Source organism: Azospirillum tabaci (assembly GCF_014596085.1).
GTDB lineage: Bacteria > Pseudomonadota > Alphaproteobacteria > Azospirillales > Azospirillaceae > Azospirillum > Azospirillum tabaci.
On the sequence record NZ_JACCJY010000020.1, the window covers coordinates 57672 to 112566 of the forward strand.

General features: G+C 68.7%; 55 protein-coding genes (2 of these 55 only partly in view). 30 read left to right on the top strand and 25 right to left on the bottom strand.

Features of this window, described 5'->3' with window-relative positions; genetic code table 11:
• The 6 genes from H0B54_RS18255 to H0B54_RS18280 form a co-directional block, all read left to right on the top strand.
• Window positions 1-764, top strand: partial view of a ParA family protein gene (locus tag H0B54_RS18255; protein ID WP_188261511.1) — the 3' portion only. It extends 301 nt beyond the left edge of the window; only the last 764 of its 1065 coding nucleotides appear in the window; its start codon lies beyond the left edge, outside the window; its stop codon occupies window positions 762-764.
• Window positions 765-766: 2 nt separating this feature from the next.
• Entirely contained in the window at window positions 767-1435 is a 669-nt protein-coding gene (locus H0B54_RS18260; protein ID WP_188261512.1) for a HEPN domain-containing protein, read from the top strand.
• A gap of 120 nt (window positions 1436-1555) precedes the next feature.
• Window positions 1556-2206: a TetR/AcrR family transcriptional regulator gene (locus H0B54_RS18265; protein ID WP_188261513.1), complete on the top strand. Its 651-nt coding sequence runs from the start codon at window positions 1556-1558 to the stop codon at window positions 2204-2206.
• Window positions 2193-2657 carry an SRPBCC family protein gene (locus tag H0B54_RS18270; RefSeq protein ID WP_188261514.1) on the top strand — a complete coding sequence of 155 codons (465 nt, stop codon included), beginning with the start codon at window positions 2193-2195 and terminating at the stop codon, window positions 2655-2657. The genes H0B54_RS18265 and H0B54_RS18270 overlap by 14 nt, the downstream gene beginning before the upstream one ends.
• A 35-nt stretch (window positions 2658-2692) precedes the next feature.
• On the top strand, window positions 2693-3124 hold the full coding sequence (locus H0B54_RS18275) for a VOC family protein (protein WP_188261515.1): 432 nt from the start codon (window positions 2693-2695) through the stop codon (window positions 3122-3124).
• A gap of 40 nt (window positions 3125-3164) precedes the next feature.
• Window positions 3165-3530 carry a DUF1428 domain-containing protein gene (locus tag H0B54_RS18280; protein WP_188261516.1) on the top strand — a complete coding sequence of 122 codons (366 nt, stop codon included), beginning with the start codon at window positions 3165-3167 and terminating at the stop codon, window positions 3528-3530.
• A gap of 9 nt (window positions 3531-3539) precedes the next feature.
• On the opposite strand, the gene H0B54_RS18285 is transcribed toward H0B54_RS18280, so the two are convergent.
• From H0B54_RS18285 to gabD, 3 genes are all read right to left on the bottom strand, one after another.
• On the bottom strand, window positions 3540-4424 hold the full coding sequence (locus H0B54_RS18285; protein ID WP_188261517.1) for a CgeB family protein: 885 nt from the start codon (window positions 4422-4424) through the stop codon (window positions 3540-3542).
• Between the two features lie 118 nt (window positions 4425-4542).
• A complete protein-coding gene (gabT, locus tag H0B54_RS18290) occupies window positions 4543-5829 on the bottom strand; it encodes a 4-aminobutyrate--2-oxoglutarate transaminase (RefSeq protein WP_188261518.1) in 1287 nt (428 codons plus the stop codon).
• A 28-nt stretch (window positions 5830-5857) separates the two neighbouring features.
• Window positions 5858-7318: an NADP-dependent succinate-semialdehyde dehydrogenase gene (gene gabD / locus H0B54_RS18295; RefSeq protein WP_175426529.1), complete on the bottom strand. Its 1461-nt coding sequence runs from the start codon at window positions 7316-7318 to the stop codon at window positions 5858-5860.
• A gap of 140 nt (window positions 7319-7458) precedes the next feature.
• On the opposite strand from gabD, the gene H0B54_RS18300 reads away from it, so the two are divergent.
• Entirely contained in the window at window positions 7459-8043 is a 585-nt protein-coding gene (locus H0B54_RS18300) for a cupin domain-containing protein (protein WP_094306922.1), read from the top strand.
• Window positions 8044-8106: 63 nt separating this feature from the next.
• On the opposite strand, the gene H0B54_RS18305 is transcribed toward H0B54_RS18300, so the two are convergent.
• From H0B54_RS18305 to H0B54_RS18325, 5 genes are all read right to left on the bottom strand, one after another.
• The gene (locus H0B54_RS18305) at window positions 8107-8937 is read right to left on the bottom strand and encodes an ABC transporter permease (RefSeq protein WP_188261519.1); all 831 of its coding nucleotides are present in this window, start codon (window positions 8935-8937) and stop codon (window positions 8107-8109) included.
• Entirely contained in the window at window positions 8934-10196 is a 1263-nt protein-coding gene (locus tag H0B54_RS18310) for an ABC transporter permease (RefSeq protein WP_188261520.1), read from the bottom strand. The genes H0B54_RS18305 and H0B54_RS18310 overlap by 4 nt, the downstream gene beginning before the upstream one ends.
• Window positions 10197-10330: 134 nt before the next feature.
• Window positions 10331-11377, bottom strand: coding sequence for an ABC transporter substrate-binding protein (locus H0B54_RS18315; protein WP_188261521.1), 1047 nt, complete (start codon window positions 11375-11377; stop codon window positions 10331-10333).
• Window positions 11378-11472: 95 nt separating this feature from the next.
• Window positions 11473-12570 (bottom strand): ABC transporter ATP-binding protein, encoded by a 1098-nt coding sequence (locus H0B54_RS18320; RefSeq protein ID WP_246472603.1) that lies wholly within the window; start codon window positions 12568-12570, stop codon window positions 11473-11475.
• A gap of 301 nt (window positions 12571-12871) precedes the next feature.
• Window positions 12872-13789, bottom strand: a complete 918-nt coding sequence (locus H0B54_RS18325; protein WP_188261522.1) for a LysR substrate-binding domain-containing protein — start codon at window positions 13787-13789, stop codon at window positions 12872-12874.
• Between the two features lie 108 nt (window positions 13790-13897).
• Here H0B54_RS18325 and H0B54_RS18330 point away from each other — a divergent pair, with 108 nt between their 5' ends.
• The 3 genes from H0B54_RS18330 to H0B54_RS18340 all read left to right on the top strand — a co-directional run bounded on the left by H0B54_RS18330 (window position 13898) and on the right by H0B54_RS18340 (window position 17502).
• Entirely contained in the window at window positions 13898-15100 is a 1203-nt protein-coding gene (locus tag H0B54_RS18330) for an acyl-CoA dehydrogenase (RefSeq protein WP_188261523.1), read from the top strand.
• Between the two features lie 185 nt (window positions 15101-15285).
• Window positions 15286-16488 carry a CaiB/BaiF CoA transferase family protein gene (locus H0B54_RS18335; RefSeq protein ID WP_188261524.1) on the top strand — a complete coding sequence of 401 codons (1203 nt, stop codon included), beginning with the start codon at window positions 15286-15288 and terminating at the stop codon, window positions 16486-16488.
• A gap of 87 nt (window positions 16489-16575) precedes the next feature.
• The gene (locus H0B54_RS18340) at window positions 16576-17502 is read left to right on the top strand and encodes a DMT family transporter (protein ID WP_109072371.1); all 927 of its coding nucleotides are present in this window, start codon (window positions 16576-16578) and stop codon (window positions 17500-17502) included.
• A 10-nt stretch (window positions 17503-17512) separates the two neighbouring features.
• On the opposite strand, the gene H0B54_RS18345 is transcribed toward H0B54_RS18340, so the two are convergent.
• From H0B54_RS18345 to H0B54_RS18355, 3 genes are read right to left on the bottom strand one after another with little or no spacing between them, the layout of a single operon-like run.
• Window positions 17513-17893: a hypothetical protein gene (locus H0B54_RS18345; RefSeq protein ID WP_188261525.1), complete on the bottom strand. Its 381-nt coding sequence runs from the start codon at window positions 17891-17893 to the stop codon at window positions 17513-17515.
• A gap of 19 nt (window positions 17894-17912) precedes the next feature.
• Window positions 17913-19223 (bottom strand): hypothetical protein, encoded by a 1311-nt coding sequence (locus H0B54_RS18350; protein ID WP_188261526.1) that lies wholly within the window; start codon window positions 19221-19223, stop codon window positions 17913-17915.
• Window positions 19224-19225: 2 nt separating this feature from the next.
• Entirely contained in the window at window positions 19226-20329 is a 1104-nt protein-coding gene (locus H0B54_RS18355; RefSeq protein WP_188261527.1) for a hypothetical protein, read from the bottom strand.
• Between the two features lie 186 nt (window positions 20330-20515).
• On the opposite strand from H0B54_RS18355, the gene H0B54_RS18360 reads away from it, so the two are divergent.
• Both H0B54_RS18360 and H0B54_RS18365 read left to right on the top strand, forming a co-directional pair.
• On the top strand, window positions 20516-22531 hold the full coding sequence (locus H0B54_RS18360; RefSeq protein ID WP_188261528.1) for an AsmA family protein: 2016 nt from the start codon (window positions 20516-20518) through the stop codon (window positions 22529-22531).
• A gap of 35 nt (window positions 22532-22566) precedes the next feature.
• Window positions 22567-24348: an SLC13 family permease gene (locus tag H0B54_RS18365; protein WP_094306913.1), complete on the top strand. Its 1782-nt coding sequence runs from the start codon at window positions 22567-22569 to the stop codon at window positions 24346-24348.
• Between the two features lie 43 nt (window positions 24349-24391).
• On the opposite strand, the gene H0B54_RS18370 is transcribed toward H0B54_RS18365, so the two are convergent.
• Together H0B54_RS18370 and H0B54_RS18375 are read right to left on the bottom strand one after the other, a co-directional pair.
• Window positions 24392-25216, bottom strand: coding sequence for an aldo/keto reductase (locus H0B54_RS18370; protein WP_188261529.1), 825 nt, complete (start codon window positions 25214-25216; stop codon window positions 24392-24394).
• Window positions 25217-25256: 40 nt separating this feature from the next.
• Complete coding sequence (locus H0B54_RS18375; protein WP_188261530.1) at window positions 25257-26450, bottom strand: MFS transporter; 1194 nt, start codon at window positions 26448-26450, stop codon at window positions 25257-25259.
• A 129-nt stretch (window positions 26451-26579) separates the two neighbouring features.
• Between H0B54_RS18375 and H0B54_RS18380 the strand changes: the two genes are divergently transcribed.
• The 6 genes from H0B54_RS18380 (at window position 26580) to H0B54_RS18405 (ending at window position 31907) form a co-directional block, all read left to right on the top strand.
• Window positions 26580-27479, top strand: coding sequence for a LysR family transcriptional regulator (locus tag H0B54_RS18380; RefSeq protein ID WP_094306937.1), 900 nt, complete (start codon window positions 26580-26582; stop codon window positions 27477-27479).
• Between the two features lie 57 nt (window positions 27480-27536).
• Entirely contained in the window at window positions 27537-28001 is a 465-nt protein-coding gene (locus H0B54_RS18385) for a MarR family winged helix-turn-helix transcriptional regulator (protein WP_188261531.1), read from the top strand.
• Window positions 28002-28091: 90 nt separating this feature from the next.
• Window positions 28092-28997 (top strand): efflux RND transporter periplasmic adaptor subunit, encoded by a 906-nt coding sequence (locus H0B54_RS18390; RefSeq protein WP_188261532.1) that lies wholly within the window; start codon window positions 28092-28094, stop codon window positions 28995-28997.
• The gene (locus tag H0B54_RS18395; RefSeq protein ID WP_188261533.1) at window positions 28994-31081 is read left to right on the top strand and encodes an FUSC family protein; all 2088 of its coding nucleotides are present in this window, start codon (window positions 28994-28996) and stop codon (window positions 31079-31081) included. The genes H0B54_RS18390 and H0B54_RS18395 overlap by 4 nt, the downstream gene beginning before the upstream one ends.
• Window positions 31078-31284, top strand: coding sequence for a DUF1656 domain-containing protein (locus H0B54_RS18400; protein ID WP_094306907.1), 207 nt, complete (start codon window positions 31078-31080; stop codon window positions 31282-31284). The genes H0B54_RS18395 and H0B54_RS18400 overlap by 4 nt, the downstream gene beginning before the upstream one ends.
• A gap of 389 nt (window positions 31285-31673) precedes the next feature.
• Complete coding sequence (locus H0B54_RS18405; RefSeq protein ID WP_188261534.1) at window positions 31674-31907, top strand: hypothetical protein; 234 nt, start codon at window positions 31674-31676, stop codon at window positions 31905-31907.
• Here H0B54_RS18405 and H0B54_RS18410 read toward each other — a convergent pair.
• Window positions 31898-32662, bottom strand: a complete 765-nt coding sequence (locus tag H0B54_RS18410; protein ID WP_188261535.1) for a glycosyltransferase family 2 protein — start codon at window positions 32660-32662, stop codon at window positions 31898-31900. The two genes, H0B54_RS18405 and H0B54_RS18410, sit on opposite strands and share 10 nt — an antisense overlap.
• Before the next feature lie 94 nt (window positions 32663-32756).
• On the opposite strand from H0B54_RS18410, the gene H0B54_RS18415 reads away from it, so the two are divergent.
• The gene (locus H0B54_RS18415) at window positions 32757-34448 is read left to right on the top strand and encodes a tetratricopeptide repeat protein (RefSeq protein WP_188261536.1); all 1692 of its coding nucleotides are present in this window, start codon (window positions 32757-32759) and stop codon (window positions 34446-34448) included.
• A gap of 1 nt (window position 34449) precedes the next feature.
• Here H0B54_RS18415 and H0B54_RS18420 read toward each other — a convergent pair whose 3' ends face one another.
• From H0B54_RS18420 to H0B54_RS18430, 3 genes are all read right to left on the bottom strand, one after another.
• Complete coding sequence (locus H0B54_RS18420) at window positions 34450-34695, bottom strand: hypothetical protein (protein WP_094306863.1); 246 nt, start codon at window positions 34693-34695, stop codon at window positions 34450-34452.
• Window positions 34696-34809: 114 nt separating this feature from the next.
• Window positions 34810-36972, bottom strand: a complete 2163-nt coding sequence (locus H0B54_RS18425; protein WP_188261537.1) for an O-linked N-acetylglucosamine transferase family protein — start codon at window positions 36970-36972, stop codon at window positions 34810-34812.
• Window positions 36973-37031: 59 nt separating this feature from the next.
• On the bottom strand, window positions 37032-37574 hold the full coding sequence (locus tag H0B54_RS18430; RefSeq protein ID WP_094306861.1) for an RT0821/Lpp0805 family surface protein: 543 nt from the start codon (window positions 37572-37574) through the stop codon (window positions 37032-37034).
• A 136-nt stretch (window positions 37575-37710) separates the two neighbouring features.
• Here H0B54_RS18430 and H0B54_RS18435 point away from each other — a divergent pair, with 136 nt between their 5' ends.
• From H0B54_RS18435 to H0B54_RS18455, 5 genes are all read left to right on the top strand, one after another.
• A complete protein-coding gene (locus tag H0B54_RS18435) occupies window positions 37711-39327 on the top strand; it encodes an acyl-CoA synthetase (protein WP_188261538.1) in 1617 nt (538 codons plus the stop codon).
• Between the two features lie 185 nt (window positions 39328-39512).
• Complete coding sequence (locus H0B54_RS18440; protein WP_114858023.1) at window positions 39513-40256, top strand: sulfite exporter TauE/SafE family protein; 744 nt, start codon at window positions 39513-39515, stop codon at window positions 40254-40256.
• Between the two features lie 91 nt (window positions 40257-40347).
• The gene (locus tag H0B54_RS18445; protein WP_094306858.1) at window positions 40348-41052 is read left to right on the top strand and encodes an ABC transporter ATP-binding protein; all 705 of its coding nucleotides are present in this window, start codon (window positions 40348-40350) and stop codon (window positions 41050-41052) included.
• A 92-nt stretch (window positions 41053-41144) separates the two neighbouring features.
• The gene (locus tag H0B54_RS18450; protein ID WP_094306857.1) at window positions 41145-41558 is read left to right on the top strand and encodes a MerR family transcriptional regulator; all 414 of its coding nucleotides are present in this window, start codon (window positions 41145-41147) and stop codon (window positions 41556-41558) included.
• Window positions 41509-41937, top strand: coding sequence for a carboxymuconolactone decarboxylase family protein (locus tag H0B54_RS18455; RefSeq protein ID WP_343068971.1), 429 nt, complete (start codon window positions 41509-41511; stop codon window positions 41935-41937). The genes H0B54_RS18450 and H0B54_RS18455 overlap by 50 nt, the downstream gene beginning before the upstream one ends.
• Before the next feature lie 3 nt (window positions 41938-41940).
• Here the strand turns inward: H0B54_RS18455 and H0B54_RS18460 are convergent, their stop codons facing one another.
• Together H0B54_RS18460 and H0B54_RS18465 are read right to left on the bottom strand one after the other, a co-directional pair.
• Window positions 41941-42219: a GNAT family N-acetyltransferase gene (locus H0B54_RS18460; RefSeq protein ID WP_246472604.1), complete on the bottom strand. Its 279-nt coding sequence runs from the start codon at window positions 42217-42219 to the stop codon at window positions 41941-41943.
• A 43-nt stretch (window positions 42220-42262) separates the two neighbouring features.
• Complete coding sequence (locus H0B54_RS18465; RefSeq protein WP_246472605.1) at window positions 42263-42883, bottom strand: trimeric intracellular cation channel family protein; 621 nt, start codon at window positions 42881-42883, stop codon at window positions 42263-42265.
• A gap of 169 nt (window positions 42884-43052) precedes the next feature.
• Between H0B54_RS18465 and H0B54_RS18470 the strand changes: the two genes are divergently transcribed.
• A complete protein-coding gene (locus H0B54_RS18470; protein WP_188261540.1) occupies window positions 43053-43751 on the top strand; it encodes a pirin family protein in 699 nt (232 codons plus the stop codon).
• Between the two features lie 39 nt (window positions 43752-43790).
• Here the strand turns inward: H0B54_RS18470 and H0B54_RS18475 are convergent, their stop codons facing one another.
• The 3 genes from H0B54_RS18475 to H0B54_RS18485 are packed head-to-tail and all read right to left on the bottom strand — an operon-like array spanning window position 43791 to window position 45689.
• Window positions 43791-44351, bottom strand: coding sequence for a hypothetical protein (locus H0B54_RS18475; RefSeq protein ID WP_094306853.1), 561 nt, complete (start codon window positions 44349-44351; stop codon window positions 43791-43793).
• Window positions 44352-44409: 58 nt separating this feature from the next.
• The gene (locus H0B54_RS18480; protein WP_188261541.1) at window positions 44410-44835 is read right to left on the bottom strand and encodes a hypothetical protein; all 426 of its coding nucleotides are present in this window, start codon (window positions 44833-44835) and stop codon (window positions 44410-44412) included.
• 14 nt (window positions 44836-44849) lie between these two features.
• Window positions 44850-45689: a TIGR02587 family membrane protein gene (locus H0B54_RS18485; protein ID WP_188261542.1), complete on the bottom strand. Its 840-nt coding sequence runs from the start codon at window positions 45687-45689 to the stop codon at window positions 44850-44852.
• A gap of 174 nt (window positions 45690-45863) precedes the next feature.
• Between H0B54_RS18485 and H0B54_RS18490 the strand changes: the two genes are divergently transcribed.
• The 3 genes from H0B54_RS18490 (at window position 45864) to cueR (ending at window position 48979) form a co-directional block, all read left to right on the top strand.
• Window positions 45864-46070 (top strand): heavy-metal-associated domain-containing protein, encoded by a 207-nt coding sequence (locus H0B54_RS18490; protein ID WP_188261543.1) that lies wholly within the window; start codon window positions 45864-45866, stop codon window positions 46068-46070.
• 78 nt (window positions 46071-46148) lie between these two features.
• Window positions 46149-48548 carry a heavy metal translocating P-type ATPase gene (locus H0B54_RS18495; protein WP_188261544.1) on the top strand — a complete coding sequence of 800 codons (2400 nt, stop codon included), beginning with the start codon at window positions 46149-46151 and terminating at the stop codon, window positions 48546-48548.
• Window positions 48545-48979 carry a Cu(I)-responsive transcriptional regulator gene (gene cueR / locus H0B54_RS18500; protein WP_425490050.1) on the top strand — a complete coding sequence of 145 codons (435 nt, stop codon included), beginning with the start codon at window positions 48545-48547 and terminating at the stop codon, window positions 48977-48979. The genes H0B54_RS18495 and cueR overlap by 4 nt, the downstream gene beginning before the upstream one ends.
• A gap of 68 nt (window positions 48980-49047) precedes the next feature.
• On the opposite strand, the gene H0B54_RS18505 is transcribed toward cueR, so the two are convergent.
• Both H0B54_RS18505 and H0B54_RS18510 read right to left on the bottom strand, forming a co-directional pair.
• Window positions 49048-50013 carry an NAD-dependent epimerase/dehydratase family protein gene (locus H0B54_RS18505; protein WP_188261545.1) on the bottom strand — a complete coding sequence of 322 codons (966 nt, stop codon included), beginning with the start codon at window positions 50011-50013 and terminating at the stop codon, window positions 49048-49050.
• Between the two features lie 4 nt (window positions 50014-50017).
• The gene (locus H0B54_RS18510) at window positions 50018-50638 is read right to left on the bottom strand and encodes an ABC transporter substrate-binding protein (protein ID WP_188261546.1); all 621 of its coding nucleotides are present in this window, start codon (window positions 50636-50638) and stop codon (window positions 50018-50020) included.
• Between the two features lie 207 nt (window positions 50639-50845).
• Between H0B54_RS18510 and H0B54_RS18515 the strand changes: the two genes are divergently transcribed.
• Window positions 50846-51940 carry a sulfotransferase family protein gene (locus tag H0B54_RS18515; protein ID WP_188261547.1) on the top strand — a complete coding sequence of 365 codons (1095 nt, stop codon included), beginning with the start codon at window positions 50846-50848 and terminating at the stop codon, window positions 51938-51940.
• Window positions 51941-52139: 199 nt separating this feature from the next.
• Window positions 52140-53156: an SMP-30/gluconolactonase/LRE family protein gene (locus H0B54_RS18520; RefSeq protein WP_188261548.1), complete on the top strand. Its 1017-nt coding sequence runs from the start codon at window positions 52140-52142 to the stop codon at window positions 53154-53156.
• Here H0B54_RS18520 and H0B54_RS18525 read toward each other — a convergent pair.
• On the bottom strand, window positions 53068-54895 hold the 3' portion of the coding sequence (locus tag H0B54_RS18525) for an MMPL family transporter (RefSeq protein WP_188261549.1). 860 nt of this gene lie beyond the right edge of the window; the window shows 1828 of its 2688 coding nt (coding positions 861-2688); the start codon falls outside the window, past its right edge — the gene reads right to left on this strand; it ends in the stop codon at window positions 53068-53070. The two genes, H0B54_RS18520 and H0B54_RS18525, sit on opposite strands and share 89 nt — an antisense overlap.

The following is a 54895-nucleotide window of genomic DNA, read 5'->3' on the forward strand; positions in this document are numbered from 1 at the left end:
TTCTTCCTGGCCATGTCGGGCTTTCCGAGTATGAAAGTCAACTCGCTGTCGCGCATGAATTAAGCAACACATTATCTGCATTGCAGAATATTCCTGGAGCGCTCCATCATGCCATTGTGAAGGCTGGAGAGTATAATTTTATAGATTACGCACTGATAGATATGAGCCCTAGCTTGGGAGCCATCAATCAGAACCTCTTTATGACTAGTGATGCATTCATTATTCCAATGGCACCAGATCTATTTTCTGCAATGGCTTTGAAATCTCTTGCTCGTACTTTACCAAAATGGGCTGAATGGGGCAAAAAGGCTTCTGGTAATACGATTCTTAGATCTGCAGATTATCCATTCCCGGATGTGATTCCCAAGTATCTTGGTTCCACAGTGCAAAACTTTCGAAAACGCTCAAGGGGAGGGGAAGAGGCTCAGCCAACAAAGGCATTTAAAAAATGGTTTGATAAGCTTGCCGAAGCACGTGCGAGTGATCTTTTCACAGCATTGAAGGGAGCTGACATGCTCCTCGAAGATGAAATTTACAAAGTTTCAAACGCGCCAACGGATAAGTTTTTGATGGAGGTTAGCTCTCTGGATGGCTTGATTGCAACAGCTCAAGAACTAGCTAAGCCAGTTTTCTCAATTGACATTAATGTTGATACACAGCATCGCGGTGTAATCGCCGACAATTACCAAGTAAAGATAAATGATGTGCGAGATATTTTCTATTCGGGAGCTGATAAGATAATCAAACTAACTGCGGCGTTTTAAGCATGGAACGCTTTTCTTATGCCATTACGACTTTTGAGCACGCAATTGAGCGTGCTCGACAAATGGTCAAGCTCTATGATGCACTTGTTGCGTTAAGGCCAAGAGAACCTGCCAACGATGATGCGTTAAGGTCAGCTTACTTTCAAACAGTAAGCTCGTTTGACTTCTTTGCGCATGAATTGGCTGCTGTGGAGGCTAAGTATCGATTTTCAAATGCTATACGAACTAAAAATATTTCTTTGCCAATGGATATTATGATGATTCTCGACAAAGAAGAAAGAATATCCGCGGCAGAACAGTGCATAAGACAGATCAATTCCTATAAAGCGTTTGTTGATCCAGGAAAACTTGCTGAGGCATTGTCATGCTATTGTGAGAAACCATGGATCAAAATATGTGAATTAATGAATAAAGAAAAATCTGAGGCAGATAGACGAACGGCAGAACAGATAAAGGGTCAGCTGAAAAATATATGGAGAAGAAGAAATCAGATTGCGCATGCTGCTGATGTAAACCCTGCGTTAGCAGGCATTGAACTATGGCCTATTGATAAGGAAGATACTGAAATTACTATTAATTTTATAAAGGAAATTGGAGGAACTCTCCCATATGTAATTTCTGATAGTGCTTTTTCTGAAAGGGAATCTATTATGGATTGCGTACCTAACTAGAGTCCGGACTAATAACCAGTAAGCCGCGCTCGCCCAACGCGTGGGGATGTCGCGCCGAAGGTTGTGGCAACGTTTCTCCACGCTTGACGCACATACCAACCGACCGGTATGTTTCAACCCATGCCGAGACCTGTCAAACATCACCCCGAACGTGGCGACGCCCGCACCCGGCTTCTTGAAGCGGCGCGGGACGTCATCCGGGCCAAGGGCTTCGCGGCGACCTCCGTCGATGATCTCTGCAAGGCGGCGGGGGTCACCAAGGGCGCGTTCTTCCATCATTTCGAGACCAAGGAAGCGCTCGGCGTCGCCGCCGCCGCCTATTGGGCGGAAACCACCTCGGCCTTCTTCGCGAACGCGCCGTACCACCGGCTCGACGACCCGCTCGACCGCCTGTTCGGCTATGTCGAGTTCCGCAAGACGATCATCGACGGCGATCCCGCCGAATTCACCTGCCTCGTCGGGACCATGACGCAGGAGGTCTACGGGTCGCATCCGGCGATCCGCGACGCCTGCGCCGCCAGCATCTTCGGCCACGCGGCGACGCTGGAGCCGGACATCGCGGCGGCCATGGCGGCGCGCGGCATCGAGGCCGACTGGACCCCGGCGAGCCTCGCGCGGCACACCCAGGCCGTCCTCCAGGGCGCCTTCATCCTCGCCAAGGCGACAGGCGGGCGCGAGGAGGCACTGGAGAGCGTCGATCACCTGAAACGCTACCTCACGCTGCTCTTTTCACAACCCCGTTCGAAAGGGACTCCCCATGACGGAAGGTGAGCGCGACCTCGTTCTGACCCGCAGCCTCGACGCGCCGCGCGGCGCGCTGTGGCGTTGCTGGACCGAACCCGAACTGCTGAAACAGTGGTTCTGCCCCAAGCCCTGGTTCGTGTCCGAGGCCCGGATGGACCTGCGGCCGGGCGGCGAGTTCTTCACACGGATGAACGGTCCGAACGGCGAATCCTTCGGCGAGCCCGGCGTCTTCCTCGACGTGGAGGAGGGGCGGCGTCTGGTCTTCACCGACGCCTTCCGCCCCGGCTGGCGGCCGTCGGGTCGGGCCTTCATGACCGCCGACGTGCGGTTCGAGGACGCGGGCGCCGGCCGGACCCTCTACACCGCGCGCGCCATGCACTGGAGCGCCGAGGCGCGCGATGAACACGAGAAGATGGGCTTCCACGAAGGCTGGGGCCAAGCGACCGATCAGCTCGAAGCCCTCGCCAAGACGCTCTGACTCAAAAAGCAAATTGACCGGGAGGAAACGAAACCATGGAACCGACGATCTACCTGTTCTTCAACGGGACCTGCCTGGAGGCGATGACCCACTACGCCGAGACCCTCGGCGGCAAGGTCGTCTATGTGTTCCGCAACGGCGACGCCCCGGACGCGGAGAGCCGGATGCCCGGCGGCGATGACCTTGTGATGAACATGCTGGTGACTCTGGGCGCGGCCAAGGTGATGGCCTCCGACTCGCCGGACAGCATGTACAGCAAACCGCAGGGATTCCGGGTGTCGATCGCCCCGCAGTCGCTCGCCGAGTTCGACCGCGTCTTCGCGGCGCTGGCGAAGGACGCCCGCGCCGTGGAGATGCCGCCGGGCGAGACCTTCTGGGCCGAGCGCTTCGCCATGTTCACCGACCGGTTCGGCACGCCCTGGATGCTGAACTACGAGGGCGCGAAGAACACGGGCGCGGCGGCCTGACGGGCGGGGCCGAACGCTCAAACAAAAAGGGAGGAAGGACATGGCTTACATCGACGGGTTCGTCATCGCGGTTCCGACGGCCAACAAGCAGGCCTTCATCGACCACGCGACTAAGGCCGATAGCCTGTTCAAGGAACTCGGCGCGATGCGGGTCATCGAATGCTGGGGCGACGACGTGCCCAACGGCAAGCTCACCGACTTCCGCCGGGCCGTCCAGGCGACGGATGACGAAACCGTTGCCTTGTCCTGGGTCGAATGGCCGGACAAGGCCACGCGGGATGCCGCCATGAAGCGGATGGACGAGCTGATGAAGACCGACGAGCGGTTCAGCCAAGAGAAGAATCCGATGCCCTTCGACGGGAAGCGGATGATCTTCGGCGGGTTCGCGCCGGTCGTCGAGCTGTGAGCGGGCGCTTCAGGAGCCGGTGAGCGCGCCGGCTTCACTGTTTGAAAGACCGAGGTCCGCGGCGGCGCCGCGCATCAGCGCCACCGCGTCCCGGTCCCTCATGCGCCGGTATCCGGCCTCGGCCAACGCCGCCCGCCGCGCACCGTCGGCGACCAGCGCGCAGGCGGCCTCGACCAGCCCGTCGTAGGGGGCGAAGGCCATGGCGTCCAGCAGGTCGGGGTCGATTTCGGTGTCGGGGTGGCGCTCGGCCAGCACCGCCTTGCGGTTCGACAGCAGGTGCGAGACGCGGACGATCTCGAAGATGCCCGCCTCGTAGTAATGCAGGTTCAGCACCAGCTTGGCGTCGGCGACGAAGCGGTCGCGCAGATCGCCGTAATAATGCTGGAGGCTGACCACGGTCAGGCCGCGCTCGCCCAGCGCGTCGAGGATGGCGCGGCGGCGCGGGTTCACGGCGCCGTAGAACAGCACGTCGATGCCGGGGGCGGGGCTGTTCGGGATGCGGGTCATCGCGTCGGCGTGCCCGATGGGGACGAGGCGCGCCCGGATGCCCTGACGGGCCAGATCGGCGATGTTGCGCGGGCTGTAGTCCCACACCCGGCAGCGGCGCAGCAGGTCCAGGTAATGGGCGTTGCGCGGGTGGAGCGTGGCGATCTGCTCCAGATTGTAGAGGATGGTGCCGCTGGGCAGCCGGTCGCCTTCCTCCGGCGACAGGTCGTGCCCGCCCAGAACGATGGCGCGCCGTCGCCGGCCGATGCGGTTCCACACGATCTCCGCGTCGATGCCCAGGCGGCGAAGCGCGAAACGCAGGGTTTCCGCGACCTCGGCGAAGACGCTGACCCCGGCGTCGCCCAGGCCGTTCTTCTTGATGATGACGATGTCGATCCCGCCGGCCATGCGCCCGTCCCTCCGCTCCGCGCCCTCATCCTAAAGCGTGGGCGGGCGGGCGCACAAAAAGAAACCCTCCTCCCCTTGCGGGAAGGAGGGCGTGCAGTCAGGGGACTTCGCGAAAGGATCAGGCCGAAACCAGCTCCTCCAGGGAGCGCTCGATGATGTCCAGGCCCTCGTCCACCAGCGCGTCCGACGCGGTCAGCGGAACCAGGATGCGGATCACGTTGCCGTAGGTGCCGCAGGACAGCAAGACGAGGCCCTTCTCCGCCGCCTTGGCGACCAGCGCCTTGGTCAGCTCCGGCGCCGGCTCCTTGGTGCCGCGGTCCTTCACCAGCTCCATGGCGATCATGCCGCCCAAGTTGCGCACGTCGCCGATCACCGACAGCGTGTTGCGCTGGGCCATGCTGCGGAAGCGGCCGGCGATGCGCTCGCCCAGGTCGTTGGAGCGCTGGATCAGCTTCTCCTCCTCGATGACGTCCAGCACGGCCAGCGCCGCGGTGGTCGCCAGCGGGCTGCCGGCGTAGGTGCCGCCGATGCCGCCGGGGATCGGGGCGTCCATGATCTCCGCCTTGCCGGTGACCGCCGACAGCGGGAAACCGCCGGCCAGGCTCTTCGCCATGGTCATAAGGTCGGGCTCGACGCCGGAATGTTCGATGGCGAACATCTTGCCGGTGCGGGCGAAGCCGGTCTGGATCTCGTCGATGATCAGCAGGATGCCATTGTCGTCGCAGACCTTGCGCAGGGCCTGGAGGAACTCCGGCGGGGCGATGTTGAAGCCGCCCTCACCCTGCACCGGCTCCACGATGATCGCGGCGACGCGGGTGGCGTCCACGTCCGACTTGAAGAGCTGCTCCAGCGCCTTCAGGCTGTCCTGGACGCTGACCCCGCGGTAGGCGTTGGGGAAGGGCGCGTGGTAGACCTCGGCCGGGAAGGGACCGAAGCCGACCTTGTAAGGCACGACCTTGCCGGTCAGCGCCATCGCCAGCAGCGTGCGGCCGTGGAAGGCGCCGGAGAAGGCGATCACGCCCGGACGGCCCGTGTGGGCGCGGGCGATCTTCACGGCGTTCTCGACGGCTTCCGCACCCGTGGTGAAGAAGGCGGTCTTCTTCGGCGTGGAACCCGGAACCAGCGCGTTCAGCCGCTCCGCCAGGGTCACGAAGGACTCGTAGGGCGTGACCATCGCGCAGGTGTGGGTGAAGCGGTCGAGCTGGGCCTTCACCGCCTCGATGATCTTCGGATGGCGGTGGCCGGTGTTCAGCACCGCGATGCCGCCCGCGAAGTCGATGAAGCGGTTGCCCTCGACGTCCCACAGCTCGGCGTTCTCGGCGCGGTCGACATAGACCGGCATGGCGTTGGCGAGGCCGCGCGGAACGGCGGCGTTGCGACGATCCTGGAAGGACTGGTTGCTCATCTCAAACCCCCGATTGGAAAGGATGGCGTCAGGCGCCCAGGCCGACGCACAGGTACTTGATCTCCAGGAAGTCCTCCACGCCGTACTTGGAGCCTTCCCGCCCGATGCCCGACTGCTTGATGCCGCCGAACGGCGCGACCTCGGTCGACAGGATGCCTTCGTTGATGCCGACCATGCCGTATTCGAGCTGCTCGGCCACGCGCCACACCCGGCCGATGTCCCGGCTGTAGAAATAGGCGGCCAGACCGAACTCGGTGTCGTTCGCCATGCGGATGGCGTCGGCTTCCGTCTCGAACTTGAACAGCGGGGCCACCGGGCCGAAGATCTCCTCGCGGGCCACGCGCATATCGGTGGTGACGCCGGTCAGAATGGTCGGCTCGAAGAAGGTGCCGCCCAGGCCGTGGCGCTTGCCGCCGAGAGCGACCTTGGCGCCCTTGGCCAGCGCGTCGCCCATCAGTTCCTCGACCTTCTCGACGGCTTGGCCGTTGATCATCGGGCCCTGGGTGACCCCGGCCTCCATGCCGTTGCCGACGCGGATCTGCTTCACCGCCTCGGCGAGCTTGGCGGCGAAGGCGTCGTAGACGCCGGCCTGGACCAGCAGGCGGTTGGCGCAGACGCAGGTCTGGCCGGAGTTGCGGTACTTGGACGCCAAGGCGCCCTTGACCGCCTCGTCCAGGTCGGCGTCGTCGAACACGATGAAGGGCGCGTTGCCGCCCAGCTCCAGAGACACCTTCTTCACCGTGTCGGCGGACTGGCGCATCAGGATCTTGCCGACCTCGGTCGAACCGGTGAAGGACAGCTTGCGCACGATCGGGCTGGCGGTCAGCTCGCCGCCGATGGCGACGGGGTCGGACCCGGTGACGATGTTAAACACCCCGGCCGGGACGCCGGCGCGCTCGGCCAGCTCGGCCAGCGCCAGGGCGGACAGCGGGGTGTCCTCGGCCGGCTTGACCACGATGGTGCAGCCGGCGGCCAGCGCCGGGCCGACCTTGCGGGTGATCATCGCGTTGGGGAAGTTCCAGGGGGTGATCGCCGCGACGACGCCGATCGGCTCCTTCAGGACGACGATGCGCTTGTTGCCGGCGAAGCTGGGGATCACGTCGCCGTAGACCCGCTTGCCCTCCTCGGCGAACCACTCGATGAAGCTGGCGCCGTAGGCGACCTCGCCGCGGGCCTCGGCCAGCGGCTTGCCCTGCTCCAGCGTCATCAGGACGGCCAGATCCTCCTGCGCCGCCATGATCAGCTCGAACCAGCGGCGCAGGATGGCTGCGCGCTCCTTCGCGGTCTTGGCGCGCCAGGCGGGCAGGGCGGCGTCGGCGGCGTTGATGGCCTGCCGCGTCTCTTCCGCGCCGACGTCGGCGACCCGGGCCAGCTCCTCGCCCGTCGCCGGGTTGGTCACCGCGAAGGTCTTGCCGGAGAAGGCGTCACGCCACGCGCCGTTCACATAGGCTTGTGTCCGAAGAAGGCTCTGGTCGTTCAGCGACAGCATGGGATTCAGCCTCGATTTGCGAAGTGAAGGGAGCGTACCCATGTTTAATAAATTAAACAACCCTAATCGGGTGTTGAGTTTTTGATGACGCACACACGCGAATCCGGTATGCCTGCCGGTCAGGAGCGAGGAACCGATCCATGGATGTGGACGCTGTCGATTTCAACGTGGGCGCGCGCCTGAAGCAGGTTCGCGAAGCGCACGGCCTGTCCCAGCGTCAGTTGGCGCAACGGGCGGGCGTGACCAACGGCACCATCTCGCTGATCGAGCAGAACCGGTGCAGCCCGTCCGTGTCCTCGCTGCGCAAGGTTCTCCAGGGCATTCCGATGACCCTGGCGGAGTTCTTCTCCTCCGACGACCTGCCGCCGCGCGAGCAGATCTTCTTCAAGGGCGGCGATCTGGTCGAGCTGACCGGGTTGGTGAAGAGCCGGGTCGGCTCCATCTCCTTCCGGCAGGTGGGCGACCTGCGCGGCCGCAACCTCCAGGTGCTGCACGAGAAGTACGCCCCCGGCGCCGACACCGGCGGCCGCACCATGCTCCAGCACGAATCGGAGGAGGGCGGCATCGTCATCAAGGGCCGGATCGAGCTGACGGTCGGCGACCGCAAGGAGATCCTTGGCCCCGGCGACGCCTATCTCTTCGACAGCCGCATCCCGCACCGCTTCCGCAACCTTGGCGACGAGGAATGCGAAATCATCAGCGCCTGCACCCCGCCGTACCTGTGACATCACTCCACCGGATTTGAGGAAGGGCCGGGCCGCCCATCGGGACCGCCCGGCTTGTTCAGGTCAGCGCAGGTTGCCCTTCAGCCGCTCGTTGCGCCGGCGCAGCGCCTCCAGCGTGGCGAGCAGGATGACCGAGATGGTCGTCAGGATCACCGCCGCCGCCGTGATGGTCGGGCTGATGTTCTCGCGGATGCCGCTGAACATCTCGCGGGGCAGGGTGCGCTGCTCCGGTCCCGCCATGAACAGCACCACCACCACCTCGTCGAAGCTGGTGGCGAAGGCGAACAGGGCGCCCGACGCCAGACCAGGCAGGATCAGCGGCAGGATCACCCGGCGGAAGGCGTAGAGGGGCGAGGCGCCGAGCGAGGCGGCGGCCCGCGCCAGATTCATGTCGAAGCTCTGCAGCGTCGCGCTGACCGTGATGACCACGAAGGGCGTGGACAGCGCGGTGTGCGCCAGGATCAGACCGGCGTAGCTGCCGGTCAGGCCCAGCGGCGCGAAGAAGAAATACAGGCCGACCGCGGTGATCACGCCGGGCACCACGACCGGCGACAGCACGATGGCCAGCACCAGCGGCTTGAACTTGCTCTTCCACTGGGCGAGGCCGAGCGACGCCAGCGTGCCCAGCACCATCGACAGGATGGTCGAGGCCACCCCGATGATGACGCTGTTCTTCAGCGACGACACCCAGCGCGGGGAGTTCAGGAAATCCTCGTACCAGCGCAGCGACAGGCCCGGCAGCGGGTAGGTCAGGTAGGAGCCGGAGCTGAAGGACAGCGGCATGATCGCCAGGATCGGCGCCATCAGGAAGACCAGCACCAGCGACGCGACGACCACGGTGGTGATCCAGGCGATGCGCTGGCTGGCGGTCCGGGGGGAATGGTTGTCGCTCAATTCTTCATCCCTCCCGTGACCTGCTGGCCGTGGACCAGCTTTCCATAGACGACAGCCAGCAGCAGCGTGGCGAGCAGAAGCACAGCACCCAGCGCCGAGGCCAGACCCCAGTTGACGGTTTCCGTCGTGTAGAAGGCGATGAAGTAGCTGATCATCTGGTCGGCGGCACCGCCCACCAGGGCCGGCGTGATGTAGTAGCCGATGGCCAGGATGAAGACGAGCAGGCTGCCCGCCCCGATGCCGGGCACGGTCTGCGGCAGGTAGATGCGCAGGAAGGCGGTGACCGGCGAGGCGCCGAGCGACGCCGCGGCCCGCATGTAGGCCGGGGAGATCGAGCGCATGCTGCTGTAGAGCGGCAGGATCATGAAGGGCAGCAGCACGTGCGTCATCGCCACATAGACGCCGAAGCGGTTGTAGATCAGCCGCAGCGGCTCGTCGATCAGGCCGATCCAGCGCAGGCTGTCGTTGACGATGCCCTCGCTCTGCAGCACGACGATCCAGGCGCAGGTGCGCACCAGAAGCGAGGTCCAGAAGGGCAGCAGCACGAAGATCATCAGCATGTTCGACTGGCCCGTGGGCAGCGTCGCCAGCATGTAGGCGACCGGGAAGCCCAGGACCAGGCAGAGGACCGTGACGCCCAAGCTGATGGTGAAGGTGCGCCCGAAGACGTCGCGGTAGATCGCCTGCTCCTCGGGGGCGGCGACGATGGCGCCGTCCACGTTGCGCGTCAGGTCCAGCGCGCCCAGCAGGTAGAAGCTGGTGAGCGGCCCGCTGGCGCCCTTGATCGCCGCCCAGGTGGCGCGTTCGCCCCAGGCCGGGTTGATGCCGATCAGCGTGTCCTTGGCGGTGCCGGGTTCCGGCAGCGTCTTCAGGTTGCGCGCGGTGCCCGCCATGATGGTGCGGAAGCCGTTCAGCGCGTAGTTCAGCCGCTTGGACGCGATGGCGACGGTGCCGGCGTCGCGCGCCGTGCGGATGTCGCCCGCCAGCGCGGCGAAGGCCGGCTCGCCCGGAACGTCCTTGCCGTCCCAGTCGGCCAGGGCCGCGACGGTGTGGGGCAGGACCTGACGCACCTCCCAGTCGTCGACCGACCGCCAGAGCATGCCGGCGATGGGACCGAGGAAGGTGAAGAGCAGGAAGAGGAGGAGCGGCAGGATCAGCGCCAGGGCCTTGAGCCGGCGCGTCCGCTCCGCCCGTTTCAGGCGGCGCTTGAGAGGCACCTCGGACGACGCATCGGCGCCGGCGACGAACGCGGCTGTCATGGGCGGCCTATTTCGAAAATGCGGTAGAGACGTGTGTAGGGTGGTCGAGGTGGGCCCTCACCCCGGCCTTCCCAGCTGACGCGGGGGAGGGTTAGGGTGGGGGCCCGTCGCAACCAATCAGAGACTGAAGCGGCTTACTTCGCCGCCCACTTGTTGAAGCGCTCGGTCAGGCGGTCGATGTTCTCCAGCCAGAAGGGCACGCTGATCTCGACCGCGTTCTTCATGTTCTCCGGAGCGGTCGGCAGGTCCTTCAGGACGGCCGGGGCCAGCTTGGACGGGGCATCCTTGTTGGAGGTGCCGTAGGCGATGTTCTCGGACAGCTTGGCCTGGTTCTCCGCCTTGCCGACGAAGTCGAGGAACTTGTAGGCGGCTTCCTTGTTCGGGCTGCCCTTCAGGATCACCCAGCTGTCGATGGTGTAGAGCGCGCCGTTCCACACCATGCCGAAGTTCTTCTTCTCCGCCTTGTTGGCGGCGTCGATGCGGCCGTTGTAGACCGAGGTCATCACCACCTCGCCCGAGGCCAGCAGCTGCGGCGGCTGGGCGCCGGCCTTCCACCAGACGATGTCGTTCTTGATGGTGTCCAGCTTCTTGAAGGCGCGCTCCAGACCCTCTTCGGTGCCCAGAACCTTGTAGACGTCCTTCGGCGCGACGCCGTCGGCCATCAGGGCGATCTCCAGGGTGGTCTTGGCGCCCTGGCGCAGGCCGCGCTTGCCCGGATACTTCTTGGTGTCGAAGAAGTCGGCCCAGCTCTTCGGCGCGTCCTTCAGCTTGTCCTTGTCGTAGCCGAGCACGAAATCGTACACGATCGCGCCGACGCCGCAGGCATCGACGGTCTGCGGCAGGTAGGCCTGCTCGCCGCCGATCCTGTTGAACTCCATCGTCTCGAACAGGCCCTCTTCACAACCGACGGCCAGCTCCTCGCTTTCCACCTGGACGACGTCCCAGGTCGCCGCACCGCCCTGGACCTTGGCGCGCAGCACGCCGATGCCGCCGTCCCAGGCCTCGTCGTTCATCGGGGTGCCGGCCTTCTTGAACGGCTCGAAATAGACCTTCTTCTGGGCTTCCTGATAGGCGCCGCCCCAGGACACGACCGTCAGGTCGCGGGCCTGCGCGGCGGTGGCCAGCGCCACACCGGCGGTGAACGTCGCAAGGAACCCAACTGCCACCTTAAGCTTCGACATCGTCCCCGTTCCTTCATTATGCGTGGTTGCGTCAGGAGGTGTTGCGCGCCCCCGGTCCCCCCTCCCGGAGAGACCGGACGGACGGGTGCGGCCGATCACACGGGATCGAGCGCCCGGCAGTCCTCGGGGCGGAAGCCGATGGACACGCTCTGGCCGTGGCTGAGGCCCGCGTGGGCGCCCGGCGGCAGCTTGACCATGAATTCCCCGTTGCCGGCGACCTTCAGCACGGCCAGCGCGTGGTCGCCGAGATAGATGGTGTCCTGCACCTGGGCGGGCAGGGCGTTCATGCCGTCCGGGGCGTGCCCGTCGGTCAGGATGCTGATGCGCTCCGGCCGGACCGACAGCGCGGTGGCGGCACCCGCACCGGCGACGTTGACCGCCTGGGCCACGACCGAACCGCCCGAAGCCAGCGCCACCCGGCAGAAGCCCTGTTCAATATTCTCGACGGTGCCGGCCAGCACGTTGTTCTCGCCGATGAAGTTGGCGACGAAGCTGTTGACCGGGCGTTCGTACAGCGCGTCCGGCTTGTCGATCTGCTGCACGATGCCGTCGTTGAACACCGCGATGCGGTCCGACATGGTCAGCGCCTCGCTCTGGTCGTGCGTGACGTAGACGACGGTGATGCCCATCGTCTCGTGCAACTGCTTGATCTCGAGCTGCATGTGCTCGCGCAGACGCTTGTCCAGCGCGCCAAGCGGCTCGTCCATCAGGACGAGCTGCGGGTTGAAGACCAGCGCGCGGGCGAGCGCCACGCGCTGCTGCTGGCCGCCCGACAGCTGGCCGGGATGGCGGTGCGCCAAGTTCTCCAGCTTGATCATGCGCAGCGCCGACCGCACCCGCTCCTTCACCTCGGACCGCGGCATCTTGCGCACGGTCAGCGGGAAGGCGACGTTCTCCTCGATCGTCAGGTGGGGGAACAGCGCGTAGTTCTGGAAGACCATGCCGATGTCGCGCTTGTGCGGCGGCATGTTCTTGATCGGCCGGTCGGCGAGATAGATCTCGCCATGGGTGGGGACCTCGAAGCCGGCCAGCATCATCAGCGTGGTCGTCTTGCCCGAGCCCGAAGGGCCGAGCAGGGTGACGAACTCGCCCTTCTTGATGTCGAGGTCGAGGTTCTTCACCACGAGGTGCTCGCCGTCATAGGTCTTCTGGACCCCGACGAAGCGCACCAGTGCCTGTGCGGTCGTGACCATGCCGCCGTCCATCATCCTCCCCCCGTCCGAGGTGTCCCGAGCGCAGTCCAGGGCCAGGGTTGCGTTCCCGACACAGGACCTATGCAATGGGTCAGACGGTATACCCGTTTAATAAATTCGACAAGCCCGATGCTCGCGTTGTGATCAATTCAACGGTTCGGCATCGGTCTGGCGAAATTTTGTGCATCTGCGAAGGCCGTGCACGCGGTTTGAACGGGAGTTTGCTCCTTCCTTGACCGCTTGAAAACCCAGACTTTGGGAGGTTCAGGGTCCGGACGGGCGATTTTTCCCGAGTCGCCGGTCACGCGCCGGGAATGGGCGGAACAAAAGGAACGATCCGCTCCACGAGGCCGGTGAATTTTTTCACCAGTGGCGAACTTTCGTTGCTCCGTTGAGCCAATTGCAGGGTGGTGACGGCGTCCGGCGTGTCGAGCGGCCGGTACACCACCCCCTCCAACGCCACCTGCCGAAGCTGGCCGGGCAGAATCGACACGCCCAGCCCGGCGGCGATCAGCCCGATGATGGTGAAGGCCTCGCGTGCGTCCTGGGTCACGTTGGGACGGAATCCGGCGGCGGCGCACAGCGCGAAGACCTGCTCGTGCGTGCTGGTGCCGAAATCGGCGGGGTAGAAGACGAAGGGCTCGTCGCGCAATGCAGCCAGCGGCACGACCTCCCGCCCGGCCAGCGGATGGTCGGCGCGCATCACCGCCAGCAGCGGCTCCCGCACCACGTCGTGGAAGCGGAAGGACTCGGGATCGGGGACGAAGCGCGGCTCGCGGATGAAGCCGACGTCGAGGCGGCGGTCGGCCAGCGCCGTCAACTGCTGCTTGGACGGCAGCTCGACCAGGGTCAGATGCACGTCGGGATGGGCGCGGCGGTAGGCGTCGATGATCCACGGCACCATCGGCAGGAAGGGAGCCGCCGCGGTGAAGCCGACGCGCAGCTCGCCGACCTCGCCCTTGGCGGCGCGGCGGGTCAGCACGGCGGCGCGCTCCGCCCGCGCCAGGATCTCCCGCGCCTCGCCCAGCAGGAGCTGGCCCGGCTCGGTCAGTTCCACCCGGCGCTTGGTGCGCTCGAACAGGCGGGCGCCCAGCTCGGCCTCCAGCGCCTGGATCGACTGGCTGAGCGGCGGCTGCCCGATGCCCAGCCGGGCGGCGGCGCGGCTGAAATGCAGCTCTTCGGCGACGGCAACGAAATGGCGGAGATGGCGCAGGTCCATGCCAGTGTCTTATATGAGGATCATATTAAAGTCCCCTGATAAATGTATTTGAACCATGAAAGCGACCGCGCCATGTTGTGGCGCATCGGACCTAGGGAGATTTCAAACATGGCCGCCAAGACCGGAGCCGCCTCCGCCAAGCTCGCTTCCTTCGCCTGGGAGGACCCGCTGCTCCTCGACGAGCAGCTGACCGAGGACGAGCGGATGATCCGCGACGCCGCGCGCAGCTATTGCCAGGACAAGCTGCTGCCGCGCGTGACCGAGGCCAACCGGCACGAGATCTTCCACCGCGAGATCATGAACGAGATGGGCGAGCTGGGCTTCCTCGGCTCGACGATCGACGGCTACGGCTGCGCCGGGGTCAACTATGTCTCCTACGGTCTGGTCGCCCGCGAGGTCGAGCGGGTGGACAGCGGCTACCGCTCCGCCATGTCGGTGCAGTCCTCGCTGGTCATGCACCCGATCTACGCCTACGGCAGCGAGGCCCAGCGCGAGAAGTACCTGCCGAAGCTCGCCACCGGCGAGTGGATCGGCTGCTTCGGCCTGACCGAGCCGGACGCCGGTTCCGACCCCGCCGGCATGAAGACCCGCGCGAAGAAAGTCGCGGACGGCTACATCGTCAGCGGCGCGAAGATGTGGATCACCAACTCGCCGGTCGCCGACGTCTTTGTCGTCTGGGCGAAGAACGACGAGGGCAAGATCAACGGCTTTGTGCTCGAGAAGGGCATGAAGGGCCTGTCGGCGCCGAAGATCGAGGGCAAGTTCTCGCTCCGCGCCTCGGCCACCGGCGAGATCGTCATGGACGAGGTGTTCGTGCCGGAGGAGAACCGCCTGCCGAACATCGAGGGCATCGTCGGCCCGTTCGGCTGCCTGAACCGCGCCCGCTACGGCATTGCCTGGGGCGCCATGGGCGCCGCGGAGTTCTGCTTCCACGCCGCCCGCCAGTACCAGATCGACCGCAAGCAGTTCGGCCGTCCGCTGGCCGCGAACCAGATCCCGCAGCTCAAGCTCGCCAACATGCAGACGGAGATTGCGCTCGGCCTCCAGGCCGCGCTGCAGGTCGGGCGTCTGCTCGACGCCGGCAAGGCGGCGCCGGAGATGATCTCGCTCATCAAGCGCAACAACTGCGGCAAGGCCCTGGAGATCGCCCGCGTCGCCCGTGACATGCACGGCGGCAACGGCATCGCCGACGAGTTCCACGTCATCCGCCACGTGATGAATCTGGAGGCGGTGAACACCTACGAGGGCACGCACGACATCCATGCCCTGATCCTGGGCCGCGCCATCACCGGCATCCAGGCCTTCGCGTGAGGTGATGTTGTCCCTCTCCCGCCTCGGGAGAGGGAAGGGGCCCACGCCCCCCGGCGTGGGAAGGGTGAGGGTGCCGCCAAGGATCAGCGCGACGATCCTCGTCCGACCCTCACCCGCCCGCTGACGCGGGCACCCTCTCCCGGGACGGGAGAGGGAATGAGGCGCTTTTCCATAAGGACCCCACCATGCCCGGCCCGCTTTCCCATGTCCGTGTCCTGGAACTCTCCCGCGTGCTCGCCGGGCCGTGGGCGGCGCAGACGCTGGCCGATCTCGGCGCCGACGTCATCAAGGTCGAACGGCCCGGCGCCGGCGACGACACGCGCGCCTGGGGTCCTCCCTGGGCCGGGGAGGAGTCGGCCTATTTCCTCTCCACCAACCGCGGCAAGCGGTCGATCACCATCGACTTCGAGCGCCCGGAAGGCCAGGAGCTGGTGCGCAAGCTGGCCGCCCAGGCCGACGTCGTCATCGAGAACTTCAAGGTCGGCGGGTTGGTCAAGTACGGGCTGGACTATGACAGCCTGAAGGCGATCAACCCCGGCCTCGTCTACTGCTCGATCACCGGATTCGGGCAGGACGGCCCCTACGCCAAGCGCGCCGGCTACGATTTCATGATCCAGGGCATGGGGGGGCTGATGAGCATCACCGGCCAGCCGGACGCCGAGGCGGGCGGCGGGCCGGTCAAGGTCGGCGTCGCGGTCACCGACGTCTTCACCGGGCTCTACGCCACCATCGGCGTGCTCGGCGCGCTGGCCCACCGCGACCGGACGGGGGAAGGGCAGTGGGTGAATCTCGCCCTGCTCGACGTGCAGGTGGCGGTGCTGGCGAACCAGGCCATGAACTATCTGGTCGGCGGCAAGGCGCCGCAGCGGCTGGGCAACGCGCACCCGAACATCGTGCCTTATCAAGCCTTCGCCACGCTGGACGGCCACATCATTCTGGCGGTCGGCAACGACGGGCAGTTCGCCAAGTTCTGTCAGGTCGCCGGGCGTCCGGAACTGGCGCAGGACCCGCGCTACGCCACCAACCCGGCCCGCGTCGCCAACCGCAAGGAGCTGGTGCCGATCCTGGAACTGCTGCTGGAGCAGCGGACCAGCCGCGACTGGCTGTCGGCGCTGGAGGCGGTGGGCGTGCCCTGCGGGCCGATCAACGACGTGTCGCAGGTCTTCGCCGACCCCCACGTCCAGGCCCGCCACATCCACCAGGACCTGCCGCACCCGACCGCCGGGACGGTGCCGACGGTGGCGAGCCCGATCCGCTACTCCGCGACCCCCATCAAGCATACGGTGGCGCCGCCGACGCTCGGCCAGCACACCGATGCCGTGCTGGAGGAGACTTTGGGCCTATGCGCGGCGGACATCGCGGCCCTGCGGGAGAAGGGCGTGGTCTGAACCGCGCGCACCCGTCATTTTGCCGCCCCTTTCCCATCCCTCCTTCCGCGCTGCTTGCGGGGGGAGGGATTTTTTGCGTGAACCGAGATGACTCCCGTCACCACCCCGTCCTCCGCCGCCACCGACACCCGCCTGGGCATCCTGCTGATGCTGCTGGGCATGTCGCTGTTCACCGTCAACGACGCGCTCGGCAAATGGCTGGTCGCCGACTATCCGGTGGCGATGCTGCTGGCCATCCGCAGCCTGTTCGGCGCGATGCTGCTGGCGCCGCTGATCCTGCGCGAGGGGGTGCGCTCGGTCTTCGCGGTGAAGCGGCTGCCGTTGCATCTTCTGCGCGTCGGCTGCGTGGCGGGGGAGGTCGCGTGCTTCTATTGGGCGGTGCGGTCGCTGCCGCTCGCCAACGTCATGACCATCTACATGGCCGCCCCGCTGATCGTCACCGCCCTGTCGGTGCCGCTGCTCGGCGAGAAGGTGGGATGGCGCCGCTGGGCCGCGGTGGTCGTCGGCTTCGCGGGGGTGGTGATCGTGCTGAACCCCACGGGCCAGTTCGACGCGGTGCCGTCGCTGGTCGCCCTGTTCGGCACGTTAGTCTTCTCCACCGGCCTGATCTCCACCCGGCTGCTGCGCGATTCGAGCAACCTGTCGCTGGTCAGCTTCCAGACCTTCGGCACCGGCCTGCTCGGCGGGGCGGCGCTGCCGCTGGTCTGGGTGCCGCCGCCGGGGCTGGACTTCCTGCTGCTGGGCGCGCTGGGCGTCACGGCGCTGGCGGGGCACGCGGCGATGAACCGCTCGCTCCAGCTCAGCCCGGCGGCGGTCGTGGTGCCGTTCCAGTATGTGTCGATCATCTGGGCGGTGGTGCTGGACCTGCTGGTCTGGGGCACGGCACCAACCCTGCGCATCATCGTGGGCGCGCTGCTCATCATCGGCAGCGGTCTGTTCGTCTTCCACCGCGAGCAGGCGCTGAACCGCGGCGCTGCGGCGGAGGCCAACGCCAGCGGCGGCCCCGGCGCGTAGAAAAGGGCGCCTAGAAAGGGAAGAAGCGCGGCTCCAGCCGGACGGCGACGGGCTCCACCGGGGTCCAGCCGAGGCGGGCGATCACCGCGTTCGACTCCACCGCGCGGCGGCCCGGCCCCAGCGACCAAGTGACGTGAAAGGTCCCGCCGCCCGGCCGGCCGGTCGTCCCGGCGATGGCGACCACGAGGGCCTGCACGCCGTCCCCGTCATCCGCCAGGCCGACAACGGTCCCCTCACGCTCCGTGGGCAGCGGATGCCGTGCCCCGACGCCGTGGGCCAGCGTGACGTGATGGGCGACGGCGCGGGCGTAGCGCGCCGGGAACAGCGCCAGCAGACGGGCGCGCTCCGCCTCCGGCAGCGCCCAGCCGACATAGCCTGCGCGACGCGTCATGCGATCTCCCCGGCGTCCCTCAGTGGCGGTCACCTCTCAGGATGTCGTCCATGACTTGGTTCGCCTCCGCCGGTCCGGCAATCAGCTCGATCATGCGGATGGCGGTGTAGCCGGTCCGCGCGTCGCCGATGCCATCGGCCAGCGACTGCCGCGCCGTGCCGGTCAGGGAGGCGGTGGCCTGCTGGGTCACGCTCTTCAACTCGCCGCGCAGGCCCAGCGTGTCGGCGATGGTCGAGCATTTGCGCAGGGCGCGGGCCTGATTCTCGGCCTGAACCATCCGCGCGGTGTCGGCACCGGGAGCCAGGGTCTCCACCGCGGAGAGGATTTCGGCGTCCGCCCCGTCGAGCACTTGGGTGCGCACCAGCTCGTGCACGGAGTTCCGGATGATCTTCAGCCGCTGGTCGAAGTCCTTGTTGCGGCTGTGCTCCATGGCGTTGCGCGTGGCCTCCAGGCTGGCCACCAGATCGACCGCGAGGTTCGCGGCGGCCATGCGGTCCACCGTGCCGCCGGCGGCAGAGGCGACGCTACGCGACCGCTCCTCGATCTGCGCCACCACCGTGCCGCTGAGATCCAGGAACAGGGCGGCGCGATCGCTGGACTTCTGGCCCAGATCCATGTCCCACAGGCTGCCGAGCAGGATCGACGGGTCGGACAGGCGGACCGCGGCCAGCAGGATGAACAGCTTCAGCGCCTCGGGCCGCCCACGCGCGACCTGCCGCCCGATGGCCTGGATGCCGTCCAGATGATCCTTGTGCAGCTTCTGGATCGGCTTGGGCGACAGGACGGCCTTCAGCTCGGCCACCGGCTGGGCGATGGTCAGGATGCGGGCGATGTCCTCGATGGTGCGGACGCGGTCGGGGTTCAGCCGCAGCCCCAGATCGTCGGCGAAGCGCCCGGTTTCCGTCTGCTCAAGGATGTCGGCCACGGCGGCGGCGGCCATGGACCAGAAGGCGCGGGCCGGCTCCGCCCGCGACGCCCCGTCGCCCAGCGCGCCGGCGACGCCGCGCAGCCGCTCCTTGCCGATGTGGGCCTCCACCAGCGGCCACAGGGCGTTGACCACCCCGCGGTCCACCTTGTTCAAAGGCGCGGGCTGATCGCCGCCGGGAAGCTGGAACATGTCCTCGAACGGTTCACAGAACAGCCGCTTGAAGGTCGCGCGCCGCTTGGGCCGCACCTCCGCCAGACGCGGGCGGATCAGCGAGAAGGTGTGCTGCACCTCGGGATGGTCCCCGATCTGCTGCAGCAAATCGACCACCTGCCGGAAGCGGGCCTCGTCGATGTCCAGAAGCTTGGTGCCGAGGCTGAGGAGGGCCTTGGGGTCCGTGGTCATGGTCAGGCCGCCTTCCCCTTGATCGCCTCGATCCGCATCACGAGGTCCATGTCGAGCTGGCCGCTGCGCCAGTCCACATAGGCGCGCACCGTGCGGCGGTTCGCGGCCAGCAGCCCGTCGGCCAGCAGCGCGTGATCGGACTTCTCCTCGTCCTTGGGCAGCAGGGGCAGGACGCGGAACAGCTCGTGCACGGCCATGTCCTGCTCGTGCTTGCTCCGGGTCTGGGCCTCCGCCCAGCTCGTGATGATGAAGTCCCAGCCGTCGAGCAGCCAGGACAGCCGGGTGGTCGACTTCCGCACCAGCGTGCGCTTGGTGTCCCACTGGCGCAGCAGCAGTTCGAAGGCGGCGACCGACTGGTCGAGCTGGTTCACCACGTTGCGGACCTGATTGAGCGTGTGCTCCGCCACCTCGGCGCAGAAGGTGCCGATGGGGGCGGCCTCCGACACGTTGCCGTTCACCCAGTCGGTCATGCTGTCGCGGAACTGCAGCAGGTCGCGCGCCAGACGGCGCAGCCGCGCCGGTCTGGGTGAGGTGGCGATGCCCACCGGTTCCATGAAGGTCGCCAGCTCCGCCACCCGCGCGTAAAGCTCGGTCGGTTCCAGGGCAAGGCTCTGCGCGGCCTTGGTCATGTAGCTGCGGGTCAGGTGCTCCCCCTTCTCGGAGCCGAGCCCGGCGCGCAGGATGTCCGTGGATTCGAGCCCGACCGCCTTCAGCACCTCGACGATGAGCTGGTAATTGATGAGCAGCCGCTGTTCGTCCTCGTCGCGCAGAGCGGCCTCCGCCGCCTCCACGGCCAGCGGACCGGCGAGGCCGCAGCGTGCCGCCTGGAGCACCGCCTTGCGGATGTCGTCCGGGGAGCAGCCGTCTCCCTTGCGGATCAGGTCCTGCAACATGCGGTCGTGGACCGTCATCGGGAAGGCGAGCGGCAACCCCTTCCACGGCACCACATAGACGCCGTGCCCATCCGAGAGGTTGGGAATCAGAACCTCCAGCTTATCCCGGTCATCCTTGCGCACCCGCGTCTGCGCCAGCACCGGGGTGGTGAAGGCCACGGCGGCGCCGCGCTCCTCGAAGGTGGAGGGAGCAAAATTCGTAAGTGAACGCATGGTTCTCGGGTCGGGAGGAAAGTGGAAATCGGCACGGTACCACCCGTAGCATGATTCTTTCAATTTTTCGTTAAATCCGCGCAAGATCCGCCTCTCTTCTGCCCTTTGGAGGTAAGGCGTCACGCTGCCGGTCTTTTGCCCGTTATTTAGCCAGAGGGTGCGGAGCAAGCAGGGGGGGCGCGGCGGATGGCCGTGGTGAAATGGATCGGTTATGGCCTTTTGGGGCTGGTGGTGACCGTGGCGGCGGGCGTCGGCATCGCCTTGGCCGTCTTCGACTGGAACGACGCCCGCGGCTTCATCGCCCGGCAGGCGTCCAAGGCGCTGAACCGCGAGGTCGCCATTGACGGCGATCTCAACGTTCAGTTGGGCGATCCGCTGCGCATCCGTGTCGAAGGCTTGCGCGTCGCCAACGCCGACTGGAGCGACGACAGGACGATGGCGGAACTGCGGGTGCTGGACCTCCAGCTTCGCGTTTGGCCGCTGCTGCGCGGTGACTTCGAGTTTCCGGAAATCCGCCTTACCGGTCCCAAGCTGCTTCTGGAGAAGAACCGGGAGGGCGCGGCCAACTGGGCCTTCGGGCCGGACCCGCGCAAGGAGGCGGCGAAGGAGACGGTCAAGCCGGAAGACCGCAACGACCTGCCGATCATCGAGACGCTCGTGGTCGAGGAGGGGCGCCTGCGCTTCCGCGACCCGATCCGCAAGATCGACATCGACAGCGGCGTCAACACCGCGGTCGGCGGCAACGGCGACCAGGAGGTCCGGCTCGAAGGCAAGGGAGACTTCGCCGGAAAGCCCTTCACCCTGACGGCGGCGGGCGGTTCGCTGGAGTATCTGCGCGACGATCCCAAACCCTATCCCCTGCGGGTCGAGACCGCCATCGGCAAAACCCGCGGCAAGATCGAGGGCTCCATCGCCGAACCGGTGCTGCTCCAGGGCGTCGACCTGTCGGTGGACCTGCGCGGCGACGATCTGGCCGACGTCTTTCCGATCCTGGGCATTCCCGTGCCGACGACGCGGCCCTACGCCATCTCCGGCCATCTCGGCCGCGAGGGCGACGTCTGGCGGTTCGAGGGAATGAACGGCAAGGTGGGGGAAAGCGACCTGTCCGGGCAGGTGGCGGTGGATCTGGGCGGCGAGCGCCCGCGGATCACCGGTGACCTGACCTCGCGGAAGCTGGCAGCGGTCGATCTGGCGGGCTTCATCGGCGCCTCGCCGGAAGGCCGCGGCGACTACCCGACCAAGGGGCGGGAGCGGATCATCCCGGCCACCGAGGTTCCGCTGGAGAAGCTGCGCACCGCCGACATGGACGTGAAGTTCCGCGGCGAGCATGTGGAGGCGCCCTTCTCCACGCTGGACGATCTCGACGCGCGGGCCAAGCTGGAGAACGGGCGGCTGGTGCTCGACCCGCTGTCGCTCGGCGTCGGCGGCGGTCGGGTGGCCGGCACGGCGGTGCTGGACGGTGGCCGCAAGACCCCGGCGCTGGACGTGAATCTGGATATCCGGCAGATCAAGCTGGCCCGCCTGTTCCGCGAGACGGCTTTCGCGCAGGAGATGGGCGGCACGGCCAGCGGGCGCATCCAGCTGAAGGGGCAGGGGACCACCGTCGCCAACATCCTGGGCGCCTCCGACGGCAAGCTGGGCGTCGCGGTGGACGGCGGGCGGATCACCAGCTACGCGGTCAAGGGACTGAAGACCAACATCCTGGAAACGCTGGGCGTGGTGCTGTCCGGCGACCGGCCCTTGCCCTTCAACTGCCTGGTCGCCGACGTGACGGTGAAGAACGGGCTGGTGGAAAGCCGCGCGCTGGTGCTCGACACGCCGGAAACGCTGGTGACGGCGGAAGGCACGATCAACCTGCGCAGCGAGGCGGTGGACATGACCGTGCTGGGGCGGGCCAAGAGCCCCCAGATCTTCGCCACCCATGTCCCTGTCCATGTGCGCGGCACGCTGGGATCCCCGGACATCGGCGTGAACGCGACGGAGTCGGCGGCCCGTGGTGCCGCCGCGGTGGCCCTGGGCGTCCTGCTGACGCCGCTGGCCAGCGTCCTGCCTTTTCTTGACCCAGGCAGTGACGAGCAGCCACACTGCGGCGAACTCGTCCGGAACGCCCGTTCCCCGTCGAACTCCAACACCGGCTCCAGCGGGACCGGCAAGGGGCGCGACGCGGCTCCCTCGGGCTCCCAATCCGGCAAATCCCAATAACGACGCACCAACAATCCCCCAAAAAAAAGGGCTGCATGACGCTCGACCAGGGACTCGCCTTCGGCATCATCGGCGCGGTGATCGCGCTGCTGATCTGGGACAAGCTGCGTTACGATCTCGTCGCCATGCTGGCGCTGCTGGCGGCGGTGGCCGTCGGGATCGTCAAACCAAAGGACGCTTTCAACGGCTTCTCCGACGACATCGTCATCATCGTCGGCTCCGCGTTGGTCGTCAGTGCGGCGGTCGGCCGCTCCGGCATCGTCGAGGAGGTGATGCGCCCCCTCAGCGCCCGCATGAAGACCGTGCCGGCGCAGATCATCGTGCTGACCGGGGCGGTGACGCTGCTGTCCGCGGTGGTCAAGAACATCGGGGCGCTCGCCATCTTCATGCCCATCGCCATGCAGGTGGCGCGGCGCAACGGGACGAATGTGTCGGCGCTGCTGATGCCCATGGCCTTCGGCTCGTTGCTGGGCGGCCTGATGACGCTGGTCGGCACCTCCCCCAACATCATCGTCAGCCGCGTGCGCAGCGAGATGGTGGGCGAACCTTTCGGCATGTTCGACTTCACGCCGGTCGGGCTGATCGTCGCGGTGGCGGGGGTGGCCTTCCTGACGGTCGGCTACCGCCTTTTGCCCACCGGTCGTCAGGCGGCCTCGGGCAGCGCGGGGGGCTTCTCCATCGACGACTACACGGCGGAGGCGCTGCTGCCGGAGAAGTCGCCCTTCGTCGGCAAGACGGTCGCCGACCTGGAAGCCTATGGCGAGGGCGACGTGACGGTCGCGGCGATCATCCGCGAGCGGCATCGCCGCTACATCCCGTCCGGCCATTGGGTGCTGCTGCCGGGCGACGTGCTGGTGCTGGAGGCCGATACCCAGGCGCTGGGCGACCTCGTGAAGCACGCCGGCCTGGAGCTGATGCACGAGAAGGAGCTGGAAGGGGTGCAGAGCGACGAGGATCTGGCGGTCCTCGAGGCGGTGGTGGAGCCGCGCTCCCCCCTGATCGGCAGCAACGTGGAGGATGTGGAACTGCGGGAGCGCTACGGCGCCAACCTGCTGGCCCTCAGCCGGCGTGGGCGGCCGATCCGTCAGCGGCTGCGCCGCGTCCGTTTCCAGCCGGGCGATCTGGTGGTGCTTCAGGCGCGGGCGGCGGGGCTGTCGGACACGCTGAACGAACTCGGTTGCCTGCCGCTGGCGGAGCGCAATCTGTCCATCGGGCGGCGGCGCAAGCGGCGGATCGCGCTGGCCGTGATGGCGGTGACCATCGGGCTCGTGGCGACGAGCCTCGTGCCGGTGACGCTGGCCTTCTTCGGCGCCGCGGTCGCCATGACGGCGCTGCGGGTGGTCACGCTGAAGGAAGCCTATGAATCGATCGAGTGGCCGATCCTGGTGCTGCTGGGCGCCCTGATCCCGGTCAGCGAGGCGCTGCGCACCACCGGCGGGACGGAACTGATCGCCGGCTGGCTGTCCGTCGCCGCGCAGGGTCTGCCGCCCGTCGGGGCGCTGGCCCTGATGCTGGTGGCGGCGATGGCGGTGACGCCCTTCCTGAACAACGCGGCCACCGTGCTGGTGATGGCCCCCATCGCGGCCAGCCTCGCCAACCATCTGGGCTTGCGGCCCGACGCCTTCCTGATGGCGGTGGCGGTGGGGGCGGGTTGCGATTTCCTCACCCCCATCGGTCACCAGTGCAACACGCTGGTCATGGGGCCGGGCGGTTACCGCTTCAGCGATTACGCACGTCTCGGCCTTCCGCTGTCGCTGATCGTCATCGTGCTGGGCACGACGGCGATCGCGCTGTTCTGGCCCCTGATGTCGCATTAGAAGCCCTCTCCCGGGTCGGGAGAGGGCTTCTTGTTCGGTCTCCTCAGTCCCAGACGGGCGCCAGACCGTCCGGGCTGACGATCCGTCCGTCGGGGCGGGCGAGGCCGTGGATGGCCGCCATGTCCGCCTCCGACAGCGCAAAATCGAAGACGGCGAGGTTCTCGGCGGCGCGCTTCTCGCCGACCGTCTTCGACAGGGCGATCACCCCCTCCTGCTGGACCAGCCAGCGCAGGACCACCTGGGCGGGGCTCCGGCCCAGCCGGGCGGCGATGTCGGTCAGCACCGGGTCCTTGAAGACCTTGCCGTCGGCCATCGCGTAATAGGCGGTGATCGACTGGCCGTGGCGGCGCGCCGCCTCCAGCATCGCCGACTGGTCGAGATAGGGGTGGTACTCGATCTGGTTGGTCACGATGGGCGCCCTGCTGAGGCGCACGGACTCGTCCAGAAGCTTGCGGTTGAAGTTGCTGACGCCGATGTGGCGGGTCTTGCCGGCGGCCTGGACGGCGTTCAGCGACTCGATCTGCTCGGCGAGCGGAACGGCCTCGTTCGGCCAGTGGAGCAGCAGCAGGTCCACGTAATCGGTCCGCAGCTTCGCCAGGCTCTCGTCCACCGAGCGGCGGAAATCGTCCGCCTTGTAGTTGCTGACCCAGACCTTGGTGGTCAGGAAGACCTCGCCGCGCGGCAGGCCGGACGCCTTGATGGCTTCGCCGACCTCGCTCTCGTTGCCGTAGATCTGGGCGGTGTCGACGTGGCGGAAGCCGAGCTTCAGGACCTCCGGCACCATGCGCAGCACGTCGGGGCCGCTCATGCGGAAGGTGCCGAAGCCGAGGGCGGGGATGGAGGCGCCGTTGGCGGTCACGTTGTGCATAGGTCTCGATCCTCTCGAAGGCGGTGTTTTTCTCAGTGCATCAGGCAGATTGCGCGATGGCGGCGCCGTGGCGCACGTCCTTGCGGTCGAGCGCGCCGCTGAGCAGCGTCAGCGCCAGCCCACCCAGGACGAACAGCCCACCCACCCACGGTGTTGCCGCGAGGCCGAGCGCGCTGTCCACCACCTGCCCGCCGAAGAAGGCGCCGGCGGCGATGCCCAGGTTGAAGGCGGCGATGTTCAGGGCCGAGGCGACGTCCACCGCGCCCGGCGCGTGGCGCTGCGCCAGCTGCACGACGTAGAGCTGGAGCCCCGGCACGTTGGCGAAGGCCAGCGCGCCCATGCCGGCAAGGGTGACCAGCGCCGGGACCGGGCTGGATGCGGTGAAGGTGAAGACGATCAGCACGATCGCCTGAAGGGCGAACAGCCAGGCGAGCGCGCGGACCGGATTGCGGTTGGCGACCTTGCCGCCCACCATGTTGCCGACCGCGATGGCGGCACCGTAGAGCACCAGGACGAGGCTGACGGTGCCGCTGGAGAAGCCGGTGATCGTCTCCAGGATCGGCGCCAGATAGGTGAAGGCGACGAAGGTCCCGCCATAGCCCAGCGCCGTGATGGCGAAGGCCAGCAGCAGGCGCGGCTTGGCCAGCACGCGGACTTGCGTGCCCAGCCCGGCGGCGGGCGGCTGGCTGAGCTTCGCCGGGACGAGCGCTGCGACGCCCAGCGCACCGATCACGCCCAGAGCGGAGACGGCCAGGAAGGTGGCGCGCCAGCCGAAATGCTGACCGATCCAGGTGCCCATCGGCACGCCGGTGACGATGGCGATGGTCAGGCCGGAGAACATCATGGCGATGGCCGAGGCGCGCTTGTCCTCGGGCACGAGGTCGGCGGCGATGGTCGCGCCGACCGAGAAGAAGACGCCGTGCGCGAAGGCGCTGAGCACGCGGGCGGCCAACAGCGTCTCGTAATTGGGGCTGACCCCGGCCAGCAGGTTGCCGGCGACGAAGAGGCCCATCAGGCCGAGCAGCAGCGGCTTGCGCCGCAGCCGGCCGGTCAGCGCGGTCAGGACCGGGGCGCCGAAGGTGACGCCCAGCGCGTAGACGCTGACCACCATGCCGGCCATCGGCAGGCTGACGTTCAGGTCGGTGGCGACGGTCGGCAGCAGGCCGACGACGACGAACTCGGTCGTCCCGATGGCGTAGGCGCTGATCGCCAGCGCCAGCAGTGCGAGTGGCATGACTGAAGGCTCCATCCATGCGAGCTGTGCAGGACGCATCAGATGAGCCAAAAAGTCAGGATGCGGAATGCCATCCGTTTTCGCATGATTGTGTCATTGAGTGACAAGATCGCTGAAAAGGGCAATGCGATGAGCGACAGCCGCGCTTGGGACATGAGGGTCTTCCTGCGCGTCGCGGCGTTGGGCAGCTTCAGCGCCGCCGGGCGCGAGGTCGGCATGACCCCGTCCTCCACCGCCAAGCTGGTGACCCGGCTGGAGGAACGGCTCGGCGTGCGGCTGGTCGAACGCTCCACCCGCCGGCTGCGCCTGACCGCGGAGGGCGAGCTGTACCGCGAGCGGGCCGAGAGCCTGCTGGGCGACCTCGACGCCATGGAGGCGGAGGTGGCGGGCGGCGCCCGGTCGCCCACCGGGACGATCCGCGTCAGCGTGTCGGTGCCCTTCGGGCGGCACTGCCTGCTGCCGCTGCTGCCCGACTTCACGCGGGCCTTTCCCGGCATCCGGCTGGACCTGACCCTGACCGACGAGGTGGTGGACCTCTACGCGGCGCGGACCGATGTGGCCTTCCGCGCCGGGCGGCTGTCCGACTCGGCGCTGCTGGCGGTGCGGCTGGGCGACGTGCGGCGGCGCATCGTGGCGTCGCCGGACTATCTGGAGCGCAACGGCCGGCCGGAGAACGCCGCCGATCTGGAGCGTCACGACTGCCTGGGCTTCAACTTCCGCCGCGCCGCCGCGGTCTGGCCGCTGAAGTCCGGCGGTCGGCTGGTCGACCGCGAGATCGACACCCGCATCGTCGCCAACAACGGCGAGACGGTGCGCCACTTGGCGCTGCTCGGCCTCGGGCTGGGGCGGCTGGCCGAATATCACATCCGCGCCGACCTCGCCGCCGGGCGGCTGGTCAGCGTCCTTGACGACGTTCTGGTCGACCGCGAGGAGATCCATGCCGTTTACACCGGGCGGGAACGGGTGCCCCACCGGGTGCGCGTCTTCCTCGATCACATGACACCGCGGATGCGCGCATGCCTGCAATGACCGAGCGGCGGGGTGGGGCGCCTTGCCGAAAATAGATAGCAAAGCTATTAAATAGGTATGCAATCGAATAACCCGTCCACCCCCGCCCCGGACTTTCCGTCCAACTTCGGCATCCACCTGTTCCGCGCCGCCCATCTGTGGCGGCGGGAAGCGAACAAGGTGCTGGCGGAGAGCGGCTTTTCCTCCTCCGTCATCTCGCCGCTGATGCTCCTGAACGAACTCGGCGATGGGATGCGCCAGCGCGAACTGGCCGAGGAGATGGGGGTGGAGGGGCCGTCGCTGGTCCGCCTGCTCGACAGCCTGGAGGCCGCGAAGCTCGTCGAACGCCGGGAGGCTCCGGACGACCGGCGGGCCAAGACGCTGCACCTGACGGACGAGGGCCGCGACCTGCTGGCCCGCGTGAACGCCGCGTTGAACGACGTGCGCCGCCGCCTGCTCCAGGGCGCCTCCGGCCCGGAGATCGCGGGCGCGGTGCGCGTCATGGCGGCGATTGAGTCAAACGCCCGAGCCATGAAGGGCTGACGGCGGTTCTACACAGCAGCGCGTCCCGCAGCGGCGGGATACGGAACGATCGCTCCCGGCCGCGCCGGTGGAGCGCAAGGACGAACCACGGTGAAACTCTTCTCCCTCCTCATTCGGATCACGGTCACGCTGGCCGTCACGCTGGGCGCCGTCGGCGGCGGCTGGTGGCTGTGGGATTACTACATGAACGAGCCCTGGACCCGCGACGGGCGGGTGCGGGCCGACGTGGTGCAGGTGTCCTCCGACGTCGCCGGGCTGGTGACGGAGGTGCGGGTCATCGACAACCAGGCGGTCCGCAAGGGCGACGTCCTGTTCGTCGTGGACCCCAGCCGTTACCGCCTCGCCGTCGATCAGGCCGGGGCCAATCTGGAAAGCGCCCGCGCCGAGCTGTCCTTCCGCAAGGCCGAGGCCGACCGTTACGCGCAGCTCGGCAACAACGTCGTCTCCACCGCCCAGAGGCAGGAGGTCGCTGCCGCCCAGGCGAAGGCCGCCGCCGCCGCCCGCCAGATGGAGGCGGCGCTCGACCTCGCCCGCTTCAACCTGGAGCGGACGGAGGTCCGGGCGACGGTCGACGGCTTCGTCACCAACCTTCAGCTCAAGGCCGGCAACTACGTGACGGCGGGCCAGCCGGTGGTCGCGGTGATCGACCGCCATTCCTTCTACGTCGTCGGCTATTTCGAAGAGACCAAGCTGCCGCGCATCCGCGTCGGCGACCCGGTCCGCGTCACCATCATGGGCGAGCCGGAGCGGCTGACCGGCCGGGTGGACAGCGTGACCCACGCCATCGTGGACCGCGACCGCACCGAAGGCGCCGGCCTGCTGCCCAACGTCAACCCGACCTTCAACTGGGTCCGTCTGGCCCAACGCATCCCCGTGCGCGTCGCGCTGGAGCAGGTGCCCGACCCCCGCGACCTCGTCGCCGGGCGCACCGTGACCGTCGAGGTGGTGCGGGAGACCGAGCAGGGAGCGCCCGCCAAGCGGGTGGCCGAGCAGTGAAGGCGCCCGCCCCGAAACTGGTCTCGCTGAACGAGGCGCTGTTCTCGGTCAAGGCCTTCGCGGCGGCCATGGCGGCGCTCTACATCGCCTTCTCCATGGGTTTGCCGCGGCCCTTCTGGGCGATGGCGACGGCCTACATCGTCTCCGGCCCGCTGTCGGGGGCGGTGCGGTCGAAGGCGGTCTTCCGCGTCGCCGGGACGGCGCTGGGCTGCGCCGGGGCGATCGCCCTGGTGCCGGCGCTGGCCGATTCGCCGGAGCTGCTGACCCTGGCGCTGGGGCTGTGGGTGGCGGTCTGCCTGTTCATCTCTCTGCTCGACCGCACGCCGCGCAGCTATCTCTTCATGCTGGCCGGCTACACCATCGGTCTGATTGGCTTCCCCGCGGTGACCGACCCGTCGACCATCTTCGACACCGGTCTGGCCCGCGTCGAGGAGATCCTGATCGGCATCCTCTGCGCCACCGTGGTGCACAGCGTGGTCTTCCCGCAGAGCGTCGGGCCGGCGCTGCTCGGCCGTCTGGACGCCACGCTGCGCGACGCGGAGCGCTGGACGCGCGAAGCCCTGTCGCGCGAGACGGCGCCGGAAGGGGCGGCCAACGCGCAGGAGCGCCAGAAGCTTGCCCGCGACATCACCGAGCTGCGCGTCATGGCGACCCATCTGCCCTACGACACGTCCGACGTGCGCTGGATGACGCGGGCGGTGCGGGCGATGCAGGACCGCATGGCCTATCTGCTGCCGCTGACCGCGGGCATCGAGGACCGGCTGGACGCTCTGCGCGGCCAGTTGCCCGCCGAGGTCTCCGTCCTGCTGGCCGATCTCGACCGCTGGGTGGGCGGCGAATCGGTTGGGGGGGAAGACGCGGAGGGCGGCGCCGACCGTCTGCGCGCGGAGATCGCCCGGCTGTCCCCGGCCATCGGCGAGGGCACCGGCTGGAAGGAGGCGACTCTTCTCAACCTGCTGACCCGGTTGCGGTCGCTGGTGGACATCCATCAGGACTGCCGCGACCTGCGGGCGCACATCCGCGACGGCAAGAGCAGCCTGCCGGAGCGTCTCGACCCGCTGACCCGCCGCCGCTCGCGCGACGTCTTCCATCTCGACGCCGGCATGGCGCTGTGGTCGGGCTTCGCGGCGCTGCTCGGGATCGCGGTGGTCTGCGCCTTCTGGATCGGCACCGGCTGGTCGTCGGGATCGGCGGCGGCGATGATGACCGCGGTCTTCTGCTGCTTCTTCGCCTCGCTGGACGATCCGGCACCGGGCATCCGGCTCTTCCTGGTCTTCACCCTGCTGTCGGTGCCGTTGGCCGCCTTCTACCTGCTGGTCGTGCTGCCGTCCTTCGACAGTTTCCCCATGCTGGTGCTCGGCCTCGCCCCGACCTTCCTGACGCTGGGGGTCTTCGTGGCGCGGCCGGCGACCATGGGCAAGGCGATGGCCCTGCTGATGGGGGTGGTCGGCTCGCTCAGCCTGCTCGACCTCGGGACGGGGGACTTCGCCTCCTTCCTCAACAGCAACGTCGCGCAGGTGGTGGGCATCGCCACGGCGCTGCTGGTCACCCAGCTCTGCCGCTCGGTCGGCGCGGCCTGGAGCGCCCGGCGGCTGCTCCGCGCCGGCTGGAGCGAGATCGCGGCGATGACCGCCGCCCGCTCCGGCATTCCGGTGGGCAGCTTCGAGAACCGGATGCTCGACCGGGTGGGGCTGCTGTCCTCCCGTCTGGCCCTGGCCGGTCCGCAGCAGGATCTGGCGGCGGCGGACGCGGTGAACGACCTGCGCGTCGGGCTGAACGTGGCGGAACTGCAACGCGCCCGCCGCGCGCTGGGCGGCCCGGCGGCGCCCCATGTGGCGCGGCTCCTGGGCGCGGTGGGGCAGCATTTCCGCGGACTGTCCAGCCGCCGCCTCGGCACGCCCCCGGCGGAGGTCCTGCCGATGATGGACGCCGCTTTGTCCAACCTGTCGGCCGAGCCGCGGTCGGCGGAGCGCGACCGGGCGGTCATCGCGCTGGCTGGGCTGCGCCGCGCGCTGTTCCCGCACCTGACCTTCGCCGCCCCCGACCCCTCCAGCGAATCGCTCCGCGAACCGGTGACCGCATGATCGGCGAGATCGACATCTACGGACTGTTCATCCCCCCGCTGCTGATCCTGGCGATCGTCGCCTGGTTCGTCTCGGGCCTGCTGCGGCGGGGCTTGCGCGCGGTGGGGTTCTACGGCTGGGTCTGGCACCCGCCGCTGTTCGATCTGGCGCTCTATGTGCTGGTGCTGAGCGCGCTGACGGCGCTGACCGCGTGGCTGCGGTAGGGGGGACGGCGGATCGGGGCGCTTATTGTTATGGACTTCCCTCCGACGCCCCGAACCACCTATTCCCATCCAAACCGTAAGGTTTAGAGACGTATCGGTTACCGGTGATATAACAGTTTGTCAAGCGACGGGACGGTTGGGGGCAGTTCCCTCTCCCGTCCCGGGAGAGGGCGGCCGCAAAGCGGCCGGGTGAGGGTCATGCGAGGATTAAACCACCAATCCTTGGCGGCACCCTCACCCTTCCCACGCTTCGCGCGGGTCCCTTCCCTCTCCCGGGGCGGGAGAGGGCTATCAATGCCGCCGCGCCTTGGCGTCTCTGTGAGCGACAACGGTTGGACGGACCCGCCTCCGCCTTGCCGGTGGGGTGCTGGTTGCGGTACATACCGGACATGGTTGAAACGCGACGCACCGGTGACCGCTCCAACGAACCGATCCGCTCCGAGGTCGGGGGCGGGCGCGTCGCGTCGCCCGGTTCGGTCGGCGTCCGCAATCGGGCGGAGCAGGTTGGCGGCGGGCGCCAGCGCATCCCCACCGTCCGTGAACTGGCCAGCCTTCTGGTCAACGGCATCCTGACGCTGCCGCGCAATTACCGCCGCGGCATGTATCTCGACGTTCAGGTCTGACCCACCCCACCCCCGGTGTAAGGCGCAACCTCCGGTCCGAACAGGCGTTCCAGCAGCAGGGACGGCAACTCGTATTGCGGCAGGCACAGGCTGGTGCTGCGGGCGTGCAGGGTGTGCAGGCACAGCCCATCGGCGTCCGGAAAGGCGGCGAAGCGGAAGCGCTCCCGCGCCGCCTTCATGAAAGGGGTGTCCTCGCAGGCGTTGACCGGCGGGAAGCGCACCGCTTCCCACACCGACCGCCGGTAGGCGTAGGAAAAGCCGTAGCCCAGCAGATTGTCGTCGGACGGCGGCGTCTCCGGCGCCTCCACATAGGTGCGGGTCGTCCGGCCCCAGCGATGGTGGGAGCCGCCGCGCGCCGTGTCCCAATAGCCGAAGGTCCCGTGCACCGCGCTGTGCAGGAACCAGCCGGACAGGGTCACCGCGTCGTGGCCCGCCCCCAGCCAGCCGAGCAGCCGCTCCACATAGTGGGGCGCATAGAAATCGTCGTCGTCGAAATGGACGATGATCTCGCCGCGCGCGTGCTCGGCCAGGATGTTCCGCTTCTCCCCGATGGCGTAGCGGCGCGGTGCGTAGAAGTACTTCAACCGCGGCCCGGCGAGCGGCTGGAGATAGGCGGACGGGCGCGGGCTGTCGTCGAACACCAGCCATTCGATGTCGGGGACGGTCTGCGACAGGACGCGGGCGTGGCACAGCGGCAGGAAGGCTTCCCGTCCCCAGCTTGGCGTGATGACGCTGACGAGCGGCCGGTCGGCCATGGTCTCTCCTTAGCAACGGCGATCAGCAACTTATGGCGCCCCCGACCGCGGCGCCGCATGGACTCCGGCCCGGCGGCGCGTGTAGACAGGCGGCATGGTGACACTTCGGGATGCCCTGGCCGCCGCGGTCGGCCACCATCAGGCGGGCCGGCTGGACGCGGCCCGGCCCCTCTATCATAGCATCCTGCGCAGCCAGCCGGGCCATCCCGACGCGCTTCACCTGCTGGGTGTTCTGGAAAGCCAGAGCGGCCGCCCGCGCGCGGCGCTGCCGCTGCTGCGCCGCGCCGTGGCGCTGCTGCCCGGCGACGCGGATTTCCTCGGCAATCTGGCGCGAACCCTGCGCGCGGCGGAGCAGCCCGACGCGGCGGAGCGCGCCTTCGCCCGCACGGCGGCGCTCGACCCCACGGATGTCCAGGCCGCTTTCACGCTGGGCTCCCTGCGGCTGGAGCGAGGGAACGCGGCGGGCGCCGCGGCGGCCTTCGCCCAGGCGCTGGCCCGGCGACCCGATTTCGCGGAGGCCCGCATCAACCGCGCCAACGCGCTGGCCGCGCTGGGCCGGCCGAAGGACGCGGCACGGCTGCGCCGGCAGGCGGTGGCCCTGGCGCCCGCCCATCCCGACGCGCTCCACAACGCCGCGGTGAGCGCGCTCGCCGACGCCGGGCTGGACCGCCCGCTGTCGCACGCCCGGCGCCTCGACCCGGAACGGGTGGAACGCGCGGTCGGCGCCCTGGTCCATGCCCTGGTCGCCGATCCCCATCATGGAGCGGCGGCGGACGCGCTGATCGGAGCGGCGCTGGCGCTCGTCCAGGCCGGGCAGGCGCCGGACAAGCTGCTGGACCGTGCCGCCCGCACCGCCCTGACGGTCCTGCGCCGGAACCCGCGCGACACGCGGGCGGCGGCCGTGATCGCCTACCGCTTCTACCGGCGGGGACGGACGGATCTCGGCAGCCGCTTCATGCGGCGCGTCTCCGGGCGCTTCACCGCGGCGGAGGTGGCGGCGGATTTCGAACTGCGCCTGTGGTCGATGGTGCGGGCCGGGCGCCACGCGCTGGACGGGCTGCCTGACGCCGACTCTCTGCTCGACGCCTTTCCCCCGCTGGAGTTGCTGGCGGAGCCGCCGGCGGGGAGAGGGCCGTTGCTGGTGGTGTCCTGCGACGATGGATACTACCGGCGCTTCGCCACGGGCCTGCTGGATTCGGTGGAGGCGGCGGGCGGCGGCGCGGCGGTCCATGTCCATGTCCATGTCGTGAACCCCTCGCCTGAGACCCTGGCCGATCTCGCCCGGCGGCGGGAACGCCTGCCGCTGGGCACCAGCCGGGAGGACTTGGACTTCACAGGTTGGGACGACCACCGGCGGACCACCTACTACGCCTGCATCCGCTTCCTGCGCTGGCACCAGCTCATGACGCGCTGGGAGCGGCCCTTGCTGCATCTGGACGCCGACTGCACGCTGGCCGGGGGACTGGATGCGCTGGCGGCGCGGCTGGAGGGGGCCGACGTCGCGCTGCTGCGCGACGCTCGCTGGCGCGGCCCGACGCGGGAGATCACCGTCTGCTTCGCCGCCTTCCGGCCGACCCCCCGAGGGCAGGCTTTCCTGGCGCTGACCGCGGCCTACATCGCGGCCTTTCTGCGGGAGGGGCGCGGGTACTGGATGCTGGACCAGGCCGCGCCCTTCGCGGTGCTCGACGCGCTGCAGTGGCGGGGGGAGCGGCGGGAGGATGGATTGCGGGTGCGCTGGTTCGACGTCCTGGACTTTCCCTGGGTCCGCTTCATCGGGGAAAAGTGACTCAGCAGGGAAGCCGGGCGCAGCGTCCCTCCGGGCAGTCACGGCAGCATTGCCCGCAGATGTCGTCCAGATCGACGGCGATGCCGTGCCGCTTGAGAATTCCCTGGGCGTAGGCTGTGTAGAGACGCGCCAGTGCCCGCCGGTTGGCGGCCACCGTCTTGGCGGTCAGCGCTTCCGGCGCCAGCATCGCAGCGATGGCCTGCTCCACATCCTCGATGGCCGTGCGGACAGCCGACAGGTTCAGCATCCAGGACTCCCTGGGCGTCACGACCCTTGATGAATCTGATATATAACATGTGACGAAAATGCGGTGACTAAACAACCCCAAATTTAGGGTGTGAGGCTGTCCTATCCGGAAAGGCTAGGTGTCCTTCATCAGGGCTCGCAGAGACTTTGCCAGCGCCTCGGCCAAAGTTCGCCCGTTGCAGAGCGGTCCAGCCGCCATGCGCGGGCGCAGGGTCCGGCGCAGTTCCGCCAGTCGCGCCGGGTCGGCGGCCCAGCCGGCGGCAAGGTTCACATAGTCCGCCGGGTCGCGGGCGACGCAGCCCTCCACCCCCGCCACGCTCAGAAAAGCCAGGGAATGGCGGCTGGAGAAGGTGTCGCCGGGCAGAGTGACGACCGGCACGCCCATCCACAGCGTCTCCAGCGTCGTCGTGCTGCCGGCGAAGGGGAAGGGGTCCAGCGCCACGTCCACGCGGGAACACCAGCCCATATGCTCCCGGCTGCCGGTCGCCCCGGCCAGGATCAGCCGCTCCGGCGCGATGCCCGCCGCGCCCAGCCGTCCGCGCCACTGGGCGGCGGTCTCGGGGCAGGACAGCGCCTTGGTCTTCAGCAGCAGGCGCGACTCGGGCACCCGGTCGAGCAGGGCGGCCCAGGTGGAGAGAACCTCGTCCGTCAGCTTGGTCAGGATGTTGAAGACGCCGAAGGTGACGGGCTGGCCGGTCAGGCAGGGCGGCGGGCCGGGCTCCGGGGCGTCCGGCGGCGGGTCGTAGGCGATGAAGGCGCCGGGCATGCGCAGGATGCGCTCGGTGTAAAAGCGCTCCGCCCCCTCCGGCACATGGTGGGCGTCGGCGACCAGCGCGTCCATGGCGGCAAGGCCCGTGGTCGCCATGTAGCCCGACCAAGCGACCTGGACCGGCGCCGGCTTGCGCGCGAAGACTCCCAGCCGCCCGCGGGCGTTGTGCCCGGCGAGGTCGATCAGCGCGTCCGGACGGTCGTTCCGGATCAGCGTTGCAAGTTCAGCGTCGGTCCGGTCGGCGACCGGCACCCAGCGCGCCGCCGCGGCGCGGAAGCGGTCGGTCAGGTCGTCCGCCTCCATCTGGTTGGCGTAAAGGGTCAACTCGACGCCGAAGTCCGGCAGCGCCTCCACCGCCCGCACCGCGAACTGGCCCGCCGGATGGCGGCGGAAGTCGCCGGACAGGATGCCGACGCGCAGCGGGCGGGAGTCGTCCCGAACCGCCGGAGCGCGCGGCGCCCATTCGGCGCGCAACGGCGCCCCGTGCACGGCGTCCCAGCCGCGGTGCGCCTCCAGCACGCGGGCCAGCGTCACGCCGGTCCGGAACAGCTCCAGATAGGCGAGGTTGGAGCGCACCTCCGCCAGATCGGGCCGCAGCGCCAGCGCGCGGCGGTAGCCGGCCTCCGCCCCGTCCAACTCGCCCTGCGTCTGGCGGACCAGCGCGAGATTCGCGTGGGCCTCCGCCAGATCGGGGCACAGGGCAGCGGCCCGGGCGTAGGCGCGGGCGGCTTCGGCCAGACGGTTGCGCTTCTGCAGCGCGTCGCCCCGCCGCAACGCGGCCTCGGCGAAGTCGGGTCGCGCGCGTTCAGCGCGGCGGGCCGCCTGTTCGGCGTCGGGGGGGGCGTCGAGGGCCAGCCGGGCGGCCGACAGGTTGGCGAGCGCCGTGGCGTGGTCGGGGCGCAACGCCAGCGCGCGGCGCAAGGCCCGCTCCGCCTCCGCCGCCCGGCCGCGTTGCAACATCAGCGAAGCCCGGTTGGCGTGCGCCTCCACGAAACCGGGATCGTCGGCCAGCGCAGCGCGGAAGGCGTCGTCCGCCTCGGCCAGCCGGCCGAGCGCCGTCAGCGTGTTGCCGAGGTTGAAGCGCGCCCGCGCGTAGCCGGGGCGCAGCGCGGCGGCCTGCCGGTAGGCGTCCGCCGCCGCCTCCAACCGGCCCAGCCGGTCCAGCGCGTTTCCGAGGTTGTAGTGGGCCTGCGCGAAGGCCGGGCGCAGGCGGATCGCCGCGCGATGGGCCTCCGCCGCCTCCGCCGCCCGGTCCAGGGCGCGCAGCGCGCTGCCCAGGTTGTCGTGATAGTCGGCCACGGTCGCGTCGGCGCGGAGGGCGGCGCGGATGCGCGGCTCGGCCTCCGCCGGGTGTCCGGCCTGGAGATAGACGACGCCCAGCAGATGCAGCGCGTCGGGGTGGTCGGGCAGCGTGTCGAGGACCGCCTGATAGCCGGCGGCGGCCTGCGCCAGCCGGCCGGCCTGATGATGGGCCAGCGCCGCGGCCAGCACGTCCTTGATCGTCGCCATGCCCGACTGTCTAGAGCATTTCCCCGCATGGTTGAAGGCGTATGGTTGAAGGGGCCGTCTCAGCTCATCATGCGCCATCTTCCGTCCGGCTGGCGGCAGGCGGTGCCGTAGCCCTGCTGGAGCTGGCCGCCGACCACGATGCTGGTCTGGAACTCCCGGCACGGCTCGCCGTAGGGGCCGGTGCCGTCGCGGGTCGGGGTGTAGCTCCCCCAATTGCCGGTCTCCGGGTTGTTCCATTGCACGGTGGCGCCGGTCGGCGCCATGTAGGCCTGCCCCGCCGCCTGCTGCGCGTAAGCGATGTCGGCGCGGTCCATCGACTGGCCGGCGGCGTTGCCGAGCGCGGCGCCGAGCAGGGTGCCGACGCCGACCGCCACCAGCTTGCCGGTGCCGCCGCCGAAGCGCGACCCGGCGAGGCCGCCGACCACGCCGCCCAGCAGCGTGCCCGCCGTCGCCTTGTTGCCATAGCCGGGGGCGTAGCCGCCCCCGTAATTGGCCCCATACCCGCCGCCATACCCGTAGCCATAGGGGCTGGCGCAGCCGGCCAGCAGGCCCACGGACAACACAACCGCAACGATCCCCTTGGCCTTCATGTCGAACCCCACGGAACGGAACCTGTGTTCATGAACATGGCTGCCCCGCAAACTATTCCGTCCACGTGACGGACCGCCGCCGTTGCCCCTATGATGAAGGAAATGGCCGCGCCCAAGCGGCCGGCAAGAACCTGCCGGGAGGAAAAGCATGCTGCCGGAAGCGGACAGCTACGAGGGATTGCGCGACCGTTTCGTCTGGTCGGTGCCGGAGCGTTACAACATCGGCGTGGACGTCTGCGACAAGTGGGCGGAGCGCGATCCGGACCGCACCGCCCTGATCCACAAGCGCCGCGACGGCGCGGTGGAGACCTACAGCTTCGCCGACATCCGCCGCCTGTCGAACCGCCTCGCCAACGCGCTGGCCGCCCACGGGGTGGCGCGCGGCGACCGCGTGGGCATCCTGCTGCCCCAGGCGCCGGAGACCGCGGTCAGCCACGTCGCCGTCTACAAGATGGGCGGCGTCGCCGTCCCCCTCTTCTCCCTGTTCGGGGTGGAGGCGCTGGAATACCGCCTCGGCAATTGCGGGGCGCGGGCGGTGGTGACCGACGCCGTGGGTGCGGCCAAGATCGCCCAGATCCGCGACCGCCTGCCCGAGCTGAAACTCGTTCTGCGCATCGACGAGGCCGGGGAGGGCGAACTGGACTGGCACGCGCTGGTCGAGGCCGCGTCGGAGGATTTCACGCCGGTCGATACGGCGGCGGACGACCCGGCGGTCATCATCTACACCTCCGGCACCACCGGCCAGCCGAAGGGGGCGCTGCACGCGCACCGGGTGCTGCTCGGCCATCTGCCGGGGGTGGAGATTTCCCACGACCTGTTCCCGCAGCCGGGCGACCGCATCTGGACCCCGGCGGACTGGGCCTGGATCGGCGGCCTGCTCGACGTGCTGATGCCCGCCTGGCACCACGGCGTGACCGTCGTCTCCCACCGCTTCGAGAAGTTCGACGCGGAGGAGGCCTTCCGCCTGATCGCCGATTTCCAGGTGCGCAACGCCTTCCTGCCGCCGACCGCGCTGAAGATGATGCGCGCGGTGAAGGACCCGCAGACGCGGTGGAATTACAGCATGCGCTCCGTCGCCAGCGGCGGCGAGACGCTGGGGGCCGAGCTTCTCGACTGGGGCCGCCAGACCTTCGGGCTGACCATCAACGAGTTCTACGGCCAGACCGAGTGCAACATGATCGTGTCCTCCTGCGCCACGGTCATGCCGCCCAAGCCCGGCGTCATGGGCCGCCCGGCGCCCGGCCACGACGTGGCGGTGATCGACGGGCAGGGCAACCGCCTCGCCCCCGGCGAGTTGGGGCTGATTGCCGTTCGTCGCCCGGACCCGGTGATGTTCCTGCAATACTGGAACAACCCGGAGGCCACCGCCGCGAAGTTCATCGGCGACTGGCTGGTCACCGGCGACCAGGGCGAGTTGGACGCGGACGGCTACATCCGCTTCGTCGGACGGGACGACGATGTCATCACCTCGGCGGGGTACCGCATCGGCCCCGGCGAGATCGAGGATTGCCTGATCGGCCATCCCGCCGTCCGCATGGCCGCCGTGGTCGGTGTGCCCGACCCTTTGCGCACCGAGATCGTGAAGGCCTTCATCGTCCTCCAGGACGGCGTGCGCCCCAGCGACGAACTGGCGGCGGAAATTCAGGCCCATGTGAAGACCCGCCTCGCCGCCCACGAATACCCGCGCGCCGTGGAGTTCGTGGACAGCCTGCCGATGACGACCACGGGCAAGATCATCCGCCGTGAGTTGAGGGGAAGGGGGTAGGCTTCCCAAACCCCTCTCCCGTCCCGGGAGAGGGAGGGACCCGCCGCACAGCGGCGGGAGGGTGAGGGTGCAGCCAAGAATACGGTACCGATCCTCGTGCGACCCTCACCCGGCGCCTTCGGCGCCACCCTCTCCCGAGGCGGGAGAGGGACGAAAAACAACAAGAAACGAAAACGACCCGAACGATGGTGACGACATCCCTGCTCCTGCTCGCCGCGGCCTTCCTGGCCGGGGCGATGAACGCCGTTGCCGGCGGCGGCAGCTTTCTCACGCTTCCCGCGCTGATCTACGCCGGGGTCCCGCCCGTCGCGGCGAACGCCACCGGCACGGTGGCGCTGCTGCCCGGCTACGCCAGCGGCGTCTACGGCTACCGCCACGACCTGGAGCCGGTGGGAGGCGTCGGGCTGGTCACGCTGTCGGTGGTCAGCCTGACCGGCGGGCTGATCGGGGCGGCGCTGCTGCTGGTGACCCCGGATTCGGTGTTCCGCAGCATCGTTCCCTGGCTGCTGCTGGTCGCCACGGCGCTGTTCGCCTTCGGCGGGATGCTGGCGGCCCGGCTGCGGGCGGTGGGGCTGCACGGGACGGGGGCGATGCTCGCCACGCTGTTCGCGGTGTCGGTCTATGGCGGCTACTTCAACGGCGGCCTCGGCATCCTGCTGCTGGCGCAGCTGAGCCTGTTCGGGATGACCAACCTGAACGCCATGAACGCGCTGAAGAACCTGTTCTCCGCCGTGCTGACCGCCATTGCGGTCGCCGCCTACGCGGTCGGGGGGGCGGTGGAGTGGTCCTACGCCGCGCTGATGACCGTCGCGGCGGTGGCCGGCGGCTATGTCGGGGCGCGGGTCGGACGGAAGATCCCCTCGCGCATCCTGCGCGCGGGCATCATCGCCGTGGGTCTCGCGATGAGCGTCCTGTTCTTTCTGAAGTAGGGCGGGCTGAAGCAAAAGCCGTTCGGTTCCGGCGGCGCCTGCGCTAAGGTGGCGGCCCTTCTCCCAAGGCCGCCACGACGCAAGACCCCGCATGCTGACCGTATCCGACCTCGACCTCTTCTACGGCGACGCCCAGGCGCTCGACGGCGTGTCCATCGCGGTGGCGGAGGGCACGACGACGGCCATCGTCGGCGCCAACGGGGCGGGCAAGACCTCGCTGATCCGCACCATCTCCGGCATCCTGAAACCGGCCCGCGGCACCATCCGCTTCCGCGGCAAGGACATCGCCGGCCTGCCCAGCCACGTCGTCTGCGATCTCGGCATCGGGCAGGTGGCGGAGGGGCGGCAGATCTTCCCGACGCTCAGCATCCGTGAGAATCTGGAGATGGGCGCCGTCATCCCGCGCGCCCGCGCCGGGGCGAAGGAGACGTTCGAACGCGTCCTGACCCTCTTCCCCCGCCTGCAGGAACGGCTGGAGCAGGCCGCCGGCACCCTGTCGGGCGGCGAGCAGCAGATGCTGGCCATCGGGCGCTGCCTGATGGGCAAGCCCGACCTGATCATGTTCGACGAGCCGTCGCTCGGCCTCTCCCCGACCATGGTGCAGGAGCTGTTCCGCACCATCCGCGCCCTGGCCGCCGAGGGCATGACGATCATCCTGGTCGAACAGAACGTCGCCGCCTCGCTGAAGTTGGCGCAGCGCGCCTATGTGCTGGAGAACGGGCGCGTCGTTCTGGCCGGCACGGGCGAGGAACTGTTGGCCGATCCCGCGGTGAAGCAGGCTTATCTGGGCCTGTGAGGCGTCGGCGGTCGCGATGGCGGAATCACTCTTGACTTAGAGCGCGCTCGAACCCGTAGCGTCCCGTGCATCATGATGAGAAGCAGACGCGCATGAAGATCGGAGACCTCGCGAGACGTTCGGGACTGACGGCCCACACCATCCGCTACTATGAGCGGATCGGGCTGCTGCCCTATGCCGACCGGAACCAATCCCGCCACCGCGATTACGACGCCTCGATCTTGACCTGGATTGAATTCCTCGGCCGTCTGAAGACGACCGGCATGCCAATTCGCGACATGCTCCGCTATGCGGCGCTTCGCGAGGAGGGTGCCGGGACCGAGGCGGAACGGCGGGCGTTGCTGGAGCAACACCGCGAGCGCGTGCGCGCGCAGGTCGATGAACTGAACGCCTGTCTTCTCGTCCTCGATACCAAGATCGACGGTTATGTCGAAACGGAACAGAGGAAGAATGACGATGACGCACCTGTCCAGAATCGAATCCGGGGTCGAAGAAAGCCGGCTTGAGCGCGGGCAACGGGCGCTTGCCGAAATCGACGGCGAGGCCGGCCATAAGGTCGTGGCGGCGCTTGCCGACATCGCGCCGGACTTCGCGACCTATCTGTTCGAATTTCCCTTCGGCGACATCTATTCGCGGCCCGGACTCGATCTGCGCTCGCGCGAGATTGCCACCATCGCGGCGCTTGCCGCCATGGGGAACGCAGCACCTCAGCTCAAGGTGCACATCGAGGCCGGATTGAACGTCGGGCTGACCCGCGACGAGATCGTCGAGATCCTCATGCAGATGGCGGTCTATGCGGGGTTCCCGGCCGCTCTCAACGGGCTGTTCGCGGCCAAGGAGGTGTTTGCGGCGACCGACGGGCAACGGCCGCAGGGACCGTCATGAGACCTACCGCGCCAGCAGGTCGTGATGCTCGCGGTGACGGTGCATCCAGTTGGCGGCGTAGCCGCAGATCGGGACGATGGTCAGCCCCTCCGCGCGGGCGATGGCCATCACCCCCTCCAGCAGCCGCCCGGCGGCCCCGGTGCCGCGCAGGGACGGCGGAGCCTCCACATAGGGGATGTGCAGGATGTTGCCGCGGCGGCGGTAGGTCGCGAAGACCGTCTGGCCGTTCACGTCCAGTTCGAACCGGCTCATGGCCGGGTTGTCGGTCACGGTGTCGCTCATGCCCATTCCAACAGCCGAAGCCTGAGGTTGTTCGCAACGAATATTAGGAACCGGGGGCGCGCGGCGCGCTCCAGCCGCGCAGCACGCTGACCACCCGCAGCAGGAAGGCCGCCGCCGCCCCGGCGATGGCGACCGGTGCCTTCGGCAGGTCCAGCATCGCCCCGCCGATGACGATCGCCGCGCCCAGCAGAGCCGCCACCGCGTAGATCTCCTCGCGCAGCACGCGCGGCACCTCGGCCACCAGCACATCGCGCACCAGCCCGCCGCCGCAGGCGGTCAGCACGCCCAGCAGGATGGCGGGCAGCGGACCCAGCCCATAGGCCAGCGCCTTGCCGCAGCCGGCCACCGCGAAGATGCCGAGGCCCGCCGCGTCCAGCACCATCACCGGCTTGACCAGCCGGTTGATGAAGGGGTGGAAGAAGAAGGCGAACAGGCCCGAGGCCAGCGCCGTGATCAGGTAGCGTTCGTCCTGCATGGTGGCCGGCGGAATCGCCCCGATCAGCAGATCGCGCAGCACGCCGCCGGCCAGCGCGGTGACCAGCGCCAGCACCATCACGCCGAAGATGTCCAGACGGTGCCGCACGGCCAGCGTCCCTCCCGTCAGCCCGAAGATGAAGATCCCGGTCAGGTCCATGGCGAGGAGGAGGGGCGAAACATCGGTCATGATGGCGGTCGGCGAAGCTGGTTCAGGGGAGCCGCCATCATAGCCGTTTGTTGCGTCTCATGGAACAGATAAGCCGCAACTCCGGCAATTGTTGTTTTGCGGAAACGGGAGCACATTCCTCTCCAGACGAGGGGCCACAGCGCCTCACAAGGGAACAGGAGGAGCAGAGATGATCACGATCCGCAACCGCGACGAACGGGGCGCCGTCAACATGGGCTGGCTGAACAGCAAGCACAGCTTCTCGTTCGGCCATTACTACGACCCGGCCCATATGGGCTTCCGCGCGCTGCGCGTCATCAACGACGACCGCGTGATCCCCGGCGCCGGCTTCCCCACCCACGGGCACGCCGACATGGAGATCGTGTCCTATGTGCTGGACGGCGCGCTGGAGCACAAGGACACGCTGGGCACCAGCTCCGTCATCCGCCCCGGCGAGGTGCAGCGGATGAGCGCCGGGTCGGGCATCCGGCACAGCGAGTACAACGCGTCCAAGAAGGACCCGGTGCACTTCCTGCAGATCTGGATCCTTCCCAACGAGGAGGGGATGGTCCCCGGCTATGAGCAGAAGGCCTTCGAGCGGGAGGAGAAGCAGGGGCGCCTGCGCCTCGTCGGCTCCCAGGACGGGCGCGACGGCAGCGTGACCATCCACCAGGACGTGGACCTCTACGCCACGCTTCTGGACGAGGGCGACAGCGTGACCCACGAGCTGCGTCCGGGCCGCCACGCCTGGGTGCAGGTCGCCCGCGGTCAGGTCCGGCTGAACGGCGCGGTCCTGAAGGAGGGCGACGGCGCCGCGATCAGCAATGAAAGCGCCCTGACGCTGGACGGCGTGGTCAGCGCCGAGGTGCTGCTGTTCGATCTGGCCTGACGAGCGGAAGGCCCTTGCCCCATCGCGGGGCGGGGGCCCTCACATCCCCTGCGGGGCGGCTAGGCGGATGCCCATGCGGCGCGCTTCCAGCATGAAGGCGCGGGTCATCTGCACGAGGTCCGTCCGCCAGTAGAGCTGCTCCAGCGGGTTGTCGAGGAAATCCTCGGGCAGCATGGCGTAGCAGTAGGTCTCCACCACGCGCCGGTCGGGCTGCCAGGGGTCGGCGCCGTCACGCCAGCCGATGGTCCAGCCGGCGTGGCCGGCGCCGATGGCCCAGCGCTCGAAATGCGGGGAGATGGTGGCGCTGGCCACCGGATCGGCGACCGGCACCTGATAGATCGCCACGAAGCGGCGGACGTTCAGTTGCAGCCGCATCACCAGCGATTCGTCGAAAGCGTCCACGCGGTACAGGCAGTCGGACGCCCCCTCGACATGGCTGAAGCGCACCGCGGCCCGCCGTGCCGCCTCCAGCGTCAGGCCGGACGGCTGGTCGGCCAGCGGCGGCGATTCATAGTCCACGGCGCGCAGCGCCTCCACCATGTCGCCGGTCAGGAAAAGGCGGATGCGCTGCTGCGCCTCGTCGATGGTCAGGCGGGTCATCGCGGGGTCGGTGTCCTCTGTTTCCGGTGCCAGGACAACAGGCCGGAGCCCGCTTGGTTCAGGGCTCCACGTAGCCCAGCACGCGCAGGCGCACGTCATGCGCCCGCGGGTCGCGGTCGAAGAACAGGCCGCCTTTCTGTTCGGACCCGGCGGGCACATAGTCGAACTCGGCCACCGAGGTTTCGAGCGCCTCGTCGCCCGCCATCAGCTGGCCCTCCACCTGGACCTTCGCGCCGGTCTTGCCGCCGTCGTTGGTGACCCGGATGTGGGCGAGCCAGCGTGGGCCGGCGGGAACCACTTCCTCCACCATGGCGGTGATCACCGGGGGGCCGTTGCCGCGGGTGATCCCCTCGTAACCCAGCACCCCGACCGACCCCAGGAACAGCAGCAGCCCCAGCCCCGACGAGATCCAGGCCAGCCGCGACACCGAGGCGCTGCCGTCCTCGTCTCTGGAAGCAACGTCGTTTTCCCGAATGTCGGCCATTGGTGACCCTCCCGTCACACGATCAGGCGGGCGGTGGCGGCGCCCAGCGCGCTGGGGAAACCCAGCACCACCATGGCGGTCACCAACTCCATCATTGACAGGCCGGCGATCCGCTCGAAGGTCCACAACAGATAGAGGCTGATCAGCAGGGCGATGCCGTAGCCGGCGACCGAGAAGCGCAGGAAGACGGAGAGGAACCCGTCGTCCCCGGCGTTCTCTTGCCCGGCGAAGCCGACCGTGTAGACGAAGATGTGCAGCAACCCCAGCGACAGCACCGCCAGCGCCACCGCGTGCCAGGGCGACATCTTGTAGGAGATCAGGATCATCTCCTCGGTCGGTGCGACGTTGAAGCCGACGAACAGCGCCCCCGCCCCCATCAGGAACAGTTCCCCCGGATAGCTGGAACGGATGCGCCGCTCCTTGTCGCTGTCGTCCTGCTGGCCGAGCTGCTTGCGCGCCAGCATGGCGCCGATGCTGGCCGGCACGGACTGGAGCGCGATCTTGCCGATGATCTCCGGCAACGGCTGGTCCAGACGCACGATGGCGAAGACGGTCAGCAGCACCGCCGACATCAGGAAGCCGACGGCGAAGGCCGACAGCGCGTCGATCAGGTCGTCTTGCCAGCAGAAGGTTTCCTCGAACCCGGCGAAGTAGGACAGGCCGAACAGCACCGGCAGCGTCACCAGGATGAACAGGGCGAGACGGAAGCGGTCCATGTAGAAGCCCAGCTCCCACATCTCCATGGTCATCAGCAGGGGCAGAGCGAAGATGATCGCCCCCGCCGCCGCGCGGGCCAGCGCGTGGGCGAATTGCTTTTCGTCATGGAGAAAGCTGCGCTGGCGGGTGATGTCCATGACCCATGAATGCGCGAGCGTGGCAGTTGGTTCCGGCGGTACCACGGCAGTGATTGCGGCAGTGATTGCGGCAGTGATTGCGGCAGTGATCAGGTCAGCGAATTTTCTCTTGACCTTCCAATCGTTGGAAGGCGGAAGCTGACGGCAACACCACCTCGTGGGAAGGAGTTCGTCATGGTTGCGTTCAAGGTTCCCGGCATGACCTGCGGCGGTTGCGCCGCATCCGTCCGCCGCGCGCTCGGCGCCGTCGCCGGGGTCGAGGATGTGCAGATCGATCTGGACTCGAAGGACGTCCGCGTCAGCGGGACGCCCAGCGCCGACGCTCTGCGGATGGCCCTCGACAAGGCCGGCTTCGAGGCCGAAGGGCTGCCGGGCGCGTGACGGTTTTCGGCGCCCTTGACCTTCCAGTCATTGGAAGCTTTATCTGGGGTGTCGGTTGACGACGAAGAAAGGACGATCATGTCCGCCACCACCACCGACCTCGACATCGGCATTTCCGGCATGACCTGCGCGTCCTGCGTGGGGCGCGTGGAAAAGGCGCTGTCGCGCGTGCCGGGCGTCACCAACGTGTCGGTCAACCTCGCCACCGAACGGGCGCGGATCGCCTTCGCGGGCGATCCCGATCCGCGGGCGGTGGCGGAGGCCATCGAAAACGTCGGCTTCGAACCGCAGAAGCAGGAGTTCGACCTGACCGTCGGCGGGATGACCTGCGCCTCCTGCGTCGCGCGCGTCGAAAAGGCGCTGCTGCGCGTGCCGGGGGTTGAGAGTGCCGCCGTGAATCTCGCGACGGAGCGGGCGCACGTCACCGCCTATGCCGGGACGGTGGACGCCGGCCGGCTGGCCGAAGCGGTGGAGATGACCGGCTTCACCGCCGCCCCCGTCGCCGATGCCGACTCCGCCGTGGCGGCGGAGGACTCGGCGCAGGACCGCAACCGGCGGGACCTCCACCATGTGCTGATCGCCGCCGCCCTGTCGTCGCCGCTGGTCCTCGGCATGGCGGGGGACCTGCTGGGGCTGAGCCTGATGCTGCCGCCCTGGGCGCAGTTCCTGCTGGCGACCCCGGTGCAGTTCTGGCTGGGCTGGCGCTTCTACCGGGCCGGCTTCATGGCGGCGCGCGCCGGGTCCGGCAACATGGATCTTCTGGTGGCGCTCGGCACCTCCGCGGCCTGGGGGCTCAGCGTCTACATGATGCTGACGGCGCATCCGGGCCACACGCCGCATCTCTATTTCGAGGCGTCGGCGGTGCTCATCACCTTCGTGCTGCTGGGCAAGTGGCTGGAGGCCCGCGCCAAGGGCCGGACGGCGGCGGCGATCCGCGCGCTGATGCAGCTTCGCCCCGACACCGCCCGCGTCCGCCGCGATGGCATGGAAATTGAGCTTCCCATTGCCCAGGTGCGCGTCGGTGACCGCGTGGCGGTCCGCCCCGGCGAACGCATCCCGGTGGACGGGCGCGTGGCGGAGGGGGCGGGCAGCGTGGACGAATCCATGCTGACCGGCGAAAGCCTGCCGGTGGAGAAGGCGCCGGGCTCCCGCGTTACCGGCGGCTCCATCAATGTGGACGGGCTGCTGCTGGTCGAGACGGTGGCGGTGGGCGCCGAGACGATGCTCGCCAAGATCGTCCGCATGGTCGAGGGCGCCCAGGCGTCCAAGGCGCCGATCCAGCGGCTGGTCGACAAGGTGGCGGCGGTCTTCGTGCCGGTGGTGCTGGGCATCGCCGCGGTGACGCTCGCCGGCTGGTGGATCGGCACGGGGAACGTCGAGACGGCGATCATCACGGCGGTGTCGGTGCTGGTCATCGCCTGCCCCTGCGCGCTGGGCCTCGCCACGCCGACCGCGATCATGGTCGGCACCGGAGCGGCGGCCCGCCACGGCATCCTGATCAAGGACGCGGAGGCGCTGGAGCGCGCCCACGCCATCACCGCCGTCGCCTTCGACAAGACCGGTACGCTGACCGAGGGCAAGCCCCGCGTCACCAATCTGGTGCCGGCCTATGGCTTCGACGACGTGGAGTTGCTGCGGCTGGCCGCGGCGCTCCAGACCGGCAGCGAACACCCGTTGGCCCGCGCCGTCCGTGGCCGCGCGGCGGAGCGGGGCGTGGCTGCCGCCGCACCGGAGGGCTTCAAGGCGCTGGCCGGGCGCGGCGTGTCGGCGACGGTGGAGGGCCGCGCCCTTCTGCTGGGCAGCAAGCGGCTGGTCACGGAAAGCGGCCTGTCCGACGCGGCATTGGAGGCACGGGCGGCGGCGCTGGAATCCGCCGGGCGCACCGTGTCCTGGCTGGCCGAAACGGCGCCGGAGCGGCGCGTGCTGGGCCTCGTCGCCTTCGGCGACAAGGTGAAGGAAAGCGCCCGCACCGCCGTGCGCTCCCTGAAGGCGCAGGGGGTGGAGACGGTGATGGTCACCGGCGACGGTGCCGGGGCCGCCCGCGCGGTGGCCGCCGACCTTGGCATCGACCGCGTCTTCGCGGAGGTGCTGCCGGACGGCAAGGCCGACGTGGTGGCGACGTTGAAGGCGGAAGGCAAGGTGGTCGGCATGGTCGGTGACGGCATCAACGACGCGCCGGCGCTGGCCGCCGCCGACGTCGGCATCGCGATGGCGACCGGCACCGACGTGGCGATGCACACCGCCGGGGTCACGCTGATGCGCGGAGATCCGGCGTTGGTCGCCGGCTCCATCGACGTGTCGCGCCGCACCTATTCCAAGATCCGCCAGGGGTTGTTCTGGGCCTTCATCTACAATCTGGTGGGCATCCCGCTGGCGGCGTCGGGCCTGCTCAGCCCGGTGTTGGCCGGGGCGGCGATGGCGCTGAGTTCGGTCAGCGTCGTGCTGAACGCGCTGTCGCTGCGGGGGTGGAAGCCATGAGCGCGAGCGGCATGACCATCGGCGACGCGGCGAAGGCGTCCGGAGTCAACGCCAAGCTGATCCGCTATTACGAATCCATCGGCCTGATCCCGGAGGCCGGGCGGACCGCGGCGGGCTACCGCGTCTATTCGTCCAGCGACGTGAATGTCCTGCGCTTCGTCAAGCGGGCGCGGACGCTGGGCTTCAGCATCGAGCGCATCCAGATCCTGGTCGGGTTGTGGCAGGACCGCAGCCGCTCCAGCGCCGAGGTGAAGCGCGTGGCGCTCGACCATGTGACGGAACTGGAGGCCAAGATCGCCGAACTGCGCGCCATGAGCGACACGCTCAAGCATCTGGCGCACGCCTGCCACGGCGACGAGCGGCCGGATTGCCCGATCCTGCGGGATCTGGAGGAGGGTGGGGGGAGTTGTTGCCACGAGCCCCAACCCTGACCCTCCTCCGCTCACGCGGGGGAGGGAAGGGGCTTGCGGCGAAGCCGTGGGAAGGCGGGGGCTGTCCGCTATTCCAACGCCGCCCTCAAACTCGCCTCCAGCGGCCGGACCGTGTAGCCCAACTCCCGCATCGCCTTGCCGCTGTCGAAGCCGCCGCCGCCCAGCGCCAGCCGAATCCCGGTGACCGACGCGGTGGGGGGGCGGTGGGTCACATGGTCGGACAGCCATTCCTCCACCCGCGCGGCACCCAGCGCCAGGGGGGGCGGCACGGGATGGCGACGGATGGGATGTCGCCCGCACAATCGGTCGATCCGCCCCACCAGATCGCCCAACCCGATGTCCTCTCCCCCCAGAATGTAGCGCTCCCCGACCCGCCCCCGCTCGGCCGCCAGGATCATCCCCTGCGCCACGTCGCGCACGTCCACGAGATTCAGAACGCAATCCAGGATCAGCCGCGGTCCGCCGCGCCGGAACAGGCGCAGCATGGCGTTCGGCGGGGTCGGCAGCCGGTCGCCGGGGCCGATGGGCGCCGTGGGGTTGACCACCACCACCGGCAGCCCTTGCGCTGCGGCGGCCAGCGCGTCCTTTTCCGCAAGATACTTGGACCGGCAATAGGGGCCGGCCAGCGCCTCCAGCCCCGGATCGGCGCTCTCGTCCAGACGGCGGGGCGGCGGGTGGCCGATCATCACGGCCTCGGTCGAGCAATGGACGAAGCGCCGCAAGCCCGGCGCCCGCGCCGCCGCGTCCAGCACCACCCGCGTGCCGTGCCGGTTCACCCGGTCGAAGACGGTCGGGTCACGGTCCCACAGCGTGGCCACGGCGGCGAGGTGATGGACACGCTCCACCCCATCCAACGCGCGGGTCACCGCCGCCGCGTCGAGGATGGAGCCGCGCCGGAACTCGACGCCCGGCGGCGTGTCTTCCGGCGGCTCCTGCCGGTCGAGGATTCGCACCCGCTCGCCCCGCGCCGCCAGCGCCGCCACCAGATGCCCGCCGATAAAGCCGCTGCCCCCGGTGACGAGGGTGATGCCCATGCGCCTACGCCCCGCCGAGGATGCGGTCGGCGTTGCTGTTGAGGTCGCGCGTCAGGGCGGCCAGCCCGCCGCCGCGCAGCGTGTTCTGGAACTCCGAGCGCTGGGTGGCGAGTTGGCTGACCGTCCCCTTCGCCAGCACGTCGAGGATGCGCCAGCGGTCGCCTTCCGGACGGAGCAGGTAGCTCAGCCGCACCGGCGTCTTGCCCGCGCGCACCAGATCGGTGTCGACCAGCAGCATCCCGCGCGGGGCGGGCCGTTCGCCGACGATCTCGATCCGCTGGCCGTCGTAGCTGTCGAAACGGTCGACATACTGGGCGGCGCTGCGCCGGGCGAAGGCGTCCAGCGCTTGCCGCTTCTCCGGTTCCGCCGACTGGTCGAAGTAAGGGGCGGCGGCGACGCGGAGCGCCGCTTCCAGGTCGAAGGTGTCGAGCATCACCGGCAGGAAGCGCTGAAGCCGCGCCCCCGCCGGTTCCCGTCCCGCGGCCTCCCGCATCAGGGAGAGGATGGCCTCGTTCAGCCGGGCCACCGTGGCGCGGGCGCCGGGCGTGGTGCCGGCTTGCTGCGCCACGGCGGGGACGGGCAGCAAGCCCGCCGCCAGGACGGCCAGCGCGAGCGCGGCGCGCATCCATGTTCGGCGTGAGGAAGACCCAGTCATCGCGGTGCGCCCCGTCCTGTTCCGGCAAGAGTCGACGGAAAATCTGCCCGTTCGGGGCAGGCGGATTCAACCGTCCGTGTGGGATGTAACAGCGTCCGGGCCGGTCTATCCTCCTGCGCGATGCTGTCGAAGGGAGGTGTCCGGATGGGTGGACCGGCGAAGAGAGGAAGTGGATGGATGCCGATCCCGGACCATCCGCTCTACGGTTGCGACGCCATCACCCTGCTGACCGTGCTGGCGCGCAACGGCGGGCCGCGGGGGCGCGGCTGGCCCACGGCGCTGGCGGCGCTGGCCTCGGCCCTCGCGCGCGCGCCCTTCTCCCTGGCGGAGGCCGGGTGGGTGGCGGCGCGGCGCCGGAAGGACGCCGGCCTACCGCCGCCGGTCTTCATCCTGGGCCATTGGCGCAGCGGCACCACCCATCTCTACAACGTGCTGAGCCGCGACCCGCAATTCGGCATCATCGACCCCTTCGCGGTGGGTCTGCCCTGGGACATGCTGGGGCTGGGCTCGGTCCTTCGGCCGCTGCTGGCCCGCGCCCTGCCGGAGCGGCGCTACATCGACAACGTGCCGGTGAAGGCCGACAGTCCGCAGGAGGATGAGATCGCGCTGGCGAACATGTCGCCGGTCTCCTTCTACCACGGGCTCTATTTCCCGGAACGGTTCGACGAGAACCTGCAGCGCGGCCTCTATTTCGACGGCTGCACGGCGGCGGAGCGGGACGCCTGGAGGCGCCGTTTCCTCTATTTTCTGGAGAAGGTGTCGATCGCCCAGGGCGGGCGCTGCATCCTGCTGAAGAACCCGGTCTACAGCGCGAGGGTCGCCATGATGCGGGAGATCTGGCCCGATGCCCGCTTCGTCCACATCCACCGCGACCCGCGGGCGGTGTTCGTGTCCACCGTGGGCTTCTACCGGACGCTGCTGGGGCGGCTTGCGCTCCAGCCCCATGAGCACATCGACGTGGAGCGGGTGGTGCTGGACCATTACCCGCGCATCATGCAGGCGCTGATCGACGACACGGCGGACCTGCCGGCGAACCGCTTCGCCGAGGTGCCCTTCGAACGGTTCGAGCGGGCGCCGCTGGTGGAGGTGGAACGGCTGTACCAAACGTTGGACCTGCCGGGATACGCGGCGGCGCGGCCGAATTTCGAGGCGTATCTGGGGGCGGTGAGCGATTACGCGAAGAACCGCCATCGCCTGTCGGAGGAGGGGCGGGAGAGGGTGGACCGCGAATGGGCGCCCTTCGTCGCGCGCTGGGGGGCCGGTGTGGCGTGAGGGGTGTGGCGTGAGGGGGGTGGCGTGGCGGAGTTTTGCCCCCACCCTGACCCTCCCCCGCTCTCGGCGGACCAATGGTCCGCCTGCCGCGTCAGCGCAAATCAAAGGTTTGCGCGAGAGCTTCGCAGGGGAGGGAATGTGGCCCTCCCCCGCCCAGCGGGGGAGGGAGGGGACCCACGCAGTGGGGAGGGTGGGGGCAATGACCTTCCTCCTCATCACTCTCCTCACCCACCCCGTCCACGCCGCCTGCCGCACCGTCTCCGTCACCGCCAACGGCGCCCCCGTCACCGGCATCGAGGACATGGCGCTCGACGCCGCACGCGGTCAGGCGGTGCTGTCCGCCTACGACCGCCGGGCCGGAACCACGGGCGGGCTCTATCTGCTGAACCTGGAAACCCTCGACGCACCGACCGTCGCTGCCATCCCTCTCGCCATCGGCCTGCGCCCGGCGGGCATCGACCTGCGCGTGGAACCGGACGGCTCGCGTTCCCTGCTCGCCATCAGCCGTCACGAGGACGGGTCGGCCACGGTCGAGCGTTACCGCCTGGACGGCGCCACCTTGATCCACCAAGGCACCACCGCCGGTCCTCTCCTCTGCCGGGCCAACGATGTGGCCTTCCTCGACGGGGAGCGTTTCCTGTTCACCAGCAGCCACGGCGGCTGCGGCTGGGGCGCCGTCATGGAGGACAACGTCCTCGGCGGGCGTCACGGCTTCGTCGGCCTCGTCGAGAACAACGACGCCCAAGTCCTGATCGGCGGGATCGGCTTCGCCAACGGCCTGCTTCCCGACCGGAGCCACGACCGGCTGACCGTCGCCGCCACGCGGGAGGACGCGCTGCTCGTCTACCGCCTGTCCGACCCACAGGCGCCGCCGCGGCGCATCGCCGTGCCCGGCGGGCCGGACAATTTGACGGCGGCTCCGGATGGGCGCCTGTTGGTGGCGCTGCACCCGTCGCCGTTCCAGCTGGCGCTGCACCGTTACGGCTGGCTGGGCGGGGCGGCGGCACCGATCCGCGTCGCGGCGCTCGGCCCCGCCGGGACGGAGATCCTGCTGGACGAGGACGGGCGGCGCTTTCCCGCCGCCACGGTCGCTCTGTCCCGGAACGGGTGGCTGATCGTCGGGTCGGTCACCGCGCCGGGACTTCTGGTCTGCGACGCAGCCGCCAGCGGTGCCACAGGATCATCAGCGCCGGCAGAACCACCAGCGACGAGATGACCGTGTAGGTGATGGAGACGGCCAGCAGCACCCCCATGCTGGACAGGCCGCGGTGGCTGGACAGCGCCAGCGTGGCGAAGGCGGTGCTGGTGGTCAGCGTGCTGACCAGGACGGCGCGCGGCGTGCTGGTCACCAGCAGCTCGATGCCGAAATCGCTGTCCGACGCCCCCTCCCGCACCAGATCCTGCCCGCGCGTGACCATGTGGATGCTGCTCGACACGCCGAGCGCGAACAGCAGCGGGATGACGATCACGTTGGCGAAGTTGAAGGGGATGTCCAGCAGCCCGGCGGTCGCCATGGTCCACAGGGCGGCCAGGACCAGCGGCGCCAGGATCAGCACCATCCCGGTCACCGAGCGTTGCACGGCGACCAGCAACAGCACCATCAGCACCAGCGTCAACGCCGTCGCCTCCAGGAAGGAGGAGCCGACGACCCGGGCCGCCTCCGTCACCGTGACCGGGGCGCCGGTGGCGTTGGGCGCCACGGCCAGCACCGCGTCGGCGAAGTCGGCCATCTCGCGGCTGTCGGAAACGTCGTGGGTGGGCAGCACCTCGACGCGGGCGCGCCCGTCCGCGGCGATCCAGCGGGCCTTCAAGCTGTCCGGGACGTCGTCGGCGGTGACCGGCTGCTCCACCGCCATGCCCTCGCGCAGCCGGTCGAGCAGCGGCGGCACGCCCCCGGTCAGCGCGCCGTCGAGCGTGGCGAGCTGCGCCGGCTGGATGCGGGCCAGCGCGTCGCTGAAGCGCTGCACGGCGGCGCGAAGCTCGGCCGGACCGTCGCGCTTGTCCGTCACATAGCCCCCCAGCACCGTCGTCAGCGTGGCGAAGGCGCGCTCCAGCCCGCTCTGATCCAACACGGTCGACGTGGCGGGGGCGGCGAGGCCGGGGCCGAGCAGCAGCGACATGTCCGCCAGGATCGGCAGCTTGGCCTCCTGGTCCTTGGGGATGAAGCTGGTGAAGGTGCGCACGCCGCCCGATTCCGGCAGGGGGCGCAGCCGGTCGGCCAGAGCCTGCGCCGCCGCGAGGTCCGGTGTCAGGATGTTGACGGAATAGGGAGAGGTGCGCGGGGTGGTGGCCAGATCGCGGTAGGTGGCGACGGCCTCCGTCCGCTCGTCCTGCAGGTTCAGCGGGTTGACGTCCAGCCGCACCAGGGGCAGCGCCGCCATGGACAGGACGGCGCTGCCCCCGGCCAGGGCGAGGACGGCGCGGTGGTGGCGGGTGACCCAGCCGGCGAAGCTGCGGTCCTCGCGCTCCGGCGCAGGGACACCGGGGCCGGGGCGGAGCAGGACGATCAGGGCGGGCAGAAGGGTCAGGCTGATGAGCAGGGCCACCACCATGCCGACGGCGGAGATGATGCCGAACTCCGCCAGCCCCAGATAGGCGGTCGGGACGAAGGACAGGAAGCCGATGATGGCGCACAGGGTGCTGAGCACCAGCGCCGGCCCCACCGCCTTCACCGCTTCGATGGCGGCGGCCAGCGGCGGCAGGCCGCGGCGAAGCTCCTCCTGGTAGCGCAGGCCGAGATGCCCACCATAATCGTCGCCCAGCCCGAAGAACATCACCGCGCAGGTGACGGAAATCAGGTTCAGGCGCCCCACGGTCAGCGCCGCCGCCCCGGCGCTCAGCGTCAGGCCCAGCAGCAGGACCACCATGATGCAGGCGATCAGCCGCCCCGACCGCATCCCGGCGATCAGCACCGCCGAGACCAGAATGAAGGACAGGATTGTGGCGACGCCGGCG

What these genes read in the sequence shown, in the direction of transcription:
- H0B54_RS18260 (WP_188261512.1), top strand. Translation starts at nt 767, where the DNA reads ATGGAACGCTTTTCTTATGCCATTACGACTTTTGAGCACGCAATTGAG.
- H0B54_RS18265 (WP_188261513.1), top strand. Translation starts at nt 1,556, where the DNA reads ATGCCGAGACCTGTCAAACATCACCCCGAACGTGGCGACGCCCGCACC.
- H0B54_RS18270 (WP_188261514.1), top strand. Translation starts at nt 2,193, where the DNA reads ATGACGGAAGGTGAGCGCGACCTCGTTCTGACCCGCAGCCTCGACGCG.
- H0B54_RS18275 (WP_188261515.1), top strand. Translation starts at nt 2,693, where the DNA reads ATGGAACCGACGATCTACCTGTTCTTCAACGGGACCTGCCTGGAGGCG.
- H0B54_RS18280 (WP_188261516.1), top strand. Translation starts at nt 3,165, where the DNA reads ATGGCTTACATCGACGGGTTCGTCATCGCGGTTCCGACGGCCAACAAG.
- H0B54_RS18285 (WP_188261517.1), bottom strand. Translation starts at nt 4,424, where the DNA reads ATGGCCGGCGGGATCGACATCGTCATCATCAAGAAGAACGGCCTGGGC.
- gabT (WP_188261518.1), bottom strand. Translation starts at nt 5,829, where the DNA reads ATGAGCAACCAGTCCTTCCAGGATCGTCGCAACGCCGCCGTTCCGCGC.
- gabD (WP_175426529.1), bottom strand. Translation starts at nt 7,318, where the DNA reads ATGCTGTCGCTGAACGACCAGAGCCTTCTTCGGACACAAGCCTATGTG.
- H0B54_RS18300 (WP_094306922.1), top strand. Translation starts at nt 7,459, where the DNA reads ATGGATGTGGACGCTGTCGATTTCAACGTGGGCGCGCGCCTGAAGCAG.
- H0B54_RS18310 (WP_188261520.1), bottom strand. Translation starts at nt 10,196, where the DNA reads ATGACAGCCGCGTTCGTCGCCGGCGCCGATGCGTCGTCCGAGGTGCCT.
- H0B54_RS18315 (WP_188261521.1), bottom strand. Translation starts at nt 11,377, where the DNA reads ATGTCGAAGCTTAAGGTGGCAGTTGGGTTCCTTGCGACGTTCACCGCC.
- H0B54_RS18320 (WP_246472603.1), bottom strand. Translation starts at nt 12,570, where the DNA reads ATGGTCACGACCGCACAGGCACTGGTGCGCTTCGTCGGGGTCCAGAAG.
- H0B54_RS18325 (WP_188261522.1), bottom strand. Translation starts at nt 13,789, where the DNA reads ATGGACCTGCGCCATCTCCGCCATTTCGTTGCCGTCGCCGAAGAGCTG.
- H0B54_RS18330 (WP_188261523.1), top strand. Translation starts at nt 13,898, where the DNA reads ATGGCCGCCAAGACCGGAGCCGCCTCCGCCAAGCTCGCTTCCTTCGCC.
- H0B54_RS18335 (WP_188261524.1), top strand. Translation starts at nt 15,286, where the DNA reads ATGCCCGGCCCGCTTTCCCATGTCCGTGTCCTGGAACTCTCCCGCGTG.
- H0B54_RS18340 (WP_109072371.1), top strand. Translation starts at nt 16,576, where the DNA reads ATGACTCCCGTCACCACCCCGTCCTCCGCCGCCACCGACACCCGCCTG.
- H0B54_RS18345 (WP_188261525.1), bottom strand. Translation starts at nt 17,893, where the DNA reads ATGACGCGTCGCGCAGGCTATGTCGGCTGGGCGCTGCCGGAGGCGGAG.
- H0B54_RS18350 (WP_188261526.1), bottom strand. Translation starts at nt 19,223, where the DNA reads ATGACCACGGACCCCAAGGCCCTCCTCAGCCTCGGCACCAAGCTTCTG.
- H0B54_RS18355 (WP_188261527.1), bottom strand. Translation starts at nt 20,329, where the DNA reads ATGCGTTCACTTACGAATTTTGCTCCCTCCACCTTCGAGGAGCGCGGC.
- H0B54_RS18360 (WP_188261528.1), top strand. Translation starts at nt 20,516, where the DNA reads ATGGCCGTGGTGAAATGGATCGGTTATGGCCTTTTGGGGCTGGTGGTG.
- H0B54_RS18365 (WP_094306913.1), top strand. Translation starts at nt 22,567, where the DNA reads ATGACGCTCGACCAGGGACTCGCCTTCGGCATCATCGGCGCGGTGATC.
- H0B54_RS18370 (WP_188261529.1), bottom strand. Translation starts at nt 25,216, where the DNA reads ATGCACAACGTGACCGCCAACGGCGCCTCCATCCCCGCCCTCGGCTTC.
- H0B54_RS18375 (WP_188261530.1), bottom strand. Translation starts at nt 26,450, where the DNA reads ATGCCACTCGCACTGCTGGCGCTGGCGATCAGCGCCTACGCCATCGGG.
- H0B54_RS18380 (WP_094306937.1), top strand. Translation starts at nt 26,580, where the DNA reads ATGAGCGACAGCCGCGCTTGGGACATGAGGGTCTTCCTGCGCGTCGCG.
- H0B54_RS18385 (WP_188261531.1), top strand. Translation starts at nt 27,537, where the DNA reads ATGCAATCGAATAACCCGTCCACCCCCGCCCCGGACTTTCCGTCCAAC.
- H0B54_RS18400 (WP_094306907.1), top strand. Translation starts at nt 31,078, where the DNA reads ATGATCGGCGAGATCGACATCTACGGACTGTTCATCCCCCCGCTGCTG.
- H0B54_RS18405 (WP_188261534.1), top strand. Translation starts at nt 31,674, where the DNA reads ATGGTTGAAACGCGACGCACCGGTGACCGCTCCAACGAACCGATCCGC.
- H0B54_RS18410 (WP_188261535.1), bottom strand. Translation starts at nt 32,662, where the DNA reads ATGGCCGACCGGCCGCTCGTCAGCGTCATCACGCCAAGCTGGGGACGG.
- H0B54_RS18415 (WP_188261536.1), top strand. Translation starts at nt 32,757, where the DNA reads ATGGTGACACTTCGGGATGCCCTGGCCGCCGCGGTCGGCCACCATCAG.
- H0B54_RS18420 (WP_094306863.1), bottom strand. Translation starts at nt 34,695, where the DNA reads ATGCTGAACCTGTCGGCTGTCCGCACGGCCATCGAGGATGTGGAGCAG.
- H0B54_RS18425 (WP_188261537.1), bottom strand. Translation starts at nt 36,972, where the DNA reads ATGGCGACGATCAAGGACGTGCTGGCCGCGGCGCTGGCCCATCATCAG.
- H0B54_RS18435 (WP_188261538.1), top strand. Translation starts at nt 37,711, where the DNA reads ATGCTGCCGGAAGCGGACAGCTACGAGGGATTGCGCGACCGTTTCGTC.
- H0B54_RS18440 (WP_114858023.1), top strand. Translation starts at nt 39,513, where the DNA reads ATGGTGACGACATCCCTGCTCCTGCTCGCCGCGGCCTTCCTGGCCGGG.
- H0B54_RS18445 (WP_094306858.1), top strand. Translation starts at nt 40,348, where the DNA reads ATGCTGACCGTATCCGACCTCGACCTCTTCTACGGCGACGCCCAGGCG.
- H0B54_RS18450 (WP_094306857.1), top strand. Translation starts at nt 41,145, where the DNA reads ATGAAGATCGGAGACCTCGCGAGACGTTCGGGACTGACGGCCCACACC.
- H0B54_RS18455 (WP_343068971.1), top strand. Translation starts at nt 41,509, where the DNA reads ATGACGCACCTGTCCAGAATCGAATCCGGGGTCGAAGAAAGCCGGCTT.
- H0B54_RS18460 (WP_246472604.1), bottom strand. Translation starts at nt 42,219, where the DNA reads ATGAGCGACACCGTGACCGACAACCCGGCCATGAGCCGGTTCGAACTG.
- H0B54_RS18465 (WP_246472605.1), bottom strand. Translation starts at nt 42,883, where the DNA reads ATGACCGATGTTTCGCCCCTCCTCCTCGCCATGGACCTGACCGGGATC.
- H0B54_RS18470 (WP_188261540.1), top strand. Translation starts at nt 43,053, where the DNA reads ATGATCACGATCCGCAACCGCGACGAACGGGGCGCCGTCAACATGGGC.
- H0B54_RS18475 (WP_094306853.1), bottom strand. Translation starts at nt 44,351, where the DNA reads ATGACCCGCCTGACCATCGACGAGGCGCAGCAGCGCATCCGCCTTTTC.
- H0B54_RS18480 (WP_188261541.1), bottom strand. Translation starts at nt 44,835, where the DNA reads ATGGCCGACATTCGGGAAAACGACGTTGCTTCCAGAGACGAGGACGGC.
- H0B54_RS18485 (WP_188261542.1), bottom strand. Translation starts at nt 45,689, where the DNA reads ATGGACATCACCCGCCAGCGCAGCTTTCTCCATGACGAAAAGCAATTC.
- H0B54_RS18490 (WP_188261543.1), top strand. Translation starts at nt 45,864, where the DNA reads ATGGTTGCGTTCAAGGTTCCCGGCATGACCTGCGGCGGTTGCGCCGCA.
- H0B54_RS18495 (WP_188261544.1), top strand. Translation starts at nt 46,149, where the DNA reads ATGTCCGCCACCACCACCGACCTCGACATCGGCATTTCCGGCATGACC.
- cueR (WP_425490050.1), top strand. Translation starts at nt 48,545, where the DNA reads ATGAGCGCGAGCGGCATGACCATCGGCGACGCGGCGAAGGCGTCCGGA.
- H0B54_RS18505 (WP_188261545.1), bottom strand. Translation starts at nt 50,013, where the DNA reads ATGGGCATCACCCTCGTCACCGGGGGCAGCGGCTTTATCGGCGGGCAT.
- H0B54_RS18510 (WP_188261546.1), bottom strand. Translation starts at nt 50,638, where the DNA reads ATGCGCGCCGCGCTCGCGCTGGCCGTCCTGGCGGCGGGCTTGCTGCCC.
- H0B54_RS18515 (WP_188261547.1), top strand. Translation starts at nt 50,846, where the DNA reads ATGCCGATCCCGGACCATCCGCTCTACGGTTGCGACGCCATCACCCTG.
- H0B54_RS18520 (WP_188261548.1), top strand. Translation starts at nt 52,140, where the DNA reads ATGACCTTCCTCCTCATCACTCTCCTCACCCACCCCGTCCACGCCGCC.